This is a genomic window from Bradyrhizobium sp. NBAIM01 (assembly GCF_020194115.1).
GTDB lineage: Bacteria > Pseudomonadota > Alphaproteobacteria > Rhizobiales > Xanthobacteraceae > Bradyrhizobium > Bradyrhizobium yuanmingense.
The window spans coordinates 1-57,671 of record NZ_JADYVU010000020.1 but is presented as its reverse complement, the minus strand read 5'-3'; the positions used below and the strand labels follow the sequence as shown (position 1 = coordinate 57,671).

General features: G+C 59.7%; 41 protein-coding genes (1 of these 41 running past the window's edge). 26 read left to right on the top strand and 15 right to left on the bottom strand.

Going from position 1 to position 57,671, the window contains the following annotated elements; translation table 11 throughout:
* The 5 genes from I6F31_RS33700 to I6F31_RS33680 all read left to right on the top strand — a co-directional run.
* On the top strand, positions 1-1,112 hold the 3' portion of the coding sequence (locus I6F31_RS33700; RefSeq protein WP_225186845.1) for a hypothetical protein. The gene continues 229 nt to the left of window position 1, outside the view; the window shows 1,112 of its 1,341 coding nt (coding positions 230-1,341); its start codon lies beyond the left edge, outside the window; the stop codon is at positions 1,110-1,112.
* 30 nt (positions 1,113-1,142) lie between these two features.
* Complete coding sequence (locus tag I6F31_RS33695; protein ID WP_225186844.1) at positions 1,143-2,411, top strand: glycosyltransferase family 4 protein; 1,269 nt, start codon at positions 1,143-1,145, stop codon at positions 2,409-2,411.
* Entirely contained in the window at positions 2,408-3,799 is a 1,392-nt protein-coding gene (locus I6F31_RS33690) for a hypothetical protein (RefSeq protein ID WP_225186843.1), read from the top strand. Before I6F31_RS33695 ends, I6F31_RS33690 begins: the two co-directional genes overlap by 4 nt.
* 539 nt (positions 3,800-4,338) lie before the next feature.
* Positions 4,339-8,247, top strand: coding sequence for an RHS repeat protein (locus I6F31_RS33685; protein ID WP_225186842.1), 3,909 nt, complete (start codon positions 4,339-4,341; stop codon positions 8,245-8,247).
* A 250-nt stretch (positions 8,248-8,497) separates the two neighbouring features.
* The gene (locus I6F31_RS33680) at positions 8,498-9,622 is read left to right on the top strand and encodes an acyltransferase (protein WP_225186841.1); all 1,125 of its coding nucleotides are present in this window, start codon (positions 8,498-8,500) and stop codon (positions 9,620-9,622) included.
* Positions 9,623-9,647: 25 nt separating this feature from the next.
* Here the strand turns inward: I6F31_RS33680 and I6F31_RS33675 are convergent, their stop codons facing one another.
* On the bottom strand, positions 9,648-11,114 hold the full coding sequence (locus I6F31_RS33675) for a lipopolysaccharide biosynthesis protein (protein ID WP_225186840.1): 1,467 nt from the start codon (positions 11,112-11,114) through the stop codon (positions 9,648-9,650).
* A 123-nt stretch (positions 11,115-11,237) separates the two neighbouring features.
* Between I6F31_RS33675 and I6F31_RS33670 the strand changes: the two genes are divergently transcribed.
* Together I6F31_RS33670 and I6F31_RS33665 are read left to right on the top strand one after the other, a co-directional pair.
* Entirely contained in the window at positions 11,238-12,071 is an 834-nt protein-coding gene (locus tag I6F31_RS33670) for a polysaccharide pyruvyl transferase family protein (protein WP_050991696.1), read from the top strand.
* A 1-nt stretch (position 12,072) separates the two neighbouring features.
* Positions 12,073-13,188, top strand: a complete 1,116-nt coding sequence (locus tag I6F31_RS33665) for a glycosyltransferase (protein ID WP_051057157.1) — start codon at positions 12,073-12,075, stop codon at positions 13,186-13,188.
* Between the two features lie 17 nt (positions 13,189-13,205).
* Here the strand turns inward: I6F31_RS33665 and I6F31_RS33660 are convergent, their stop codons facing one another.
* From I6F31_RS33660 to I6F31_RS33645, 4 genes are read right to left on the bottom strand one after another with little or no spacing between them, the layout of a single operon-like run.
* Positions 13,206-14,297, bottom strand: coding sequence for an acyltransferase (locus I6F31_RS33660; protein WP_036013946.1), 1,092 nt, complete (start codon positions 14,295-14,297; stop codon positions 13,206-13,208).
* A complete protein-coding gene (locus tag I6F31_RS33655; RefSeq protein WP_036013947.1) occupies positions 14,294-15,400 on the bottom strand; it encodes an acyltransferase in 1,107 nt (368 codons plus the stop codon). Before I6F31_RS33655 ends, I6F31_RS33660 begins: the two co-directional genes overlap by 4 nt.
* A gap of 9 nt (positions 15,401-15,409) precedes the next feature.
* Positions 15,410-16,747 carry a hypothetical protein gene (locus I6F31_RS33650; protein ID WP_225112413.1) on the bottom strand — a complete coding sequence of 446 codons (1,338 nt, stop codon included), beginning with the start codon at positions 16,745-16,747 and terminating at the stop codon, positions 15,410-15,412.
* A 7-nt stretch (positions 16,748-16,754) separates the two neighbouring features.
* Complete coding sequence (locus I6F31_RS33645) at positions 16,755-17,966, bottom strand: acyltransferase (RefSeq protein ID WP_225186839.1); 1,212 nt, start codon at positions 17,964-17,966, stop codon at positions 16,755-16,757.
* A gap of 592 nt (positions 17,967-18,558) precedes the next feature.
* On the opposite strand from I6F31_RS33645, the gene I6F31_RS33640 reads away from it, so the two are divergent.
* The 3 genes from I6F31_RS33640 (at position 18,559) to I6F31_RS33630 (ending at position 22,067) form a co-directional block, all read left to right on the top strand.
* Positions 18,559-19,125 (top strand): hypothetical protein, encoded by a 567-nt coding sequence (locus I6F31_RS33640; RefSeq protein ID WP_225112411.1) that lies wholly within the window; start codon positions 18,559-18,561, stop codon positions 19,123-19,125.
* Positions 19,126-19,156: 31 nt separating this feature from the next.
* Complete coding sequence (locus I6F31_RS33635; protein ID WP_225186838.1) at positions 19,157-21,388, top strand: Wzz/FepE/Etk N-terminal domain-containing protein; 2,232 nt, start codon at positions 19,157-19,159, stop codon at positions 21,386-21,388.
* A 391-nt stretch (positions 21,389-21,779) separates the two neighbouring features.
* Entirely contained in the window at positions 21,780-22,067 is a 288-nt protein-coding gene (locus I6F31_RS33630; RefSeq protein WP_225138986.1) for a hypothetical protein, read from the top strand.
* 43 nt (positions 22,068-22,110) lie between these two features.
* Here the strand turns inward: I6F31_RS33630 and I6F31_RS33625 are convergent, their stop codons facing one another.
* Complete coding sequence (locus tag I6F31_RS33625) at positions 22,111-23,541, bottom strand: undecaprenyl-phosphate glucose phosphotransferase (protein ID WP_036024717.1); 1,431 nt, start codon at positions 23,539-23,541, stop codon at positions 22,111-22,113.
* 613 nt (positions 23,542-24,154) lie between these two features.
* Here I6F31_RS33625 and I6F31_RS33620 point away from each other — a divergent pair.
* On the top strand, positions 24,155-24,892 hold the full coding sequence (locus tag I6F31_RS33620) for a metallophosphoesterase (protein ID WP_225186837.1): 738 nt from the start codon (positions 24,155-24,157) through the stop codon (positions 24,890-24,892).
* Between the two features lie 66 nt (positions 24,893-24,958).
* Here the strand turns inward: I6F31_RS33620 and I6F31_RS33615 are convergent, their stop codons facing one another.
* A complete protein-coding gene (locus I6F31_RS33615; RefSeq protein WP_192893327.1) occupies positions 24,959-25,234 on the bottom strand; it encodes a hypothetical protein in 276 nt (91 codons plus the stop codon).
* 636 nt (positions 25,235-25,870) lie between these two features.
* Here I6F31_RS33615 and I6F31_RS33610 point away from each other — a divergent pair.
* Positions 25,871-26,134 carry a hypothetical protein gene (locus tag I6F31_RS33610; protein WP_225112405.1) on the top strand — a complete coding sequence of 88 codons (264 nt, stop codon included), beginning with the start codon at positions 25,871-25,873 and terminating at the stop codon, positions 26,132-26,134.
* Positions 26,135-26,754: 620 nt separating this feature from the next.
* Here the strand turns inward: I6F31_RS33610 and I6F31_RS33605 are convergent.
* Positions 26,755-27,168, bottom strand: a complete 414-nt coding sequence (locus I6F31_RS33605) for an excalibur calcium-binding domain-containing protein (protein WP_225147069.1) — start codon at positions 27,166-27,168, stop codon at positions 26,755-26,757.
* Positions 27,169-27,522: 354 nt separating this feature from the next.
* Between I6F31_RS33605 and I6F31_RS33600 the strand changes: the two genes are divergently transcribed.
* On the top strand, positions 27,523-28,194 hold the full coding sequence (locus tag I6F31_RS33600) for a hypothetical protein (RefSeq protein ID WP_225147026.1): 672 nt from the start codon (positions 27,523-27,525) through the stop codon (positions 28,192-28,194).
* A gap of 1,583 nt (positions 28,195-29,777) precedes the next feature.
* Here I6F31_RS33600 and I6F31_RS33595 read toward each other — a convergent pair.
* Together I6F31_RS33595 and I6F31_RS33590 are read right to left on the bottom strand one after the other, a co-directional pair.
* The gene (locus I6F31_RS33595; RefSeq protein WP_225186836.1) at positions 29,778-29,933 is read right to left on the bottom strand and encodes a hypothetical protein; all 156 of its coding nucleotides are present in this window, start codon (positions 29,931-29,933) and stop codon (positions 29,778-29,780) included.
* Positions 29,934-30,248: 315 nt separating this feature from the next.
* Positions 30,249-30,509: a hypothetical protein gene (locus tag I6F31_RS33590; RefSeq protein ID WP_225147068.1), complete on the bottom strand. Its 261-nt coding sequence runs from the start codon at positions 30,507-30,509 to the stop codon at positions 30,249-30,251.
* 3,130 nt (positions 30,510-33,639) lie between these two features.
* Here I6F31_RS33590 and I6F31_RS33580 point away from each other — a divergent pair.
* The 4 genes from I6F31_RS33580 to I6F31_RS33565 all read left to right on the top strand — a co-directional run bounded on the left by I6F31_RS33580 (position 33,640) and on the right by I6F31_RS33565 (position 38,550).
* A complete protein-coding gene (locus tag I6F31_RS33580) occupies positions 33,640-34,008 on the top strand; it encodes a hypothetical protein (protein WP_225147024.1) in 369 nt (122 codons plus the stop codon).
* Positions 34,009-34,520: 512 nt separating this feature from the next.
* Positions 34,521-34,934 (top strand): VanZ family protein, encoded by a 414-nt coding sequence (locus I6F31_RS33575; RefSeq protein WP_225186835.1) that lies wholly within the window; start codon positions 34,521-34,523, stop codon positions 34,932-34,934.
* 465 nt (positions 34,935-35,399) lie between these two features.
* Positions 35,400-35,963 (top strand): transglutaminase-like cysteine peptidase, encoded by a 564-nt coding sequence (locus I6F31_RS33570; RefSeq protein ID WP_225136188.1) that lies wholly within the window; start codon positions 35,400-35,402, stop codon positions 35,961-35,963.
* A 517-nt stretch (positions 35,964-36,480) separates the two neighbouring features.
* Positions 36,481-38,550 carry a carbohydrate-binding domain-containing protein gene (locus tag I6F31_RS33565; protein WP_225186834.1) on the top strand — a complete coding sequence of 690 codons (2,070 nt, stop codon included), beginning with the start codon at positions 36,481-36,483 and terminating at the stop codon, positions 38,548-38,550.
* A 101-nt stretch (positions 38,551-38,651) separates the two neighbouring features.
* Here I6F31_RS33565 and I6F31_RS33560 read toward each other — a convergent pair whose 3' ends face one another.
* Positions 38,652-39,722, bottom strand: a complete 1,071-nt coding sequence (locus I6F31_RS33560; protein WP_225186833.1) for a glycosyltransferase family 2 protein — start codon at positions 39,720-39,722, stop codon at positions 38,652-38,654.
* Positions 39,709-40,779, bottom strand: coding sequence for a glycosyltransferase family 4 protein (locus I6F31_RS33555; protein WP_225186832.1), 1,071 nt, complete (start codon positions 40,777-40,779; stop codon positions 39,709-39,711). Before I6F31_RS33555 ends, I6F31_RS33560 begins: the two co-directional genes overlap by 14 nt.
* A 510-nt stretch (positions 40,780-41,289) precedes the next feature.
* Here I6F31_RS33555 and I6F31_RS33550 point away from each other — a divergent pair.
* Positions 41,290-41,601: a hypothetical protein gene (locus I6F31_RS33550; RefSeq protein ID WP_157286778.1), complete on the top strand. Its 312-nt coding sequence runs from the start codon at positions 41,290-41,292 to the stop codon at positions 41,599-41,601.
* A gap of 54 nt (positions 41,602-41,655) precedes the next feature.
* Here I6F31_RS33550 and I6F31_RS33545 read toward each other — a convergent pair whose 3' ends face one another.
* The 3 genes from I6F31_RS33545 to I6F31_RS33535 all read right to left on the bottom strand — a co-directional run bounded on the left by I6F31_RS33545 (position 41,656) and on the right by I6F31_RS33535 (position 44,598).
* Positions 41,656-42,348 carry a class I SAM-dependent methyltransferase gene (locus tag I6F31_RS33545; RefSeq protein WP_036035408.1) on the bottom strand — a complete coding sequence of 231 codons (693 nt, stop codon included), beginning with the start codon at positions 42,346-42,348 and terminating at the stop codon, positions 41,656-41,658.
* A 58-nt stretch (positions 42,349-42,406) separates the two neighbouring features.
* The gene (locus I6F31_RS33540) at positions 42,407-43,609 is read right to left on the bottom strand and encodes a glycosyltransferase family 4 protein (RefSeq protein WP_225186864.1); all 1,203 of its coding nucleotides are present in this window, start codon (positions 43,607-43,609) and stop codon (positions 42,407-42,409) included.
* 131 nt (positions 43,610-43,740) lie between these two features.
* Positions 43,741-44,598, bottom strand: a complete 858-nt coding sequence (locus tag I6F31_RS33535) for an FkbM family methyltransferase (protein ID WP_311735356.1) — start codon at positions 44,596-44,598, stop codon at positions 43,741-43,743.
* Between the two features lie 234 nt (positions 44,599-44,832).
* On the opposite strand from I6F31_RS33535, the gene I6F31_RS33530 reads away from it, so the two are divergent.
* The 8 genes from I6F31_RS33530 to I6F31_RS33495 all read left to right on the top strand — a co-directional run bounded on the left by I6F31_RS33530 (position 44,833) and on the right by I6F31_RS33495 (position 57,296).
* The gene (locus I6F31_RS33530) at positions 44,833-46,797 is read left to right on the top strand and encodes a hydrolase (RefSeq protein ID WP_225186831.1); all 1,965 of its coding nucleotides are present in this window, start codon (positions 44,833-44,835) and stop codon (positions 46,795-46,797) included.
* 118 nt (positions 46,798-46,915) lie between these two features.
* Positions 46,916-48,322, top strand: coding sequence for a hypothetical protein (locus I6F31_RS33525; RefSeq protein WP_225186830.1), 1,407 nt, complete (start codon positions 46,916-46,918; stop codon positions 48,320-48,322).
* Positions 48,319-50,370, top strand: coding sequence for a glycosyltransferase (locus tag I6F31_RS33520; protein ID WP_225186829.1), 2,052 nt, complete (start codon positions 48,319-48,321; stop codon positions 50,368-50,370). The genes I6F31_RS33525 and I6F31_RS33520 overlap by 4 nt, the downstream gene beginning before the upstream one ends.
* Positions 50,371-50,443: 73 nt before the next feature.
* On the top strand, positions 50,444-51,865 hold the full coding sequence (locus tag I6F31_RS33515) for an oligosaccharide flippase family protein (RefSeq protein ID WP_225186828.1): 1,422 nt from the start codon (positions 50,444-50,446) through the stop codon (positions 51,863-51,865).
* A gap of 37 nt (positions 51,866-51,902) precedes the next feature.
* Complete coding sequence (locus I6F31_RS33510) at positions 51,903-52,778, top strand: glycoside hydrolase family 16 protein (protein WP_225186827.1); 876 nt, start codon at positions 51,903-51,905, stop codon at positions 52,776-52,778.
* Between the two features lie 72 nt (positions 52,779-52,850).
* On the top strand, positions 52,851-54,008 hold the full coding sequence (locus I6F31_RS33505; protein WP_225136167.1) for a glycosyltransferase: 1,158 nt from the start codon (positions 52,851-52,853) through the stop codon (positions 54,006-54,008).
* 152 nt (positions 54,009-54,160) lie between these two features.
* On the top strand, positions 54,161-56,380 hold the full coding sequence (locus I6F31_RS33500) for an AAA family ATPase (protein ID WP_225136165.1): 2,220 nt from the start codon (positions 54,161-54,163) through the stop codon (positions 56,378-56,380).
* 223 nt (positions 56,381-56,603) lie between these two features.
* Positions 56,604-57,296, top strand: a complete 693-nt coding sequence (locus tag I6F31_RS33495; protein WP_225136163.1) for a sugar transferase — start codon at positions 56,604-56,606, stop codon at positions 57,294-57,296.
* Positions 57,297-57,671: the final 375 nt, after the last annotated feature.

The window sequence follows — 57,671 nt, the reverse complement described above, 5'->3', positions numbered from 1 at the left end:
TTCGCGATGATTTTCCCTGGTCCGAGTTCGAGGTTGGGGGACGCCGGATGGGCTTCACACCCCGACTTGGCAGGCTCGAAGCGCAAGTCAAGTCCGGCGTCGCGCGCCCTCTCCTGATCCTCGCCTTCGGCCATCATCTCGTTCCGAATTCCTCGCCACCGACGACGGACGAGGCGCGGCAGCGGTTCGCCGATTATGCGGCGGCGGCCGCGCAATCGGTGGTGGCGCAGCATCCGCTGTTCGAGCTTTGGAACGAATGGAACCTGGCGGCGAAGAAAGATCCTGCGTTCTCGCCGGAAAACTATCGGGCGCTTGCCGAGGTCACGCGGCCGGTAGTCAAGCGGGTGGCGCCGAATGCACCCTTCCTGGTCGGCGCCCTCGGCGACGATCTGGGCTGGACATGGACCGAGAAGATGCTGCGGACGGGCATTCTTCAATATGCGGACGGCGCATCGATCCATCTCTACAATTTCTGCATGGGCCCGAGCAAACGCACCTCGGCCGAAATCATCGACAGGCTGACGGCGTTTCACCGCCTGGTCGGCCAGGCGAGCGGAAACCCCGATTTTCCGATCTATGTCACCGAGACGGGGTGGACCACGGCTGCCACCAATAAATGCGGCGTCAGCGAACAAGCCCAGTCCGACAATAGTGCGCAGCTCATCTTGTGGGCATCAACCGCGGCGCGCTGGCTCAAAGGAATGTGGTTCTACGAACTCAAGGACAGTGGAAAGGACGCATCGGATCTGGAGCACAATTTCGGGCTCTACCGTTTCGACAATTCGCCGAAGCCCGTCGCCTGCGCGGTTCAGGGCGCCTGGGCTTTCATCCGCTCCAGCCTGAGCGCCGAGAAACGCGAGCTCGCCAGTGGCGTCGTGTCGATCAATGCAACGACGACGTCCGGCGCCAGAGTTGCGGTATGGTCCGAGACTCCCGAGCGGCGTTACGAGGTCCGGATCAAGGGGGATCAGGACGGCGCAACCTTTGCGATGCCGTGCGACTCGGCCGCAAGACCTGCGTCCGGTGCCTGGATTCCGGTTTCGACCACGCCGGTTCTCATTGCAGCGAGCAACGGTGCCATGCCCGCTTTGGAGATAAGGCCGGCGCGGTAAGCGCGATTTTGCAAGACATGAGGTTCAGTGATGAAAGTTCTTTTGACGTCCACTCTTTATCCGACGCCTCAGGCCCCCAAGATCGTCGGCGGTGCGGAGATCTTCGCGCGGCGCTTCGCCGAAGGCCTGGTGCAGCGCGGAGATGAGGTCGAGGTGATCCGCAGCGCATCCGCGCCCGAGCAGGTTCGTGAAAGCTGCAACGGCATCAACGTCTATTCTGCGCCGGTGCGCAACTTCCATCTGCCCTTCTCGCTGCCGAAGAACATCGTTAAGCGCAGCATCTGGCATGCGGTCGACGACTGGCAGATGCAGGCCCCGCTGATCGCGGAACGTATCCGGGCCTTCAAGCCGGACGTGCTGCACTCCAACAATCTGTCCGGTCTCACCACCGCGATCTGGCGCGTTGCCGCTCAGCTCGGCGTCCCGGTGCTGCATACGCTTCACGACTATTATCTGACCTGCCCGCGCTGCTCGCGCTTCGACAAGGGACGCTCATGCGAGCACACCTGCACGAGCTGCGGGATCCTGACCTTCCATCGCAAGCGGGCGACGCACTGGCTGAGCGCCGTGGTCGGCGTGAGCGAGCGCGTGCTGTCCATTCACACCGACATGGGCATGTTCGCGGAGACGCCGATCCGAACCGTGATCCGCAACGCCTCGACCGAGCCGCCGCGCGAGCCCTACCCTCGCCCGGTCTGCACCACGGAAGTGACGTTCGGGTTCATCGGTCGGCTCACCGAGGAGAAGGGCATCGACAACCTGATGCATGCTCTCGCCATGCTGCCTCCCGACCGCATCCGGATGATGATCGCCGGCCGGGTCAGCGAGGAGGAGCAGCGTCGCCTCAGGGCGCTCGCGCCGCATGCGCGCATCGAGTTCATGGGCTTCGTGGCGCCGGACGATTTCTACCAGCAGGTCGACGTGGTGGTCGCGCCATCGATCTGGCACGACCCCGGTCCACTCGTCGTCGCAGATGCCAAGGCGGCCGGCAGGCCGCTGCTCGGAACGCGTTTCGGCGGCATGCCCGAAGTGATCGAGCACGGCGTGACCGGCTGGCTGACCGAAGCCGATCCGCGATCCCTGGCCGACAGCATGCTTGCAGTTGCCTCCGATCCGCACAAGATCGACGAGATCAGCCGGCGCCTGATCGCGGATACCAACAAATGGATATTTGCCGACGTGCTGTCATCCTACAAGAATCTGTACGAGCAATTGCGCGAGCAGCGGATGTCGCGCGTGCGCGCAGCAACGACTGAAGCGCCGCGGGCCGTCGGCAAGGAGCGCCTCATTCCGAGATGACACGCCTCTTCGCGATGGCGGGCTACCTCTATCAGAGCGCCGCGGCGATCATCCTGATCTTCGCGATCAGTCATCTGTTGCCCGCCGCCGACTACACCAATTTCTCGCTGGCACTGGCCTCGAGCCAGTTGCTCTGCGTCCTGATGTTCGAGTGGCTGCAGCTCGCCGGATTGCGTTTCCTGGCAGCAGCCGGGGAGAACGAGGCGGCGCGGCTGAGGTGGTCGCTTTTTGCCGCGGGCCTGTCGAGCGCGGGCGCGCTCGTCGTGGTCGGCGGCTGCGCATCTCTGGCCAGCGTACTCCCGGCCGGGATCATCGCGCTCGGCCTCGGCATCTCCGTGCTTCAGGGCCTGACCGACCTCTATTTGCTGTCGGTCCGCCTGTCCGACCGGCTGGGTGTCGCCTCCTCTCTCCTGGCGTTTCGCGCTACCGCCCTTCTGACCGGAGCCGCCGCGGGTGCGGCGATTTGGGGAACGGCGGAAGCGGCGCTGCTCGGCGTCAGTGCGGGCCACGCCCTGGGCCTGCTCGCCGGGCTGGTGGCCTATCGCACCCCCCTGGAGCGCGTTCCGCTGCGGACGATGCTGGCCGACTGGAAGGATTTCTCCCGCTACGGCATGCTGGCGGCGGGTGCGTCCGTCATCCATCTCTCGGTGCCGGTGCTGCTCCGCTTCATCATCATCGGCCGGCTGGGTGCGACGGGCGCCGGCGCCGGATTTTCGATTGCGCTCGACCTGCTGCAACGCCCGTTCTGGGTCCTCAATGCAGCGATCCACACCGTGAGCTATCCCGATGTCGTGAAGGATTTCGAGCACGGAACCGTCATGAAGTCGGTGCACTCGACGCGGCGGATGTTCGAGTTCATGGTCTGCACGACCCTCGTGCTGCTCGGCGGCCTCGTCGGCTTCATTCCGGATGCAGCCCGTATCCTGGTGCCGCGGGAGAGCCTTGATGGCTTCCTGACGACGGCACCTGTTGTGGCCGTCTTCTATTTCCTGCACACGCATCTCCAGGCGACCGTCGCGGTCGTTCCGCACCTGGAGAAGCTCGCAACGAGGCTCGTGATCGTTGCGGCCGGCCAGCTCGCGATCGTCGCTGCCGTCGCGCTGGCCGCGGCATGGGCCGGCCTGTCGCCGAACCAGGCGGTCGGCTGCGCTTGCCTCGCCACGCTGGCAGCGATTCTGTTTGCGCTCGGTCCGACCCTGCGGTTCGAGGCATTCCCGCGCTGGTCACTGGTCGCGCAGGCGCTGGTGGCCGCCGTCCTGATCGGATCACTCGGCGCGATGCCGACCGAGCCCGCGACATGGCTTGCCGGCAAGATCGTGATCGCCGCGCTCGCAACGGCGATCGTCGGATGGCGCGGCGACTTTCTGATGCTGGCCCGTCGCGGCTAGCCCAATTCGCCGCATCCGGCACGGATCGGAACACAGCGGGCGAGCAACTGAGCCGTTGGGCCACGGCTCAAATTCAGGTCCTGGACGGAACCATTGCGCCTCCCCGATCAAACCAAGCGGTCATATCCGGGAAAATACGGATACAACCAGTGCGATAAAATCTTTCAGATTGATCGCCCATGAAAATGGCATCTGCCGACTCCCTGTGCCATCCGATGACGCAGACGAAAGAGTCGCACCCCACCGCCGCGTTCGTATGACACGCTCTCAAGCCGAAGCGTTGGATCGAACTCGCACGGCTTGCGCATATATTTAGCAGCGTGAATCGTGGAAATCTTGAAAGCGCCATTCTCACGCCATCCTGCACGGGCATCGCATCAGCATTCTGCTGCAATACGAGTCGAGCTGTTCCTGCACAAGGAACCGCATTTCACTCGCGATTTGTAGCTTCGATTTTTATCTGAAATTCACACTCGACAGAGAAGCTTCGACGCAAATCCCTGCGAGCAATTTCGTTCGCGCTGAAACCCGAGTTTGCAATGCCTGATCAAACCATCCTGTCCGCCAGCGGCTTCATCAACTCCATCGGCGTCAACACGCACGCCGGTTTCGGATGGACCGGCTACAACAACCTCGCGCTGATGGCCGACAGCCTCGAATATATCGGCGTCACCCATCTCCGCGACGCGATGGGCACGAACCCCGCTGCGCAGCCGGTCGTCGAGGGCCTGGCCGCCGCCGGCTACAAATTCGACTTTCTGGTATCGTCTGCGCTGCCCCAGTCCGGTACGGTCGGGTTGCAGAACTACATCGCCTCGCTCCAAAAATTCGCGACGAGCTATTCGGGCAGCATCACCGCCATCGAGGGGCTCAACGAGGCCAATCACCAGCCCTTCAGCTACAATGGCAGCTCCAGCCTTTCGGCCGCGGCCCAGTTCCAGAGTGCGCTCTATCAGGCCGTCAATGCCAACGCGACGCTCGCCAGCATCCCCGTCTACAATCTGTCACTGGCCTACAACGATCCGCAAGGCTACAGCCAGCTCGGCAACATGTCGGGCTCGGTCGACTATGCCAACGCCCACGCTTATGTCAGCACCGGCCTCAATCCGAGCAGCTCCATTGCGGCGACGCTGAGCGCCGTCATGGCCGCGGCTCCGGGAAAGCCTGTCGTCATCACGGAAACCGGCTACACCACGCAAAGCAATACCCAGTATCTCGGCGCCAACGAGACGGTGCAGGCCAAATCGATCCTGAACACGCTTGTCGTCGCCTACAAGGCCGGCGTGAGTGCGACTTACCTCTACGAGCTGTTCGACCGCGACTCGTCTGCAGCCAACACCAATCCCGAAGCCAATTTCGGCCTGTTCAACTCCGACGGCACGCCCAAGCTCGCCGCGACGGCGATTCACAACCTGACGACCATTCTGGCCGACGACGGCAAGGGCGGCCTGCAGCCGACTGACCCATTGAACTACACGTTGAGCAACATGCCGGCCACCGGCAACAGCATGGTGCTCGGCAAGAGCAATGGCGCCTACGAACTCGTCGTCTGGGCCGAGCCGAAGCTCTGGAACGATGCCACCGATACCGAGCTGTCCAATGCGGCCCAGACGGTGACGGTGAACCTCGGCGCGGTCCATCACACCGTGAAGGTGTACGACACGCTGACCGGCACCACAGCGATCGCCAGCTACACCGACGTTAGCACCATCACCATTCCGGTCAGCGATCACCCTGTGATCATCGAGATCGACGCGCCCCCGACCACGCCGCCCGCCCCGGACACAAGGACCAGCGTTACCGGAACGGCTGCGGAGATCGTGCCGCAACTGTCCGATCTGAGCGACTCGACGGCGCTGCAGACAATCACCCTGACCGACTCCCACGTCCTGCAGGTCGCCTCGAAGGCGACCATGGACTACATGATCGCCCATTACGGCAATGCGCTCTCGAAGATCCAGGGCGGATATTCGTTCTCGGTGACGAACTCGGCGGCGACCTGGACCAGCACGAGGACTTACGATTCGAGCGGCAAGCTGCTCTCGAAATCCGACACCGGCCTCAATTCAAGCGGACAGCCGACCTCGACCACCATCGTCCACAGCGACGGCTCCAAGGACGTGATCAGCTACACCGGCGGCGTGCAGACGAAGTTCGTTCATGTCGGAACCGACGCAACCCGGACAACCGACACCTACAACACGGCCGGCACCCTGCTGAGCGAAGTCGTCCAGAAGCCCGACGGCTATTACTCCACCACGCTCTACACCAACGGCGTGAAGACAGCCGCCTACGTCAAGAACGCGGACCGCTCGCAGGACAACTATACCTACAACATCACGGGCAAGAGCTTCACCACCCAGGTGCAGCATCTCGACGCTTCGGGGAAGGTCACTTCGGTGATCCGCAGCCATGCCGACGGCTCGCTGGACTCGACCCAGGTCTACAATAGTGACGGCAGCAGCGTGATCACGTTGTACAGCGCCACGGGAGTGAAACTGGTCGAGACCGCCTACCATGCCGATCGCAGCAAGGATGTCTGGACGTACAACATCAAGGGACAGAACTATACGACCCAGCACGACGTCTACGATTCGACCGGATTCCTCACGACCCTGACGCGCCTGCATGCCGACGGCAGCCTGGCCTTCGAGCTGATGCAGACCGCCGACGGCACCAAGACGACCAACTGGTACAATGCCGCCGGCAGCCTCACCAGCGAGGTGGTCCAAAAGGCCGACGGCTTCGCCTCGACAACCCTCTACAGCAACGGCGTCAAGACAAAAGTTTACATCAAGAACGCCGACGGTAGTCTGGACAACTATGCCTATGGCATCACCGGCCAGAGCTACACCACGCTGATCCAGCACATCGATCCGTCCGGCAAGGTCACGTCCGTCACCCGCAAGCACGCGGACGGCACGCTCGACTATACCCAGGTCGTCAACAACGACGGGAGCAGCGTCGTCACCATCTATGACTCGACGGGAGTACGGACGAAACAATCCGAGTACCACGCTGATGGCAGCAAGGATGTCTTCGTCTACAACATCACCGGCCAGAACTACACGACCGAACACAACGTCTACGATGCAACCGGCTTCCTCACGACGCTGATCCGGAAGCACGCGGACGGCAGCATGGCGTTCAAGCTGGTGCAGAGCAAGGACGGGACCAAGACGACGGACTGGTACGATGCAAAGGGGGTCCTCACCAGCGAGGTGATCACGAAGGCCGACGGTTACAGCTCGACAACGGTCTATACCAACGGCCTGAAAACTGCGGCCTACATCACCAATGCCGACCTGAGCCAAGACAATTACACCTACAACATCACCGGCCAGAGCTATGCCACGCAGCACCAGCATCTCGATCCGACCGGCAAGACGACGGAGGTGACCCGCTGGCACGCAGACGGCACGCTCGACTATACCCAGGTCGTCGGCAGCGACGGTGGCAGCGTCGTGACCAATTACGACGCTTCAGGCCTCAAGAAGACACAAACCGACTATCACTCCGACGGCTCGAGGGATGTCTATCTCTTCAACGTCATCGGTCAGAACTACACGAAAGAGCACGATACCTACGATACCACCGGTTTCCTTACGCACATCGTGCGGACCCACGCCGACGACAGCCTGGCATTCACCCTTGTGCAGAGCGCCGACGGCACCAAGACCTCGGGCTGGTATGACGCCAAAGGAATTATCACCAGCGAGGTGACGACCAAGAGCGACGGCTACAGTTCCACCACGGTCTACACCGGCGGTATCAAGACCGCTGCCTATATCAAGAACGCCGACGGCACGTCGGACAACTGGAACTACAACATCACAGGCCAGTCCTACACGACGCAGCACCAGCACCTCGATGCATCGGGCAAGATCGTCGAGATCACAAGGACCCACGCCGACGGCACTCTGGACTATACCCAGGTCATCAACAATGACGGCAGCAAGCTGACCGACATCTATAACAGTGCCGGCATCAAGACCCAGGAGATCGCCAGCCACGCCGACGGCTCGAGGGACGTCTTCCTGTTCAACTTCAACGGACAGGCCGGCGTCACGCAGCACGAGAGCTACAACACCGCCAAGGCGCTCGAGTTCATCGATCAGACCAAGTCCGATGGCACCCATAACGTCACGGCCGTCGCCAGCGGCGTGACGATCCAGGGCGGGGCCGGCAATGACGTGTTCTCGGCGGCGCCGAACTCGACGACCATCGCGTACGACCACGGCCAGGACCAGATCCTCAACTTCCAGGCCGGCAGCGGGACGACGCACGACACGATCGCGATCTCGAAACTGCTGGCGGAGGACTACAGCCAGCTCCAGATCACGCAGTCCGGCACGAACGCGCTCATCACGTTCTCGGCGACCGACTCGATTCTGCTGAAGAACGTCTACGTCTCCAGCCTGACGAGCCACGACTTCGTGTTCGTTTGAGCCGGTGAGACCTGCCCAAACGGGCGCCAACGTCGCTGGGGGCCGGGACCATGTCCCGGCCCCTGATCGCTCGTTGGTCGGGCGCCTGCCTCATCGATGAGCAAAGGGCTCTCTGCCATCCGCAATCGGATGAGCCCCATGAATTCGGAGGGATCGTCGGGTTGTGCCGCCATCGGCCGCCGCGCTTGCGAACTTGCGTCACAATTCGTCTCTAGAAGAGCGACGAAACGTGCAAGGAAACCGAGCCCCGATGGAAGCCAGTGAAGCAAGACGTTTTGTCGTTCTCGACTTCTACCGCTTCGTCGCCGCGCTCGGGGTCTTCATCTTCCACCTGAAGCTGATCGACAAGGGCATCTCACCGGCCTGGAACGGGTCCTATGGCCTGTTCGTGGACATGTTCTTCATCCTGTCCGGCTTCGTGATCTCCTATTCCTATCCTTCAAGCTCGACCGGCCTGCGCTCCTATGCGCGCTTTCTCGTTAGGCGGATCGCGCGGATCTACCCCTTGCATCTGCTCACCTTGTTGATATTCGCGGTCCTTGCTCTCATGGGCATATCCGGTCCGACCTCGCACGCGAGCTTGACGGATTTCATTCAAAACCTCTTCCTCGTGCAGGCGTGGGGTATTACAGATCATCTCAGCTTCAACTCGCCGGCTTGGTCCATCAGCGCCGAGCTGTTCTGTTACCTATTATTCCCATTGTTCATGCTGCTGGCCGGGAGGATCTCGCCGCTGATGCTGGCGATCATCGTCGCGCTCTCTTACGGCATCCTTGCCCATGCTCACCTGCCGATCTGGCAGGAACGCTCTCAGATGTACGGGGCAACTTTCGATTTCGGGATGTTACGGGCGCTTCCGAGCTTCCTGAACGGGATTCTCCTAACCGTCCTGTTCAGGCTCTCGAGCGACTATCGCAAGAAGCCGGTTGCATTCGCCGGAATAGCGCTGTTTGCCGTCTCGGTTCTGGTTCTCAACTTCTTTGCCAAGCCCGACCTTGCAATCATACTGTTCTCTCTCGCGATCCTCGTCACAGCCACGGGAGAAAGCGCCTTCGCGCGGTTTCCCGGCTCCGATTGGCTCGGCCGCCTCGGCAACACGTCATATGCCATCTACATGATGCACGAAGTGCTGTTGATCCTGCTCTTCAAGCCGGCCTGGCACTATTTCGGACTTCAGCCAAGCATGTTTCCGGTGTTTGCATTGGTCTGCTGCATCGTTCTGACAGTCGTTGCCGACGTGACATATCGCTACGTCGAAGATCCCGCTAGAAGATTGATCAACCGGCTTGCGCCTGGCGGGGCAAGATCAGCCCGCGTCCCGAAGCCCGAGCCGCTCGATCTTGCCGAGGCCAGACAGGCGGCCAACGCAAGCTAACTGGTGCGTGCAGGCCGAATTCTGGCTAGGTCTTAGACGATCGCCGCACACGACCCCAGACTTCCTGGCATATCCGCACCACGGCCGGCCGGGCGACCGCCATGACAACGGCAAGATAGACCGAAGAACCAAGCAGCACGAGCGCGGAGAGACGCAGCCATGGCGACGTGGCCGGCATGGTAATGGAGGCAGCAACCACCGCGCACGCCATCACCGCGGAGCCCGCAAGTGCCGGCATCAGCGCCGCGGCATAGGGCCTGATGCCGAGCGCCAAGATCCGCATCGAGGCTCCGGCGGACAGTGGATACAGCAACAAGGCGCGAACGACGTAGCCGACAGCGATGGCGATAAGGCCAAATGGCGCAGCGAGGATGAAGATCGTTATGTTCGAAACCGCGTATATCAGCGTCAGCCAAGTCTGCCAGTGCGGTTTGCCGAATGCCAGGATCACCGAGTGATTGTAGAGGCCGATCGTGGTCAAGAACCCGGTGATCGACATGATCGCGAGTAGAGGGGCGGCCTCGCCCCACTTGGATCCGAAGAAACCGACGATGAGATCCGGTGCCAGAGCCGCTATGCCCGCGAAAAGCGGGGCTGTCAGCAGTGACGTGTATTTGACGAAGTCCACCAGCGTCGAACGCGATGCTTCCCGGTCATGCTGGAGGCCAGCGATGGTCGAAAAGAACACGCGGTTCAACGCATTCCCGATCACGGTACTCACGGCGTTGACCAGGCGCTTGGCGAGGCTGTAGAAGCCCGCGCCGGCGGCGCCGGTATACCAAGTGACGAAAATCAGATCGGAATTGGCATTGGCAAAGTTCGTGATTCCCGTCAGCGCCACGTAGCGCGCATAACTCAGGAGATCGATAACAGCCTGCCGGCTGACCCGGAGCCGAGGGCGCCAGGGCGTCAGGATCCAAAGGCTGACCAGCGAGATCAACGAAGTCGAGACGAGCTGTCCGACCAGCGCAACGACCCCGTATCCCTGTATCGCCAGCGCGATCCCTACCGCCCCGCCGATAGAGATTGAAGAAAGCGAACGGATGGCGAGGGATCGAAAGAGTTGATTGCGCGTCAGCCAGGCTTCGTGCGTCCGTGACAGGCCTTGCACGGCCACCACGATGCAAAATCCCTTGAGAACGATGGCAAGATCCGAAAGACCGGAGAATCGTTCGATGGCGCCGCTCGAGGCGAACAGTGCGAGTGCTGCAAACAAGGAGAGGCCCGCGATGAGCCAAAACGAGGCAGTGTAATCCTCATCCTTCGGATCGGGACGCGCCTGGACGGCAATCGCGATGCTCTCGATCAGGACTGCCCGGCAGAACTCGAGCGCCAGCGCTCCCGTTGCCACGATGCCGAGAATCTGCGGCGACAGCAGCCGCGCCATGATCATGTAGATTGCGAGCGTGAGCGCCTGCCCGACCGCGGAATCGAGCGCCGACCAAATGACGCCCGAAACGATCGAGCGCGGCTTGATAATCTCGTGGCGCAATTGGAAGCCTGTCACAATTCGGGGTTAGGTCGACATTCGTCGAGAGCCATTGGCTGCTATGGTCCAATAGTCGCCTTGTTTACGAGGACACTACGGCAAGAAAGCAGCTACATCCGAGGCAGCATGAATTTTCGAGGCAATCTACGACGGCTGATCAACGAGGTCGGCTGCGACTTTATTCATCAACTGCCCTATCCGCACGTGGACTTGTTCTTCTGGCGTCCCGACGATGGAACGATCAATTTCGGTGATCATCTTTCGATCGTTGTCGTTGACCATCTCTTGCGGCAATTCGGCTATACGCTCGCCGATGAGGTGCCGCGGCAAGCGCGCTTGTTCGCGATCGGCTCCGTGCTCCACTACGCGCGAAATGGCGATGTGATCTGGGGAAGCGGCGTAAACGGACGCCCCGGCCAAGGTGACCTCAACCATCGCGTGCAGAATTTGGACGTGCGAGCGGTGCGCGGCCCCCGTACCCGGGAAGTTCTGCAGCGCCGGGGCATCGCGGTTCCCGAAGTGTTCGGAGATCCGGCCTTGCTGCTTCCTCAGCTGTTTCCAAATCGTTTTCGCCCTACTGCCAAGAAGCCGTGGGTGTTTGTTCCGAATTTGCACGATTTGAACATCGTCGACCCTGCCGCCGATACGGTGGTCTCACCACTGGGATCCTGGAACCGGCGAATTGACGCCATTCTCGAAGCTGAACTGGTTCTGGCCAGCTCGCTCCACGGCATCATCGTCGCCGAGGCATTCGGGATACCGGCTCGATACGTACGGCTGAGCAGCGGAGAGGCCGAGTTCAAGTATCATGACTATTATGAGGGCACCGGCCGGTTCGCCGTCGAGTTTGCGACGAGTATTGACGAAGGTCGCGAGATGGGGGGAGCTGCGCGCCTCAACTTTGATCATCGTGCCTTGATGAGTGCATTCCCGATCGACCTCTGGAGCGGAAAGAACTAACATGGCCAAGCGCCTTCGCGTGGCCATCTACGCGCCGCATTTTGCGGAATATTCCTACCGGCTCGCATCGGGACTGGCGCATCATTGCGACGTTCGGCTTGTGCTCAACCGCAAAGACGCGAACCAGCAATGGGAGCTTGCCGATATCGCTGTGACGGCGCCGTTCGAGACACGGATTCGCGACCTCAGTCTGCGGCGCGGCGGCGCAATCGGCATCCCTGCCTCGTTCGTCGACATAATTTCCTTCCGCCCGGACGTGATCCATTGTCACGAAGTTCCCGAGATCTACACGTCCAAGCTGATTCAGCTCCTGCGTCCGCTCGGCATTCCCCTGGTGCTGACCGTTCACGATGCTATCCCGCACTCGGAGGGCGGCTCCGGCACCTCGCCCCGTGAAGATGCCTGGCGCGGACGCATGCGTGCGGCCGCCTCGATCGTCACGACGCACGGCGAGAGCTGCATTGCAGATTTTCATCGCGCTTCGCCCGACTTCAAGGGCGAGACGGTTTGCAGCATGCACGGCGTGCTGATGGTTCCGCCGGACAAAAGCTCGTTCACCGAGCCCGAATCCGGACGCATCCTGTTTTTTGGACGGATGTGGGCTTACAAGGGCCTCGACGTCTTCATCGACGCGATCGACATGTTGGCCCAGCGCGGCGTCGCGCATGAAGCGATCGTCGCCGGGCGCGGCCCCGAGATGACACGGCTCGGCGCCCGGATGGAGGCAATGCCGACGGTCAAGACCATCAATGCCTACATTTCGCCTGCGGATACCGGACGTCTGTTTCAATCTGCTACGGTGGTTGCCTTGCCCTACAAGGATGCATCACAAAGCGGGGTGCTCGCATCCGCCTATGGGAATGCGCGTCCCGTCGTCGCCAGCGCCACCGGTGGCATTCCCGACGTCGTGACGGACGGCGTCAATGGTCTCCTGGTCCCTCCCGGCGATGCCAATGCGCTCGCCGATGCACTCGAGCGCGTGCTGACGTCGAATTCACTCGCCACAACGTTGGCTGACGGCGCGCGGCAGACCGCGGCCGGCCCTCTGAACTGGGACCACATTGCCGAACGGTTGCTTGGATCCTATCACAGGCTCGCCGGTCGTACCGTGAAGTGAGCGCGACACGCGCTTTCTCAAGCCGATTGCCCCACTTTCAGCGGTCGAAAGAACGTGCTGCGGAACGCGCCGTCCAGCAAGCGCCTCAGCCGGACCTCGATCAGTTCATAGCTGATCGCACTTGCAGCCAGTGACATCACCAGCCCGAGTCCGATGAAAGCCGCCCATAGCAGCCAGCGGTCGACGCCGGCGGCAACCAGCTTCAGGCCAACCACTTGCAAGGGGAAGAGCACGAAGGGGTGCACGAGATAGAGGCTGTAGCTGATCTTGCCGATATATTGGAGCGCCGGCGTGCTCAGGGCCTTCCCGAGGCCTGATTCCGGGGCGAGCACCATGGCGAACAGCAGAAATCCGGGAATGAGGCCCACGAACGGATGAAACAGCACCAGGCTCGCATACAGCGCGGCCCCGCAGACGAGCCCTGCGACCAGACCGAGCCGTCCGGGAATGGAAATGCGAAATCCCGTCGCGCTGAACAGCATCCCGATGCAGAAGAACGCGGTGATCGGCCAGCGCATCAGGCAGGCCACGCCCAGCAGGATCAGAGGCGCAGCCAGCAGCCTGCCGCCGGCGCGCCACATCGAGAATGTCAGCGCAAACCAGATGTAGAATGCCCACTCATAGGTCAGCGTCCAGGCATTCTGCTGGGCAATGGGCAACCCGAGCGCGTCCTGCACGAAGAACAGGTTGGCCGCAAAGATCGCGAGATAGCTGGTGAGATCGATCCCGCGGAAGAACTTGTAGGCCACGATCGGCCCGATCGCGAACAGCGCAAGATGCAGCACGACGAACACCGGCATGATGCGCAGGACGCGGTCGAAGAAGAACCGCGACAGCGAACCGTGGCGTATCAGACTGGCCGGGATCAGGAAGCCGCTGATCATGAAGAACAGCTCGACACCGTGCCCGCCGACATTGATCACCGACTGCAGCCAGGGCCAGAGCGGCGGCAGAAAACCGGGATTCGGGATGTCGTACATGCCTGCCTTCGGCATGTCGTAGAAATGATCCATCAGCACGCTCAGCGCCGCGATGGCACGAAGGCCCTGGACCGAAGGAAGGAACGATCCATCATAGGCGGCGCCCGGCTGGTGAGGTGCCTTGATCACTCTGCGGCACCCTGGGTGCTGAGCACTGGCTCGAGGACGACAGGCTTTCTTCGCGCGGAGCGGAATCTTTGCCCGAAGGAAATGCTGGGCTTCTCGATGAACGTGTATGTCATCCAACTGACGAGGATCGACAATGCCAGGATGACGACCAGGAAGATCGACCATCCGAGGGGTCCGTCGCCGAACCATACCAGGCGGTGGACGTAGACGATCGCGAACGGCGACATCAGATAGACCGAATAGCTGATCACGCCGACGAATGCCATCGGACGCCAGGCCATCCGTTCGCCGAACACGGCAAAGCCGATGAAGACAAGCGCCGCGGAGATATAGGCCGATCCGATCGAATAACTGTAGAAGAAATTCTCGTGATACACGCCGCCGAACCGGCGGTCGGACAGGGTGGCGGCGAAGACCGCATACAGAAGCGTGCAGACGGTCACATGCGTCCACCGCAGCTTGCCGCCAATGACGGTGTCGCGGATGATCTTGCCCAGGAACATCGCCGAGAGGTTCAAGCCGACCTCCATCACCGAGGAGACTGCCCTGCTCTCAACGAAAAGTGCAGCTGTGGTTCCCACCAGCGCGGCGGCAACGACGATGGTCACCGCCGTGAAGCGCCGGTTGAGCAGCCCCATCGCAAAGAGAATGGTGCATCCGACGTAGAACAAGAGTTCGATCGCCAGCGTCCAATAGAACACCCAGAGATTCGGGACGTTCACGAAAGTCTGCAACATCGTCACGTTAGCGGCGATCTGCCCCAGCGGAAAACTCTTCGAATCCAGCAGCTGCACCGACACGAGCCCGACAACGATCGAAGTCCAATAAGCCGGATAGAGCCGGAAGAAGCGGCTGATCGTAAAATCGCGCACAGGCGTGGCGCTGTCCGGGAAGCTGAACGGAATGACGAAGCCGCTCACGAAGAAGAACAACACGACCCCGAACCGGCCAAAGTTCATGTAGTAGCCGAATATGTCGTGGAGGGGCCCGTAATAGACACCCGTCGGGTGCTTTTCCAGGATGACCTCGAATACGTGCTGGACCAGGACGGCCAGCACGGCAATGCCGCGCAGTGTGTCGATGAATGCGAGCCGTTTATGCATTGTTCGTTCTCACCTGCTTCCGCTCGCCGCCGGTACATCCGGGCGGAAGCCTTCTAATGACGGCATCGGTGGCCGTACGATGATTGGCACGGCGTCGCCCGCCCGCGCGGTGGTCGCGCGCCGCGAGAACACCTCGCTGAAGCTCAACGCGATGATCAGCAGGCCGGACGCCGGGCCGTAATTCAGAACGGTGATCGTGAACAAGTTGACGACGAAGATCAGCGTCAGCTTGTAGACGTCGGTCGTGCCGAACGTCGCCCGGAATACCATCACCATGAATGCGACGAACGGGAGTCCGAACATCAGATACGTGCCGATGTAGAAATTGTCGACGGGAACCCAGAAGGCGGCGAGCGGCGAGAACAGCTTCTGCGGATAGTTGAAGCAGCCCACGCCGCAGCCGGTCACGAGACCAACGGGCATGAGCTGGCTCAGGTAGACGAACGGCAGTTGCCAGCTGTTGTTGATGCGGTCGACGATGCTGAACAGGGTCGTGTGCGGCACCGCGGCGGTACCCGAAGCGAGCACGATCATGAAGAACGGCACCAGGATCGCGGCAAACGACCACAATGCAATGTTCCGTATCGCGGAGAAGCGCGACTTCTCCGGCAGCATCCGCACGAACACCAGCAGAATCAAGTAGAGCACGAGGACGATCATGGTCGTCTTGCTGGTCGTCAGACGGATGATGTAGACCGCAAGGGAGCCGTACAGAAGGCACCAAAGCGTGCTCTTACGGATCGACGTAATTGCGAAGGACACGAGTATGAAGAAGGCCGCCATGGTACTTTCGGCAGCAAAGCCCGTGAGACGCTGATCGTCACCGCCATAGGCCCACCATAAGCGACCCGCCTCACGAACGGCGCCGAAGGACTCATATTTGTATCCGACCCAGGGCATGAAGTAGAATTTCGTCAGCAGCACGCCGATCAGCGAGAGGTAGAACGTCGCGGCGATGACCGACAGCAACTTCTTGTAGGAGCCCAGACTGGTGTCGCAGAAACAAAATCCGACGAACACCGGGAGCATCATCTTAAACGACGACATCGCCGCGTTGACCGTCCCCAGCATGAAGTAGCCGAGCACCAGCGACAGCATGATCTGCACGAGGACAACTGCAGCCATGATACTGCGATTGCGCAAGATGCAATGCACGATGAACTGGACCAGGCACAGAAGCGCAATGCCATCCGGCACGAACCAAAGCGCGTCCAAATGCATGATGCTGGTGTAGTACCGCATCATACCGCCGAAGGCATCCCGGACCAGATAGGCTGCGAGCGCGATCGCCTCGATATTGAGGCTGATCAGCATCATCCTGCGGGGTTGCAGCGCGAAGGTGCTCATGCGCGGCTCAGTTGCTCAGCCGCGCCGATCGGGCGGGGGTTGGCGCAAAATCCGGGGGGCTTCCGAATGCATTTCGCAGGAGCCTACCGCCGGGAATTTCGACATAGAGATAGGTGAGGTGGGAAACCGCGAGCACGGCGGCCAGTGAAACGACGAGATTCAGCGTCGCCGGCAGGCCTGCCCAGATCGAATCCAGGGCGGCGATTCGCCCCGCCCCCACGCCCCGCACGAAGTATTCAGCCAGCAGCACCACGAGCGCGTGCACCATATAGATCGAATACGAACGACGCCCCAACCAGATCAGCGGCTTGGCCACCAGGATCCGCGGCACCAGCAGCGCATCCGGAAAGGCCAGCAGGCTGCCGAGGAAGATCGCGAACATCACTGGCGCGAGGAAGGTCGCGGCAGGATTGGCCTCCGCCAGGGACACCAGGACGATGCTCGCGATCATGGCGACGAATTGCAATGCGCCCTGCACGGCAGGCCCCGGCTTGGCCGGCAGGCGATCGACGATCCTCACCATCAAGACGCCCAGGAAAAAGCCGACGAAGCAGCGTAGCAAGCCGAAATCCGTCTGAAGCTCGATGCTCTTCTTTTCGAGCACGAAGATGATGAAGACGAGACTTCCGACCGCGAGCAGCCCGGAGAGGACATAAAACCACGCCAGCGAGCGCATGCGCAGGGCAATGAGAACGATCAGACCAAACACCAGGTAGGTGTAGAACTCAACGCTGATGCTCCAGCTCGGCGCATTCCAGCTGAGATAGTCGATGAACCCCATCGAGTGGAGAAGCAGGACGTTGAGGCCGAAGGAATAGGCATTGTTCACTTCGAACGCCGCAGGCGCGGCGACGACCACCCCCGCCATGACCAGGCCGATGCGCAGCAGGCGAAAGACGAGGTTTGCCAGCAGCATGACGATATGCAGCGGGTAGACTCGCGCCAGGCGCCGTACCATAAATTCGCGCAGCGAGAAGCGCGTGAAGTCGTTCTCGACATAGCTGAGCGCCATGACCATTCCGCTGAGAACGAAGAACAGATCGACCAGCAGCCATGCACTCCTGAAGAAGGAGCAGTTGATCCAGGCGTTGTGCGGGAATGCCGCGAGAAAGGTTGGCATCAGCAGCAGATGGTGGATCACCACGGAAGTCGCGGCGATCCCCCGGATGCTGTCGAGCGGCAGGACGTGCGCCTTCTCACGATGAACCAACTCCGTCACATCAACATTCCGTAGCTGTTGCACCGCAGCAGTGTGTATCAGGTCTCAACGCGTGATCAATCTCTGCAATCGCGGAGCCGCATTCGATGCATGACGACCGACAATAATTTCAAAGCTTGCAGATCATTCGGACATGCGAGCGCCAAGTTCATGCCACTTTTCATCCGACGTGCGCCTGCTTCGGCGCGCAAGCCAATCGGCATGGGATGATTGCGAGTATTTGCGCGCAAAGTGTGCGCGAAATTCGGCACTGTTGCGATCGAGGCCCTTGCAGCACATTGATTGCTGCGTGCCAATGTCGCGCGAAAAATCTTTCGCCAATGGGGAACAATAAACGCGCGTCGTGACTTGTGTCGGTTTTGCGACGAGCGGCTGCGCGAGTGCCCGATATGTTTTCAGGTTGCAACATTCATGGGCGTGATTTGCCGATCTCGCAGGCATTGTAGAACTTGTTTTTGCAACCGGCGAACAAGCGGGCTCGCGTTTGTTTTGTCGCCAGCTTTGCACCAGCTTTTGCGTCGCACAAAAAGATGACACAGTTACCTGTCAAGTTTCGCCTGTTCTCCTATTGCAACAGAAGCAAGGAACACGGATGGGCCGCGGACTAACACGTCGTCATGCGCAGCCGCGATGGCTAGCGATTGTCTTGATTGGTTCTGCGCTGATCGTGTCGGGCGCCGGTGCTTGCCGCGCGCAGTGCGTCGAATTCTCGGACCGCGCCTCGCAACTCGAACTCGACACCTTCGTGAAGTCGCCGTCCTCGCTCCTCGAGCGGTTGCGCAATGACAAGGAGAAGTTGCGGTATTGGCTCGCGCGCTATGTCGCGACGAATCCGTCGGTGCTGCCGTCCGTCCAGACGCTCATCTCGGCGTCGGCTTCAGCCGATCGCTCGTCCATCGGCGCTGCGCTGCGCCTTGCCGAAGCACGTTGCACGTCGACCAAGCCGGACGCCGCGCGCAAGATCAGGGATTTCGTGCAGCGGATCGGCGATCTCAACGTGCAGGCCGGTTATTCCGGCGCCGGAGAGGACAGCTCCGGCGTCCAGGCCCAATCGCAAATCAAGACCTCGCCGCAGCCGGGCCGTGGCGGAGCACTGCTCGAAGGCGAGTGGAGAACCAAGCTGGCCAATCCATTCAAGCCCGTCCCCCTTCCGAATTGATCCATGATTGTCAAAGGCAGCGAATTAGCACATGTACCAGCCTAGGGAACATTTCCAGTCGGGGCACCGATTCGGCATCGAATTCGGCGGGGCGGTCCTCAGCTTCGAGCGCGTGGCCGACGTCCTTCGCCGCCAATGGCCGATCATCGCGGTCTGTACGGGAGCTTCGCTGGCCCTGGTGATCGTCTACCTGGCCATGGCGCAGCCCATGTATACGGCAAACGCCCGCATCATGATGGATACGCGGCAGACGCAAGTTCTGGACAAGGACAGCAACGCCAGCAGCGCCCTGATCGACACGGGCTACGTCGACAGCCAGGTGGAGATCATCAACTCGGACGACCTCATTCTGTCCGTCGTCCGCCGCCTGAAGCTGACAGAAGACCCGGAGTTCAACGGCTCCAAGCCCGGCCTGCTCTCTATCATCATCGGCAAGCTGACATCGCTATTCGGCTCCGGCGAACCAGCAAGCCAGGAGCGAATCGAACATGCAGTCGTCCAGCAGATTCAGAAGAATCTGCGTACGGAGCGCGTGCTGACGACATATGTGCTGTCGCTGAGCTATAAAGCGCGGAGCCCCGACAAAGCCGCCAAGATCGCCAACGCGATCGCCAATGCCTATCTCGTCGGCGCCCTGGAGGCCAAATATCAGTCCACCAAGCGGGCCACCGAATGGCTGCAGCAGCGCAGCCTCGAGCTGAGCGAGCAGGCATCGGCCAGCGATCGCGCCGTCCAGACCTTCAAGGCCGAGAACAACATCGTCGGAACCAGCCGCGGCCTGATGTCCGAGCAGCAATTGTCGGACCTCAACACGCAGCTAGTTCAGGCGCGGGCTGCGACCGCCGAAGCCAAGGCCCGGCTTGACCGGATCGACACGATCTCCGATCAGGATGTTGCGCAATCAACCGTGACGGACGCCCTCAACAACTCGGTGATCACCCGTCTGCGCGCTCAATATCTCGACCTCCAGGCGCAATATGCCGACTGGTCCAGGCGCTACGGCAAGTCCCACCTTGCGGCGGTCAATCTGGCCAACAAGATGGAGGAGCTGCGCAAGAACATCGCCGACGAGCTGCGTCGGATCGCAGACGCCTATCGCAGCGACTACGAGATCGCGAAGAGCCGGGAGGCCTCGCTCGAGAAGAACGTGAAGGAGCTCGTCGCCCAGGCCGGCAACAAGGGCCAGGCCGAGGTCAAGCTGCGCGATCTCGAAAGTGCCGCCGACACCTACCGCAATCTCTACAACAACTTCCTGGAAAAGCTGCAGAGCGCGACGCAGAACCAGAGCTTTCCCCTCAGCGAGGCCCGCCTCATCAGCACCGCCACCAAGCCGGACCGCAAGAGCTCGCCGCGAACGGTCCTCGCCCTCGTGGGCGGCCTGGTCGGCGGCCTCTGCCTCGGCTTCGGCGCGGCATTTGCGCGTGAACTGCTGAGCGACGTGCTGCGGACCCCCGGCGAGGTCGAGGATGAGCTCGGCGTGAAATGCCTCGGCGTGCTGCCGGACATAAGTCCGCCGACGAAGGCCGGCGCGTTGCTCTCGACGTCAGCGAAGACCGGCCCTCCCGATCTCTCCCGCTACGTCGTCGATCATCCGTTCTCACGCTTTGCCGAGACCTTGCGCAACATCAAGGTTTCGATCGACGTCGCGCGTCTGACCCGCGAGATCAAGGTGATCGGCATCGTCTCCTCGCTTCCAAAGGAGGGCAAGACGACGGTGGCCGCCAATTTCGCGCAGCTGATCGCCCTCACCGGGCATCGCACGGTTCTGATCGACGGCGATCTGCACACGCGCTCGCTGACGCGGGAGCTCGCGCCCAACGCCAAGACCGGCCTCGTGGAGGCTCTCAACGATCCCGCGAACCTCGGCTACCACGTGCAGCGAAGCAAGGAGACGGGACTGGATTTCCTGCCCTCCGTAGTGGCCTCGCGCATGGTCAATTCGGCCGACGTCATCGGATCCAAGGCAATGGCCGAGCTGCTCAAGGTGCTGAGGGAGCACTACGAGTACATCGTGATCGATCTCGCCCCGGTGATGCCGGTGGCCGATTCCAAGGCCGTTAGCTTCCTGATCGACGCCATGGTCTACGTGATCGAATGGGGCCAGACCACGCGAACCGCTCTGCAGGAGTCGGTTTCGGGTTCGGAAGTCCTCCAGAAGAAGCTGATCGGCGCCGTGCTCAACCGCGCGAACCCGAAGATGCTCAAGCGCATCGAGGCCTACAAGGGCAAGCACCACAACAGCTATTACGTCGAGCACGCCTAGGCGGAGGCGAGGCGCCGCTCCCACTGAACAACTGGAATGAGCTCGGGCCCGTTGCCGATTGGCAGCGGGCCTTATTCGTGCTTGGCGGTCGCTTGAAGGGCATCCCGTGCGCCCTCGCGCACGGACCGAGATGCGGCGAGCGCTCCGGACCTGCTCGCGGGCTCCGTATTCGTCCGGAATCCACAACTTGCAGTTATTGCTCTAGCCAAAAGCAAGGATTGACGGATACGGTGGTCGCCGGGAAAGTTGTGCCGGTGCCATCAGCTGTCAATAAGACGAGACGATCCGAGCCTTGATGCCTGAAAATGCCGAAACTTTAGGCATCTTTCTTTCTCGGTTCCCCGGGGCTAAACTCGGCTCATACTCGCAGTTATTTTTCCGGTAGGCTCGGATGCTGATCGTCCTGACGATTTTGACTGTTTGGGTCCTGCTCAACATTCTGTTCGTGTTGATCGTGGTCCCTCCACGCAAGCCGCTCCGCCACCCGATGGCGACGACGCTCTCACCCGCGCCCATCGACCCGAACCGGCGCCAGATCGAGCAGGACGAGCCTTTCTCGATCCGCCATGTCATCGTCTCCGTCGCAATGGGAGCCTTCTTCGTGCTCGTGCCGCCGCTGCTCGCGCTGCGCGATGCGATCATGCGGCTCTTCCGCAGGCCACCGCGAAATGGAACCTGAGGCCCCGGGGACGGAGGTTTCCGGCGATTGGGAGATCGAGCGGCTAATAGGCCTCTTGGAACATCACGGCGGACGCGGTGCGGGCCATGATCTTCAGGTCGAGCCAGATGCTCCAATTGCTGACGTACCAGACGTCGTACTCGACCCGCTTTTCCATCAGATCGATCGTTGGCGTTTCGCCCCTGAATCCGTTCACCTGAGCCCAGCCCGTCAGGCCCGGCTTCATGTGATGGCGGTAGACATACTTGCTGATCAGCTCGTCGTAGTAATTGTCATGGGCGAGCGCGTGCGGACGCGGTCCCACCAGCGACATGTCCCCCCGTAGCACGTTCCAGAGCTGCGGCAGTTCGTCGATGCTGGTCATGCGCAGGAAGCGCCCGATCTTGGTGACCCGGGCATCCCCCTTGGTCGCCTGGGTCACCGTGTCGCCGTTCTCGGCAACCGTCATGGTGCGGAACTTCCAGATCTCGAACGGCTTGCCGTTGAAGCCGCGGCGCGACTGCCGGAATATGACGCTTCCCGGCGAATCCAGCTTGATCAGCACGGCTACCGTCAGCAGCAGCGGCGTCAGCAGCACGAGCGCGAACAGAGCAACGCCGACGTCGAGACAGCGCTTCTGCAGCCGCTCGAGAATGGTGAGCGGCGGCCGCTGGATCTCGACCGCGACGGTTCCGCTGACCGGCAGGAACGGACGGGTCACGAGGTCGGCAACGGAATCGTCCGGCAGCAGGCGAATGGGCTGCGGAACGGCGCGCAAATATGGCCCGAGCTTGCGCAGCATCGGCAATTCGTTCCAGTCGATCGCGAGCAGATATTCGTCGACATCGGCCGCGCGCGACTGACGGATGACGTCGCGAATCTGCCGCTCCCATTGGCCGTCATCCCGGTCCTCTCCGAGCACGAAATGGCGCATGACGTCGAAGCCGTTCCTGCGCAAATCCTTGAAGCGGCTCGAGGTGAAGTCGAGCGGCTTCAGGCTGAGCAGGATCACCTTGCGGTCGACCAGGCGGCTTCTCGCAAAGCTCGTGCCGAACACGGCCTGCCAGACGAAGCGCAGGCTGATCAAGCCGAGCCCGCCGATCACGGCAAAGACGATGACGGTGCCGCGCGACAGATTGTCCGTCGATTTCAGCAGGAAGGCCGCAACGGCGAGGATCGTGAGCGACGTCAGCCAGATAAAGGCCGCCATTCGAAGCTGCCAAACCAGATTGAGCAGGCGATGCGTGGAATAGACGTCCCGGAAATAGGCGATCCCGACGAACACCACACCGACAAACAATCCGGCTCCCACCGATGCACCGTCGGGTGGCGATGCGACCACCACGCCATACAGCGAAGCTCCCGCCGCGTAACTCAGCAGGATCAACAGAAAATCAGCAGCGATGACGACGACCTGAAAGGGCCTCTGAAGCGCACTGCCGCGCGCAGATGACAGCGCATGAGCGCTTTCAGAACCGTAAGTTGCAACAGCCATTCGAACCTCTGCGTATCGAGAGAGTGCCTGACGCTCATCGTGATGCTGAAGACTCGTCAATTCCCCGCACGGAAAGTGTTGGTCGATCGCAGCGACATTGTGGCGCTGCACGCGAAACTTTTGCGGCGCACGGACGATGTGTCGCGTTGAGATGCGCGGCGAAATTCGGTGCGCTGAAAATGTCGTCACAGTGCTGACATACGAGCGAGCGAACTGCCCTATTTTGAATCAAGTTCCGCATCCAATGCGACGCCATCGTTGCACGGGCCGCTGTTCGCTGAAGTTTGAGGCGCTGCTTGCTGCCGACGAACGCAAACATCGGATCACTTGCGAGAGTTTCCAGGGATTTCTATCTGCGGATGTATGCGAGAATCTGCAACGAGTCATGCAGACTTGCTGCATGCTTCGAGCCAGCGATGCAATTCCTGCGGACCCCTCTCGTTCCTGAAGTCCATGAAACAAGTCGGCAAAAAATGCCGTGCCCTTCTTTTGGCGTGATCGGCACCGACAACGAGCTGCGGCCCCACGGAACTCGCGTTGTTCGCGTTGGATGGACGCTCTCCGGTGCCGGTGACTTGGGGATATTTTTCCGACCACCCGATCGATGAGCGCCATGAAATCTTTCTCGCGATCCCAGCCGTCGCTTCCCAAACCGCAATTGCCGGACGGCGTCCGCATCTATGCGATCTCGGATATTCACGGCTGCGCGCATCTGCTCGAGCCCATGCTGCGGGTGATCGACGCCGACGTTGCGCGGAGCCGGCCGCGCTATGCCATCGAAGTCTTTATGGGCGATTACATCGATCGCGGTCCGGATACGCGGTCAACCCTCGACATCCTGGTCGAGCGGAGCCGCCGGGGAAATGCGGTCTTCCTCAAGGGCAACCACGAGGCCTTTCTGGTGAGGGTGTTCGAAGACCCTTCATTGTTCGAGGACTGGATCGCCTTCGGCGGGACCCAGACATTGATGTCCTACGGGCTTGCTCCACCCGATCTCAGGCGCGACGAGCCGGCATCGATCCTGCGCGACTTGATTCGCGCCATGCCGACCGAGCATCTGGAATTCCTGGACAATCTGCGGCTGAGCTTCAGTTGCGGAGACTTCTTCTTCGTCCACGCCGGCGTTCGCCCGGGCGTGCCGCTCGCCCAGCAGACCGAGCGCGATCTGCTCTGGATTCGCGAGGAATTCCTGCGCAGTGAGGAGCAGTTCGGCAAATATATCGTCCACGGCCATACGCCGGTCCGCAGCGCCGAATTGCTGGCCAACCGCGCCAATATCGACACCGGCGCCTATGCGACCGGCAACCTCACCCTGATGAGCATCCAGGGGAGTCGCATGCTCGCGGTGTGATGAGCTTCAGCCTCTTGCCACCGATGCGCGAGACGGTCTCGGGGAGGGAATGGACGTTCACCATTTTCAGTTGAGACACGGCAGCGGCGACTGCGCACGCGTCTGGGCCATCCAGTCACTCCACGCCCGCTCGTGCTTGACGTAGAGCTCCACCCAACGTTCGCCATGCCTGGCCTCTCGGACGCGCGCCGCCTCCCCGAGCAGCTCGGCGCCGGGACGGGTGTCCGGCTTGTCCAGCGCTTCGAACTCGATCGTTTCCGAGATCGTCAGACCGACAAGCACGCGCTGTCCGGCGCCGTCCACGATGTAGCGTCGCGGCGCATCCTTCTTGGGCTCACTCATGTCGTCATGTCCGATCGGGTTCAGTGTGAAGCTGGATACCGTCATCGAATGGGACGATGCCTAGAAGGCTCGCCGGGCGTGGCCGAACGTCGAGGTCGGAGCGGGCCGCGAGGCCCGGCGCGAGGCGCTGCTGGATGAGCTCACGGCTCTTCGTTGGACGCGCCAGGCGCGTAGCGCGTATCCGAGAATGAGACCAGCGCCGAAAAGGGAAGCAGAGACAAACGCAGAAGTCATGAGAGTCGTCCTGGGAGTCGTCCTGGATCGTGCGCGTCCTATCAAGAGTGAGCAGTGTGTCGACATCATGGTTCTCGAGGATTCACGAGCGCCGAAAAAATGTTCAAGGTTCGGTCTCCTTTGCATGCATGCCGCGCGCGCGGCAACGCTGCCGGCCTCGGGCTGATCTCGTCTCGGCCGGAGATGATCATCGAACACTCTCTATATATGACGACCACATATCTAAGAGACGTTCTCGCAGCTCAATGCATCAAGGTCCGTCGCGGTCGATCCGACGCGCCCCGGCGAGACCATGCGCCCCTGCAACCGGAAATTCGGCGTCAGCCGGCCTGCCCGTGCCCTTGCAACCATCCGGAACCCGTCGCATTATCACCCATCGCATTTGATGAGGGATTCAATCCAATGAACTTCCGCGCCGTTGCTTCATCCATTGCCCTGGCCGCTCTCGGCCTCACTTTGGCAGCATCCGCGACATCAGCCGCCGAGCTCGCGCTTGCCCCGTCACAGCGGGCGGCCGCCGTCCAGGGCGGGCTTGTGTTCTGGGACAACGTCTACCCACCGGCGGTCTATGGCCCGCAGCTTCGCCCGGCCGAAGAAGTCGCAGCGATGAAGGCGCAGGCACGGCCGGTGTCCCAGCGCTGGTGGGGATATTGGTACGTGCGGTAAGGCAACCGGAGCAACAGGCTAAGCGCAACCCAACCGTCCTCATCAACCGCCGCGCCGAGCAAACGGCCGCGGCGGTTTTTGTTTGACTCACTCTCTTAGCGCTTTTGGGAGAGCGGCCGATAAGCGTGGTGACGGCGATAACGGGAAAACTTGCGCCTCCGTCCGTCCATAGCCCAAGCCACGCCGGCATTAAAAACGCCTGCCCAAAAGTGCAAACGGCGCCGGCGATCAATTCCCTGCTTACAGGGAAATTTGCAGGGAAAAGTGCCCGCCGCAGGGGGGCCAACGGGCGTAAAATGCGAAATGACGCCCTGAAACGCAGGCAATGCGTCGCGATGCATTAAAATCCTAACAGGGAAATTCCGCCGATGATCAGGGAATGTGCTCGCGTCAAACAGGCAAGACCTCTTGCTCTCATCATTGGAAGGGAATCGGGCTGGCTCGGTGGTATTCGCGACCATGGCCAGGATGCAGTCGAAGCAAGACAACGTCTCGAAGTGACGCATCTCCGACCGGTCAAGCCCAGCAGCGCATGCGATCACGGATCGGCCGGCCGCTCTTCACCGACGGCCAACACGACCACTATTTGGGCGCGTCGCAAACGCCTGCGTAACTCAATCCTAATTGGCCATTGCTATTGTTCGTTGCGGGACCTCTCCCCGATGCGGCCGCCATGGCTCGCAGGCAACCCCATCCCCGTCGCGATCGTGGTGCTGCCAATAGCCGGGCTCTCCGCGCCGCGCGGGTGCTAAGCCGACCAAGCGCGCAAAATCGCAATTGGGAGCGGACGCGATGTGTTTGAGCGTTGTCGTGACCGACCACGGGCTCGAAACAAGGAGCCAAATTGCCGGATAGGCGGCCAACAAGGCAGCGATTGCGACCAATGCCGTGATGGCCCACCGCAGCCCAGACCGCAGCTTGGTAGTTCGATCATGGCGCGCCGACACCGCACGGAAGCGGCGCTGCAAATTGCGCAGTCGCAGTTCAGGACCGCGACCGGGACGAACCGGATTGGGGTCGGGAAGGTGGGGCATCATGAAAACAACATCACTGAGATCTTCTATTACGAACCAGGATCGCGCCCGACCTGCTCCGTCACGCCTGGCTCAGGGAGGGCGAATGGGCGCAACGGGACTGATCCTAGCGGCCGCAGCATCGGCCAGTCTCCTGCACAAGCTCGAGCGCGGCGTCAGCATTGCGGCATAGAAGAACATGATTGGGCCTGATCCGGAAAGCTTCGCGGCTTGGCTTCATCCGCCATCTAGCCTAGCATTGGCTAGGTTAAGGCGAAACCGCATCGGCCAGCGAGCTTCATAGTGATGGGCTTATAGTGGCCGCGATGTCGTTTGGGCCATCGACTTGCTTTGGATGAGCCGCAGGCACTTGCGATGCGTCTTCAGAATTTCAGCTTTGATGATTGGCTGGAGCACGCGTTTGGACGCGAGGTTCGCTTTCAGCAAGCACCTTGGTACTTCGATCCTGAGCATGATTGGTGGGATCCGCCGGCGCTTGAAGCCGTAGCTTATCTCACTCGACTATTTGAAGACCCGGAGCCTGCGTTACAGGGATTTGCCGACAGCCAAATCGCGCAGGGCCTAACTTACCTTGTGAATACCAATGCCGGCGGCGATAGCGGATGGCTTTGTTCAACTGATGTTCCGGTCGAAGACCGTGTTCGCTGCGTCACCTCTGTCGCGGCGCTGTTCGCGAAATTGTTCGAGCCTCGTTGCGACCCTGGCCTGTCCCACCTGAGCGAAGCCGCCAGCAAAGCCCTAAACGGTGTTTGCTATATGTGGTGGGATGCGTTTCCGTGCCTGGCTCTTCCTGGCGACCCCGCCCTCCCGACGATCCACGATTGCGCGCTGCAAACCATGGACCGTATCCTTCAGCTCGAATCGATCGCCTGTCAGGAAAGTGCTCTCCACGGCCTTGGGCACTGGCACCGCGACTACAGCGACAAAGTCACCCAAATCATCGACCGCTTCTGCGAGGCGCATGCCGGAATCGACCCGCGCCTGTCGGCCTATGCCCAATCAGCTCGGTGCGGATGCGTTCTGTGATCCGCGGGCCATGGTTGCGCCCGCCGGCGTTGAGTGCATCATCGTGACCCTCAGACAGAGGCGCCGCGTAGCCCAAAACTGGGCCGGCGTACTCATGATCGGCTTGCCGGCCGATGTCCGGCTCAAGCTGCAACAGCAGTCGAAGTGTGGGCATCTGCCGAGGTCGGTGCCACTCGAGCATAAGGGCCTAGAAATCCGAGATGGGCCAATGCCAAGTTCGGCATAACGTCGCAATGGAGCGACCTCTAGTTTACGAGCTTGCCATTGCTGGCAATCCTATCTTCGTTTGCAGCGAGCAGATCGCAATCGTCTGCAAGTCTAAGGTAGATCCTACGCAGCGCTCATCTGACGTACCTAACGCTATGGTTCGTACTCCTCGGCTACGTGCCGATGCCGGGCGGCTTCCGCCATGTAATCGGTGCCCATCGCAAGCTCCCTGAAAGCCGACCATCCCTCGCGGCCCGAGCAGACCGTTGCGATAGATCAATGAGCAGGCCCCATCAACGGCGGCCTGTATGGGCCGGACGTTGACTCGAGCTGCACTTCTGTGCGGCTGCTAGACGGAAAAGGCTCGCTTCCGGAGTAGACCACATCGGCCCCAGCCTGGAGGTTTTTCCGGATCGAAAAACGAGCTGGGACCGAGAGGTCTGCCGCCGTCTGGTCGGCAAACACAGCTTCATCCCAAGAAATCGTCCACTTGGGATTCAAATTTGTGAATCGGGCTCCATGGAAATACCCAAGCCCCCTCGGGGAGGAGCTGGCGACAGGTCGTGCGAGGGATGGCACGCAAGACCGACAGTCGAACTGAGAGCAGGGACGGTCGCTCCTGGCCGCCCGGCGCGCGGTCGCAAGCCATGGGCGACGGTGGCTAGCGCTTCCTGCCAGTGGGCTTGCCTCGGCGGGGGCGCTTCTTCGGCTTGGGCCTTGTTGGCTTTTCGCTCTGTTCAGCCGCGAGAACTCGGGCTCGGATTTCCTCTAATTCAACCAGTGCAGCAACAATGCTCTGAAGACGTTCGCGAATTGCAGCAGCAGGAATCACCGCTCGACCGCGGGTGCTCATGGACGCCCCCAACTTGTTCTTCTTTGGGCCCGCCGTTGGGCACCCATTCGAAGTCTTCCCTTTTCGGCGAACGTAGTCCTTAACAAACTTAAACGACTACTACCGCGTCCAGCCAGGTCGCGTTGTTCCTGGAGGGAACACTACAGCATGCTGCGTAGATCAATGAACCAAGCACGCCGCTAGCCGCCCGGCGATCAACCGTGAGATTTATCGTGCATATGGAGCGCATTCACGGCCGCGTGTACGAAGCCATTTGAGGCTCCCAACGAAGCGAAGCTGAAACAATGCAATCCGATACTCTGCTGGTAACGCCCGTTGCGGGAGGCTCAAATGCGTAGCCTAATTTTCGGTACGGCCCTCTTAGCGTTCGCAACCATCGGATGTTCCACGTTTATTTCGGCCGCCCTTTCCGCGGCACGGGATGCAAAGGCTGCAACATTCTCCGAACGGTTCGCGCCAGCAATCACGGTTCCCTCAAGCGGCTAGTCTCGCCAGCGTGAACCCGCGAGCCGATTGCGAGGCTTTAATGGGAAGCTTTGTCTTCTCGCTTGAGGAGCTCCAGTCGTCGCTCTAGCTCCTCCTTCTTCGCCAAAAGCCTCTCGGCCAGAATATCATTGACGACGGTATGAAGTTGCCAGAGCTCTTCAAGAGCCATGCTCTCGAAAGGCTTCCGTTCCATGAATCCCCCCGACTCACATGTCGTGAAGGTTAGCGCGAAACAAGAATTGGAGCCACTTTTCCCGGCGGGATGTAGCAAAAGAGGTGCCGACCTGCTTTATTGCGCCAGAACTTCGTAAGCCTCAGCAAGCTTTAAGTGGCTGTCGCGGGCCACCCAGCTCTTCATGATCTCGGCGCGTACCCCGCACTCTTCGGCCGATCTCTGAGCCGTTTGGCATCCGCAGCACGATCCGTTCGGCAATGCTAGCACTCAGCTCTACATCCTTGTGTAGCAGACGACACACAAGAGCACTTCCATGGGGGCCGATTTACGACCTTAATCGATATAAGCGCGCGGTCGCTCGGTTTCTGCAGTCTCGTTTGAGGCCAAGCAACGTCGCGCCCGTTCGATCTGTGCGTCAGTAGCGCCATGATTGCGTGCGTACATCTCGGCCACTGGTGCCGAATATTTCGCGACGTAGTATCTAACCTCGCTGCACGAGATGCGCCCCGTCAGCCTCTGGTGACGCGAAGCGAAGGCTTCGGACCCCAGCGGGATCAGCAACAACGCAACAATAGCCCCGGCCCGTACGATCATTCTCGCCCCCATAGATTTGACTGGTTGGTTAGGAGAGAGCAGGCCTGAATCGCGCACGCGACGCAAATTAACTATCGTGCACCGATCCAAAGAGCTGTGCGACTGTTGCTGCGATGCCTCGGTGCTCCGCGGGTCCTGAATCATGAGGTCGCGGTCGAGCGATCTGGCGCGAGCTTCCCAGAAAGCGGAAACGGCAAGTTCGATCATCGCACTGAACCGCGGTACGAGCTCGCAATCGCTATCTCCGCCGAAGCACTCTCCTACGACGAGCTTTAGGAGTACGGCTAGTGCTCGCAATCGTTCTCGCCTGCGCGGCTCGTAGGCGACGCCGGAGGGTCTGCAGTTCTCGAAACAGTGCGAGCAGTCCCTCGACCCGCTCGCCCAGAATAGTCGAATAATTGCAAACCCGACTTCGATTACTCATTACTGCCCAAATCATGATTGTTGAAAGCAAAGGCGGTCGACAACGGGGAAAAATATGCAATCCAGGGTTGGAGTATACAACCCATAAATGACGAGCGGATTAAAAGGGCTACGCTAAGTCCCCTACACCATTGTCACAGCGCATTCCTTTCGCTTGTCTTTCGGGTCGTTTTCGTTCCGCAAGCTCGGTCTGTTCGGCAAAGCTACACGCCCGGTACCGCAGCATTCACGCGCGCCCGGTCTCTCAGGCTGGTAGTCCCATTCTGCCCTTTACTCGCGCGACGGCTGCCCAGCAGGGGTGGCGCCCTTATCACTTGGATAGCCCTTCGATCCACGGCTCCGTTACGCGTGCTGAGTGCACCGGCTGTTAAGGGTTGGTTTAGGTCCCGGCACGATCATTGGCGACCGCAAGGGACCTGAGCATGCCATTGCACCATGCGAATACCCTGGAAAGGATCGTGACCGTCGCAGATCACGGCAGTGGCGAGGTCGCCACACGGCCTGTCACTCTCGACCGATTGGATTTCTCGACCTCTACGCGAGATGAGGTCCTGGCGTTATTGGCGCCAAGCGGTCCCTCAAAACCCACTATTTGGCTCGTTGTGCTCGCTTTGGCTGGGGGCTTCGGATTGGGCTGGGCTGTTGCTTGGTATGGTCCTGCAGCTCTCTCGGCTCTCAGCCCGGCTGCTCAGGTAGAAACGGCTTCGCGCCGCACGCCGGACACAAAGTCAGGCGGTAAGGCCGAAAGCGCCCGAAAGAGTGTGGCAGCGTCGGCCTCGCGAACAGCGCCTGCTTTAACGCAACCCTCCACAGTCATCGCGAGCGTTGCTGCGAGGCCTCTGGCCAAAACCGCGAGTGGGGCGCAATCCGCGGACACTTCGAGCCCAGCTTCTTCGGCTGTCGACGCGGACGCGTCTGTAACGGGCTCGCTCGCGCCCGCGGGGCCGCTCCTGTCGGCCGTCGAGACAAGACCAACGACCATTGCAGGTTGGGCCGTGCTGGACGTTCGCGGGGGAACGGCGGTGCTCGAAGGGCCCGACGGAATTCGAATGGCAGCACGCGGTGACGTGGTCCCTGGCATCGGGCGAATTGACTCTATCTTGCGCTGGGGCAATCGCTGGATAGTTGCCACAGCAAGCGGATTGATCTCGACGCCCTAGGCGGAGGTTACGCGAGAACATCTGGACACGCCAACTCGGACGAGCTTGGCCATCACGACCATGCTCGCACCTCCCGTAGAAATGTCGTACTCCGAACTTTACGCCAAAGCGATTGACAAACAGCCAGGAGGTTGCGAGCAGCCGAGTTGCGGTATGCAGGTTGCGTCGAAAACGCTATCGGAATTCGGCAAACGTCGGCTCGGGAATGGCCGGGCCAGCGCCGGCGGCAATTTAGGCAAGTAGCGGCTGGCACCCAGAAAAGCGAGAGCATAGCGGCTTGGTGGTAGTGTGCCGGGGTCTCCGTGCGCCCGAATTAGATCAGTCCTTTTTTCGTGACCCGCAAGCTACGGACGTAATACCCTTGTCGCTGAACCGTTGACCTAATCTCCTCGCTTACTTTGAGAATTCTTGTTCTGCTCTTGCGCCACCTATTTGTAGAACAAGCGCCTGGGATTGAGGAGCCTGCGCTTAGAACGAGCACGTCACGCTTGCCATTGCGATAAACATCAAACATTTTTCGTCCCCGCGATCATATCAAAGCGAAATATGTTTTCGTCATTCCGGTCCACGAGCTTACTAATCGGCCCGGCGTCGCGGGTTGCAAATATGCAACGCTTCGCGACGCATCTTCATCCCCTCCTGGCAGAGCGGGACCGGCGAGCAGTTCCGCGCCCCAGTCGCGCTGGCACAGGAGCGAGGCTGGCTAGAGCAGCATGAGAGCGGCACGTATGCGCGGCTAACGGGGCAATAGAAGCATTGGGTCAGGTGAGGTACCGTGTGAACTCAGCAATTTAATTGTCATCTGGTGTGCGTTCAGACAGGCACAGCGGCCGAGCTATTGATATTTTAGGGGGTAGTTACGCTCCCGGCAGGACTCTAGCCTGCAACCGGCGGGGTAGAAACGTTTTGGGCGCTGAGCTAATCAATGGCTTAGCTCCTTGATGTTGCGCTGGTGTTGCGCTCACTTGCGAGTGAAAATCACGCGATCGGACTCCAAGCGAAAATCGCAGTCGTGCTTGGCGTAAGCCGTGAATTCGGAAACAGCGAGTATGCCTGCGCTGTCCCATTCATCGAAGACAACATCGCTGGTTGAGTAGAGTTGGGCCGCCTCGCTCTTGCTAATCCATTCGCTCGCGCCGACGGGTAAGCTTTTGAGAGCCGCAGATAGGCAACTTCGGAGCTGGCATCGAGATGCAAGGGCCAGGAGGGGGCGATTACCTTGTTTTGCCCAAACAGAGACTTAAACCAATCCAACATCAAATTAGCTCCCGAGCAATCGGGCCTGAAATGCTTCGGCGGCGCGTTGATCCGCGTCAGCGTCTGAAAGAAGTGCCCGTAGACGTCAGATATAACCTTGATCGAGCTATGCCCCATCACGGCCGGATCTGCTTCGGGTTGTGGCTGTTCTCGATCCAGCGGGCGTGGTGGGCGAACCTGCAGATCGCCCCACTGCCGCTCGCGCAGGAGCTGTGGGCAACGAGCCCGGCGCAGGGTCCGACCGAGGCCGCGCCCCTTCCCGCTAGCCTGGGCTTGGAGGCCTCACCACGATGAACGGTCCCATCCAAACGACACACCAGCTGACCGCGACCGCGCTACCAGTGGAGTTTGAGGCCTTGGCACTGCCGCCCCTGCTGCTGCCCGGCGAACACCTCGAGCTTTACCTGGCACTGCGGCAGGCGATCTTCGCCGACCTTGCGCCCCGATCCGCCATCGAGTGGCTGCTCGCCATCGATGTCGCCGAACTGTCCTGGGAAATCCAGCGCTACCGCACCTTGCGGCACAAATTGCTCGAGACCCATCGCCAACAGGCCATCGCAGCGGCGCTACGGCGCATCGACATGGCCAGGATCGATCCCGACTTCGAACCCCAGGCCGAAGACTACACGCAGCAAAAATGCGCTGAGCTGGCGCATTGATCCCATCGCTGCGACCGAGATCGAGGCGCGGCTTGCCGCCTATGGCTTCGATCGAGACGCCGTCACCACAGAAGTTTACGTCCAGGCGCGCGAAGTCCTGATCCTGTTCGATGGCCTGCTGAACGCCGCACAAACCAAACGGGTGTTGCTGCTACGCGAGAGCAGAAATCAGCGCTTCGTTAGCTCGCCGATGCGCCGGCCGCGCTGAAGGATCAGATCGAAATTCCCGACGGCGCACTCTCGATTCCAGTTTGCGCTCACGGAGATGTTCGCTTGATGGGAGTCCCGAACGCGGGATGCGCAGCAACATCGGAGTAGCGGCATCGCACCCGCAAGCTTCGGAGCCGTCAACCGCTGCGAACTACCGCCATAGCAGGCGCTCACAACTCGTTCACTCGGACGAACGCAAATACAGGCTCGCGCGTATAACGGTCTCTGCCAATCGATCGTGCGGCCCCTGCCTACCTTTTCATCACCCGATACGGTTGATAACCGCTGCGGCACAGGGCCAAATGTTCGCGCTGTTCGCCTCATTGCACCGAACACGAACCCTGGATCAAAAAGACATGGTCAAATTCTTTCTGGCGGCGGGATGGTTGGCCCTCGCCCTCGTCGCTGTTGTGACGCTCGCTCCCATTTACGATCGGCCCATGATTGCGCCGCCTAACGTCGAGCGCTTTGCCGGATTCTTCATCCTCGGTCTCGTGCTCGTGCTGGCCTACTCGAATCGCACTATCCTCATAACCCTAATCGTCGTCGGCAGCGCAGTTATCCTGGAGGCCTTGCAGCTGCTAACTGCTGATAGACATGGTCACCTCATGGATGTGCTGGTCAAAGTGGCTGGAGGTGTCTGCGGGATCTCTGTCGTCATTCTCGCGCGCGTCGGCATAACTCAGGCAATGACCAAGATCGTATCTCGCGGATGATCGGGCGACGGCTCTGAAATACGTCTGCTCCTAGCGACCGCTACAAGCTGAGGCGGCGCGAATAGCTAGGCTAACCCCGTCATGGATGATCTCTGGCTGATCGCAGCTATGTTGTCGCTCGGCTTGAGAGCCGGGTGCATTCTGCGGGTCCAACAGCCACCGCGATGGCACCGCAAATTGGGCCGGCGGCTGCTCGAAACGACGCTGGCGCCCTCAGTGTACTAAGCAGGTTTTTGGACAGCGAAGCCAATTTTCAGGTGGAAGTCTGTCCCGCTTCTCTGGAGCGGTGATTGCATCCTTGCGACCACGTTCGCGCGCCAGCGCCGCGTTGTTGGTTTGGCAAACAGCTGCGGCAGCGACGCTTCAAGGCTAGGCATCAATTGCCCCATAATTGATATAGCGCTCCAATTTTTGCGCCTGCAAGATGGAGCGATGGTGTAGTCGTTTCTGTCAGGCGCCCAAGTGATGATCCGATATGCTGCAAGCACACTTGCCATAATGTATTGGATTTGCGGCCAACCGGCCTATTGCGGTTTTGAACAGCAAGTCGCCGCACCCCTTTCGTTCGCGCTGTTCTGCGTCCGATATCCCGAAGATTGCCAGCAACATGGCGATCTGCGCATCACAGATTTCCGTTCTCGTAGTCAGCGATGGCGACAGCTCAACCAGATCAATTCCATGGTCAATTTCAGCATCATGCCGAAGGCGTTAGCGGCAAGCCGGAATGACTATGACTGGCAGATCTTTCCCAGCGAGGGAAACTGCGCGGACTATGCTGTCACAAAGCGGCATCTCCTGCTGCGAGCTGGTTGGCCGAGTTCGTCTCTTCTCCTTGCGGAGGTTGGCATTCGGGCAACCGGAGAAAACCACCTGGTTCTGCTTGTCCGAGAAGGCAGAGCTATTTTGGTTCTCGACAATCTGAGTACGGCCATTCTCAACGTCAACGAAGCTTCCGACCAATACGCTTTCCTGCGCATACAATCGCGTCACGACCCGCAACTCTGGACACGCAGGCTTACCGTATCGTAGCTCCGTGGAATTGCCGAGAGTCGACGAGACCTGGTCCATGCGCGCCTTGGTCCGAAGTCATGGCGGGTTGGCTTATGACGCGCTATCAGCCGACCGCAGCTGACTGGCTCGGGCCCAAGCCCACTGCTCTGCGTCTGTTGTGATTCAGGAGGATTCACGCAGGACCGCGAGGTCAGCGTCCGCGCCGGCAATCGCCTAAAATTGGTGCAGGGATGCGCTTCCGTCACCATGCACTTCCAGGCTTAACGGGCGTATAGTCGAGAGAGATCGCGGTGAATCCGGTCCATTAAGTTCGCTCTCGAAGGGCGTGCGGTATGTCAGGCCCTCACATGCCGACACTGACGATCCGATTCGTGTGAACTGTGTACTGACGCAAGTTTTATACTCCGAGCCGTCGAGCGAACAACGCATCGCGATCAAGTCTCTCGCACGTTTCACCGCAGCAACTTCGAAGCATTCGTTTCTCGCGCAGATATTTCGTTCGTACCGCTCAGGGCTTTACTCGCGGAGATTTTCGATGATCGATCTTAGCGGCTACAAGCTGACTTTCGACGATGAATTCAATTCCAGGAGCATTTCACTTACTGGCGTCGGCACGAAGTGGGCGGACACCAGAGCCGAATGGCGGGGCGATGCGGCGTCCGACGTTGGCTTCGGCACCAGCTCTTTCGTCGACCCCAGCTCGGGATACGATCCTTTCTCTGTTTCCCAAGGAGCGCTTGCGATTACCGCTGTTCCGGATCGTACTCCATTCGGAGTTCCGGGAAGCTGGGAGTCCGGACTGATAACAACCCAGGGAAATTTCTCGCAACAGTACGGCTACTTCGAGATACGGGCAGAGTTGTCGTCGTCACCGGGTGCTTGGGATGCATTTTGGCTGCTGCCCGTGAAAAATCTTCCTGACCCGAACGGGCTCGGGCGGTGGCAAGAACTCGATGTGGTTGAGCACTATGGCGTCTGGAGCAAAGGGGTATACAGCACCATTCACACAACCGACCCAGTGCTGAATGAAAACTGGCAGACGCAGCTCCAGGTCTACAGCGAATTGCCAAATCCTGGTGGCTATCATACCTATGGCGTGAATTGGCAGAATGAGCAGATCAGTTTTTATATCGATGGCCAGCTGGTTGGGAGTCGCGCAACGCCGAGCGACATGCATCAACCAATGTACCTTCTGGCGAATCTGGCAACGCAAGAGCCCGCAAGCCTCGCGCAGGTACCTATCACCATTAAGATCGATTACATCCGCGTTTACTCTGCCGACCCGTCGGCCACAGCCGTTTCTCTAGAGCCAGTCTCATCTCCCGCGGGTGATGATCCCGGGACCTACGGTGCTGTAACCGCGTCGAGCACACCCCAAGCAACGCCGACATCAACATCGATCGGCGCCGGTCCCGATCGACTCGTCTTCAAGATCAGCGAAGATGCCTATCTTGGAGACGCGCTCTACACCATCTCAGTCGATGGCAACCAGGTCGGCGGGACACTGACGGCCCATGCATCGCATGTGGCCGGTCAGTCCGACATCGTTGCCGTGCACGGGGATTGGGGAGCCGGCGATCACACCGTCCTGGTTCACTTCCTTAACGACCGCTGGGATGGCACCCCGAATACCGACCGTAATCTTTACGTGGACTCCGTCAGCTTCAACGGAGCGAACCTTCCGCAAGGCGCCATCGGAAACGTACTCGGACAGACCTTCAGCTTCCATGATGCTGCATCGGCCGACCCGACCACGCCGGTGATAACGCCCCCACCGCCGACAAATTCGACCGGTACGCCTTCACGGCCACAAAACGGCTCATCACTATCGATCGGTGCCGGTCCGGATCAACTCATCTTCAAGATCAGCGAAGATGCCTATCTTGGAGACGCGCTCTACACCATCTCGGTCGATGGCAACCAGATCGGCGGGACATTGACCGCCCATGCATCGCATGCGGCCGGTCAATCCGACACCATTGCCGTGCACGGGGATTGGGGACCCGGCGATCACACTGTCCTGGTTCACCTCCTTAACGACCGCTGGGACGGCACCTGGGATACCGACCGCAATCTTTACGTGGACTCCGTCAGCTTCAACGGAGCGAACCTTCCGCAAGGCGCCATCGGAAACGTGCTCGGACAGACCTTCAGCTTCCATGATGCTGCATCGGCCGACCCGACCACGCCGGTGATAACGCCCCCACCGCCGACAAATTCAACCGGCACGCCTTCACAAACACAAAACGGCTCATCAACATCGATCGGCGCCGGTCCGGATCAACTCGTGTTCAAGATCAGCGAAGATGCCTATCTGGGCGACGCGCTCTACACTATCTCGGTCGATGGCAACCAAGTCGGTGGGACATTGACGGCCCATGCATCGCATGCGGCAAATCAATCCGAGACCATTGCCGTGCACGGCGATTGGGGACCCGGCGATCACACTGTCCTGGTCCACCTTCTCAACGACCGCTGGGACGGCACCCTCGAAACTGACCGCAATCTTTACGTGGACTCGGTCAGCTTCAACGGTACGAACCTGCCGCAGGGCGCGATCGGAAACGTGCTCGGCCAACTCTTCAGCTTCCATGATCTAGTTTGATAGATGGGTGGAACCGATAGCTCGGCCCGTGAACGGTCGGCTCCCAGGGGTGAATGGCGACACCGAGAAGGGCCGCAACTGAGCCAATGGCAGCGCCTTATCTAGCGCCGCGAAACCAAGCGGAGGCGTCCCGATCGTCTCCGGTTTCGAGACCGGTAGGCCATCAGTGCTCTGGCTGGTTCGTGAGGCAGCATGGCCGCAAGCACGAAGAAAGCAATCAGCGCAATTTTCTGAACGATCGGGAAAGGCTCAGAGCCAACACTCGCTATCAATTTCGGCAACATCGAAGCGCGTGAGCTGCTTGCCGATACGATTTGAAGGCAGAAGCTGCGCTCGCGATAGTAAAAGGCGCCCTGCGGCTCGACCAATCTTCGGCCCGGAGCCACTCGAGCAAGAATCGCGCGCAAATGCTCGGTACGTGCCACAAACCTCTTGATATCGCGCTGCAGCAACGAAGCGCTTGGAAGCTGACCGAGCTGCGAATCGTTGAGGCCGTGCACGCGGTAGTTTCCCAGCTCTTCGGAAAGGCTGACGACGTCCCCAAAGAATGGAGCAACAAACAAAATCACTCCGTCAACGGCCTTGTCATAGTCCACCTCGCGCAGCAGCTCGCAGACATCCCGACGAAATACGTTTCCAGACGTCGGTGGCGTCTTGTAGACGCCGCGTCTGAGCACCTCATCGACCAATCGGTCGCGCTCCCGAAACGATTCGAGCGACGAGAATGATCCGACAGGCCTGCTTTCGGCATCGATGAGCGCCAGACCAAATTGAAGTTTTGCAACGCGCTCGTCTAGTTCGGCCAAGATTCTGGCCAGTGAACCTGGCTTGAGCTCATCATCGGCGTCGAGAAACAAGATGAATCTCGCTTGGGTCTTTTCTAGCCCAAACAGGCAGGCCCCTAGCTGCCCGCGGTTTTCGATCTTGAATGCAGTCACCGCATAGCGGGTGATCGTCTCCCAGGAGCCGTCAGTTGAGCCATCGTCCACCACCAGGAGTTCGCAGGCATCGCAGTTCTGGTCTAAGACACTCCTGATCGCTCGCTCAACGTAAGCCTCGTAATTGAAGCAGGTGATGATGACGGCGAGCTGGGGAGCATCGCTAGCCTCTGTTCTCGAGCACGTCGTCGCTGTAGCTGCGTCACTGACATCGCTTGCTTCAGGCGTGAGCATGAGTGGGACCTGACGCCTCTTCGTAAATCGCCAGCGTTTGACGAGCGACTCGCTCAATTGTAAGAAACTCTAGATTGAACTGACTTTTCTTTTTCCACTCCAGCACGGCTTGTCGGTCTTGGAGCAAACAGCGCAATACTTCGGCAAGTCTTTGCGGGTTGCCCACGGGAACGAGAACGCCTGCTTGTCCCTGTTCAAGCAATTCAGGAATTCCGTCGACATCGGTCGCGACGATGGCGCAGCCAGCTTCCCGCGCTTCCGACAGCACCAGCGGAGCGGGATCAGCGTGCGACGGCAACACGAATATGTCGGCCCCTGACAGGAACGGAAAAGGATTATCTTGAGGACCCAAGAAGGTCACCGCCGACGCGCATGCCATCGAGCTGACCTGGACGGCATATTGCTCGCGGTGCGGACCGTCGCCCACAATATATAAGCGTCCTGCTCCAAGCGCCGCGTAAACTATATCGAACGCAGAAAAGAGGTCCGATAGCCCTTTTCGCGGATGCAGTCCGCCAACGAACACAATCGCCGGTGATTGAAGCGAGGCTGGCGTGCGATCCTTTTGCTCGAAACGCGCTGCACCGATTGTTCCGTTCAGAACCACGCGGATCCTCGACTGTGGGATGCCTCGTCTTCGCATTGACTTGCCAACGGCTGCACTAACCGCGATCACTCTCGCTCCGAGGCCCATAAGGACTGCGCTTGACTGGAATTCATTGTGAACGGTTGTGATGAGCGGGATTCCGAGCAACTTGCAAATTGGCCAGGCAAGGACAGCGCTGGTCATCATATGGGCATGAACCACCTCTGCCCGCCAATCGCGCATCAGCCGATAGAGCGACAGCGTGGCCTGCAGCAGCTCCTTAGGTCGACGCTCCAAACCAATGCGGATGTTTTCGACATTGTTTTCCGCGAGCAAGGCATCAAAATCGCCGCCGCCGCTCACCATCGCCACCTGATGGCCGAGTTTCACCTGCGCACAGGCGAGGTCCACGGCGGCATGCACATGACCATTCAGCCGGCGTGTATGATTGAGTAATTGTACAATACGCATGCACACCTGCGGCAAATAGCCAGGGAAGATGCAAGACACCCAGTGCTTGGTCCGGCGCGTTCACCGGGACGATTGACCTCAAGAAAAAAACAACCAACGATGCTTGCGTTGCAAATACCCTGCCAAGGTGACATCGGCCGAAACACCAAAGCGCTGTGCCGAAAAAAATCCGTTGACGGGGGGAACCTCTAACTTGATCTGGTTCCTCTGCTTGCTATTGTGGCTCGTCGGTGGCTTTCACAGAGCTTGGCCTGGCAAGCCGACCTAAGCTGTGTTCGGATGCACCAAACTGGCTTTGGCGCTCCGAGAGTGCTGCACCGCCACAAGATCTTGCCACACTGCGAGTTTACGTTCTCGCAACAGGTGATCTGTCACTTGACGGGTTCGTCGGTTGGGCAAGCGAGGCGAGGCGTCGAACTCCGGCCGGCGTGAGGGGGCGCGAAACCGATCGCAAGGACGTTGTTTCAGCTCAGCTCTTCGAGGGGACTTCGCGTATCGCGGGACACTGTAATGGAATACGCGGCGATCGGACTGGCAATTTTCGGAGCGGTGTTGGGGCTGCGCTTCCGATTTCGGGCATTGCTCCCCTTTGCCTTGCTTGTCCTGTTTGTCACGATCTTCCTGACACTTAATCAGCGCCTCGGCGGGCTTGAAACCGTTCTTGCCGTCTTAGCCACCCAAGCCATCTTGCAAGGCGGTTACTTTGTCGGCGTCATTATCCGCGCGCTGTTTCGTGCCTATCAGCGCAAGCTGATTGCGCCAGACGAGCTGGCTGCAGCGGATAAGCGCAGCTCCAATTCAGGATCGATCGCCTCCAACTGAGGCCGATCACCCGGCTCAGCCTATGACCGCAACCCAGCCGACTTGCGCCGGTCCTCATTTTGCGAGGACCAACAGCGAGTAGCCGCCTAGCAAACGCACCGCGAGATCCGCATTGAAGGCAAACATCAGGCGGCGGGGCACTCGCATGAGACGGCTTGTGAAGGCCTGATTGGGCAATTCCAACCGACTAGCGGTGTAACAATGATCGACAATCGTGTAGCCGCAATCCTCGAGCGTGGCCAACGCTGACTGTTTGAAGAAGTAGTGAATGTGTCCGACATTGCGTCTGAGGTCGGCAATCGGCCAAGCCCGCAAAATGGATTGCGCGGAGAGATCCAACGGGATGTGAAAGATCTTAAATGTTCCAAACCTACGCAACTGCTTTATGAATGAGATATAGTCCTCAACGTGCTCGATCACGTCAATCGCGAGGATAACATCAAATTCTAAATCGTGTTCGCCGAGGAGGTTGCTTAAGTGAAACTTCGTACGTTGAGTACTTTTTGCTGCTGCGCGCCTGAACGCATCGGGCGAGATTTCGTACCCCGATAAGCGCGCATCCGGAAACGTCCTTTCCAGGTTCAACAAGATCTCGCCCGTCCCGCAGCCGATCTCGCATATACGCTGGGTCGGGATGTTGTTTCGCCGAATCATCTGCGCGACGTGACCCGCCTTCCACGGCGCATCCTCCTCATGCCATGTCGGATTGTTCTTTCCGTAAGCATCACCCTCGTACAATTCCTTCATTACGCAAACCTTCTCAAAAGATGGGGGAGCGTCGCCTATGATTTCCTGCCTCATGCCGCTAAGACAAAGCCTCCAAGTTCAAGCTTGATTCCGCCGCGGTGGCTACAGCGTGATGAGCGGATCTTCGCAGACTATCTGCCAGCTCCGCGTACAGCTTCTCCGCATTGTAGCTTTGGTGGACAGTTTCGATTGCTGCTCGGCCAAGTGATTGGTGATTGCGCCAGGCATCGAGGATGGCGGCGGATAGACCTGTTACGTCACCGACGGGAAATAGCACGCCATTAACTCCGTGCGTGACCAATTGCTCAAACGCCCGTATGCGGCTCAGAACCACCGCCGCACCGCAAGCCATTGCCTCCAGGACAGCAAGTGCCACCGCCTCGTTCGCCGAGGGCATCACGTATACGCCGCACCGGCACAGCAAGGAGCGCACCTTGGATCGGTCGACAAATCCATGAAATCGCACCCGGTGCGACAAGCCGAGCTTGGCGGCGAGCCCCTGCATCAGGTCCTTATCCGGCCCCGTGCCGACAATATCCAGTGTCCATTCCTCTGGCAGGTTGGCGAGTGCGCGAATGAGGTCGGTCGTGCGCTTTTGCCTGTTGGTCAAACGCGTGATTGTCAGGATCGTTTTGGAACGGCTCGCGGCCGCATCCGGAAAGAACTCCGATACGTCGCAGCCGTTCGGCTGGAGACGGGATCGACCGCCATAGCGACTGACGATGCGACACTCCTGCTCGGTTTGACCATAGAGCAACGCCGCCCTGCAAAAGCTATCGCGTTTGAACAGCTTCACGACACGATCCGGCAGGCCGCCATGATCTGCACCGACTATTGGCAAATCAATTCGACCTGCGAGGTGATCGAACCTGCCGCTCCAATATTCCTGCACGTACAGCAGATCAATTCTGTCCGCTGCCAGCGCTTTCCGAAGCGGCCGCATAAATGCAATCGTGTTCAACCGTTCCTCAGCATATAGGGACCAGCGCGAACGGCGCGACAGGCGCTTGACCCACACCCGTTCGATCAGCTGGTACCAACTCTCGAGCGGCAGAAATCGAACGTCGATCCCAACATCGGTGGCAAACTTTCCCGACTCCCGCAGTGAGGGGATATAGAGCATCGGCCTAATCCCGTTTCGGCTCAAACCGCGAGCATAGTACCACGCCCAATCGTTTCGATACCGCTCGAGATAGCTAGCGCGCGTCTGACCCTGCACCCACCCAAAAAACCCTTCGAAGGAACTGCAGCTGAGCAGCATCGCGACATTGATGCGCTTTGCTTCAGCCGCGGGCCCTAACGATGACATGTGCGGCATTCTTGCTCGTGCTGAAAACTCTTTCATTCAGGCTCAGTCCGGGTCTGGTCAGCCATTCGTTTTCTCGACCAACGCTACCTGCGCGGGGCTTGCGCCAATTGCCCGTCAAGATTCGTGCCACGCCGAGAGGTCATGCGCTCCGAATGCACATACCAGCCGTCCCACTGCGAGAACTCCGCGAAGACTCGCTTGTATCCGTGCGTCGCAAGAAGCGCCTGAATCGCAGCTTCCGTTTGTCGATTCTGCTCCACGCTGAGTAGATCGATGCTGTAGCGGGAGAAATCGAAGCTCTTTAGGATATCGTACTCGCTCCCCTCGGTATCTATCGACATGTAGTCAATCCTGCGGGGAGCATTGCAGTCCGCCAGAAGCTGGTTCAGCGAAACCGTCTCAACTTCGATCTCCTGGCCGGCAGAACGCACAGCTGCAAAGTGGTCACCCGAAGCGAACTCGGCTACCCCGCTGAGCTCCGGATCCACTTCGTTCGTTACCAAGAAACGCACCTTCTTGCCTGAGCTAGAGCTGATGCACCGACGATCCTTGCGCGAAGTCCGGTTCTGTGCGAGCGCGTCGTGCCAGATTGGATTCGGCTCAGCTAGAATTCCTTGCCAGCCGTATTCCTTTTCCAACAGCCAGGTGTTGCTATTCGTAACGCCGTTGGTTGCACCAAACTCAACAAAGAATCCGCCCTGCTTCTCTCCGAGCTCGTAGCTGACCCACAGGTCTTGAAGTATTTGCGATCGCGATCGATCGCGATTCAGAAAGCAATAGGCCAAGAAGCGGATCTCGTCCATCCGACCAAAACGTTCCACTTCAGGGCGCCGCAAGCGGATGCCATTGAAGATCATCCTGCGCAACGACGCGCTTTGTGCGGCCCTGGAGGCAACAGAAGCGAGCGCGGAAATCCCATGCTTAGTAAGCGATCGCATCATTATTCTCTAAATACCCCTCGCTGGAACGGTCAGCTGAGATCGTGAGAATTCGGCTGGTAATTCGCCGGTCCATATAATTCTTAAATATGAACGCCCCTCAGAGTTGGCACGCAAAATGCTACAAGCAATTTATTGATCTGAGCAACATCTAATTGCGGAGCCCGCCTAGCACAAATCAATTTGCGACCGTTACGCGTGTTTTGCGTCATTCGGTGCGTTGGAGTTTGGTAATTTATGAAATCACATAGGCTAGCCGAGCGCGTCAGAGCCGCCGATGGAATCGATCTGATATCCGTCGACGTCTTTGATACGCTTCTGCTGCGAACCGTGCGCTCCGCTCGCTCACGTATTGTGCAAGGTGAGCATTTATTCAGCAACCTTCTTCGGGCGCGCGGTTGGCAAATCGAACCTGTTCTGCTGGCGAGAGCCAGACAAGAAGCCGAGCGAATTGCCTTCCGAGCGCTCGCCGTGCGCGGTTCCGGTGAAGTCCGACTGCCCGACGTGATCCATCGGCAACTTCGCTTGCTGGGTCTTCCGGATTCCTTGATCGTTGCGCGATTGGCAATTGAACTCGACATCGAGAAGACCTCGCTCGTTGCAAACCGGACCTTGGCCGGATTTCTGCGCGCACGCCGAGCGGCGGGCAGCCGCGTTGTCGCCGTCAGCGACACCATGCTGTCGTCTGCTGACCTCGATGGACTAATCTCGCATTTTCATGGGCACGATATTGTTGATCAGATCTACAGCAGCGCCGATCAGAGATGCACCAAGCGTGACGGTGCCCTGTTTGCCCGGGTCGCCGAAGCAGAAGGGGTGTCCTTAGGACGAATTCTGCACATCGGCGATGATCCGCATGCCGACGTCCGTCGCGCCTCGGCACATGGATTAACTGTCATTCATACACCCCGGCCGGTCTGGTTCAGCTATTTGCGCAAGGCGAATGGCGGTTTGGTTGCTGCTCGGGCCGCATTGTCGCGACCAAAGCGCGGCAAATGCTCGGTAGCGGAGCCACCCGAAAATGCGTACGCGTTTGGACGTGTTGTCCTTGGGCCCATCGTCACTCAGTTTTGTTTGCTGATTTGGCTATACGCCGCCGAAGTGAACGCATGCGACAAGGCGACCTTGCTGTTCTGCGCTCGCGGCGGTGTTGGAATAAGGGAAGTCTTCGAACGAGTCATCGCTCGGCTTTCGCTGCCGCTCGGCATGCCACGGCAGAACTTCATGGTCTCACGCCTCGTTGCGGCGCGCGCTGCGGTGCTGGTTCGCAGCGCTTCCGCGCTCGAGGAGATTGCCCGTGAGTTTCGCGGCCGCTCGTTTCTTGATGTAGCTTGTGCCCTTGGTGGAGGACGCTACGAGCTGCCAGAGGAATGGAAGCAGCCATTTCGTGCAGACGTATTCTTGACCATGTTGTTCGACGATCGCGCGAAGACGGTTTTGTCTGACATCCGCGTGCAGAACGCGTTGTTCGAGCGGCACTTTGCCAAACTCCGGGGCGATGCTCGCCGAATTCTGCTGTGCGATACCGGTCTCTACGGAAGCACACAGCGGCTATTGGCCAGTGCCTTTCCGGCGCTACAAATTGAAACCATTCAGTTTGCCCGATCAAACTATAAGGGACACAGCGAAGAACATTTCAAGCAGGTTTTCGGTCTCTTGGTTGAGCGCAATCGCTATAGTCCGCTCGACGTCCGTTCCTCAGTCCTGCGGTATTGGCATCTGATTGAGAGCCTGTTCGAGCCCAGGATCCCCTCGGTCACTTCCTTTGTCGACGAGGGAGAGGATGTCGCGGCCAATTGCGGCGACATCCGGTTTGGGATCAGCGATGCCAGCCTCGGAAACGAATTGCTGTCCGGTGCGCTCAGTTACGTAGACAGCCTTCCGATCGACGGCGGGGCAACGGCATTACGCGATGCCGATGCCGCCTGGCTTCGGCTCAAGCGGGCCATTACGCGGCCTACCGCCGGCGAATTGCGATGCCTCGAAGTGCCGGGCCGATCCGTCGACTTTGGCAGACCCGATGTGCTGCAGGCATTGCGCGCCGAGCAGCCCCAGCCGGTGTTGAGCAGGCTGGCATCGCTGCGATTTGAACTCTGGCGTGAGGGCGCAATAGCTCGGCAATTCCCCGTTCTTAAGCACGCTCTGCTGCCGATGCTTGATTCCATACATTCTATCAGGGGCATGATGGCTCGCCAGCATTGAAAAAGCCGATGCCGAATCCAGCAGCACTTCACGTGCCGTCTCCGGTCAGCCGCGCTGGCTCCGCGACTCTGGTCAGGACGTGTCGCAGCGTACTCGAGTCAAACCCCGGCGGTGCGCCATGTCGCTAGAACCGATCGGGATTTTGACCATCCTACTCGGGTTGCTCTGCCTGCCGCTCGGTTATCGCGCCACTTTCGGCGTGCTGATGGGCACTGCCCTGTTTGGCGCGGCCGCCGCCATCCTCGTCGGCGGCGCAAACATTCAACCGGCACACTTGTTCTTAAGTTTTGCCATGGCAGCAGTGCTCGCTCGGCGCCACGAGGCTGCCGCTGCGATGCGAGCCATCAGCTACGGCCAACCCGGATTCTGGCTGTTGTGCTTGGTGATCTTTGGCGTCGGCTCTGCTGTCCTGATGCCGCGCTTACTGGCTGGCGCAACGCAGATCGTTCCGCTTGGCGCGTCGGAATACGCCGACACCGGCTCAACCGTCCCGCTTGGGCCCGTGTCCAGCAATTTTACTCAGTCCGTCTACATGGCAGCGGATCTTGCCTGCTTCGGGATCACGGCCGCGATCGCAACGACTCATGCCGGCTTTCGCGCCGTTGTCGCCGCAGTACTCGGCTATTGCGCCGGAAACGTCCTGCTCGCCATGCTGGACATCGGAACGTATGCGACAGGCACCCAAAGTCTCCTCGATTTCATGCGGAACGCCCGGTACACAATGCACGCCGATGATCAGGTCAACGGCGTAAAGCGGATCGTCGGTTCATTTCCCGAAGCTTCCGCATTCGCGCGCGCCACTCTCGGAGCGTTCGCGTTCACCGGCACCCTCTTTCTGAGCGGTAGGATGCCAATGCTCACCGGCCCGATGGCGCTTGCATCGCTGGCGCTTGTCGTTCTGTCAACCTCCTCGACAGGATTTGCTGGGGCTCCACTGGTCGGCTTGATCCTCTACGCCGGACTTCTGCGGCGATCGGGCTTTCAACCGAACCGTCCGCTCAGTTCCGCGGCCGTGCTATGCACGCCGATCCTCCTGGTCATCGTGATCTTGGGTGTGCTCCTCGACGAACGAGCCAGCGAAACGGCGCGTACCTATGTCGATACGTTGATTCTCAACAAATCCTCTTCGACCTCGGCCATCGAGCGCAGCTCTTGGAATGCGGCTGCCCTACAGAACTTCTATGACTCCTTTGGTTTCGGCGTTGGGCTCGGAACTATCCGCACATCGAGTTTTCCGATCGCACTGCTTGCCAACGTTGGTATTCCGGGAACTGCCTTCTACCTCCTTTTCGCGGCAACAGCCCTGTTCGCACCATTGAATGGTCCGCGGGCTTATGAGACCGACGCTCGCCTAGCCGCGCGCAATGCATGTTTTGCTCTCATCATTGGCGACACGTTGGCAGCTCCATCCGTGGAGCAAGGTCTGCTGTTCTACGCTCTCGCCGCGCTGGCTTGCGCTTCACCGCGGGATCACCTCGAAGGAGTGTTGCTCACGCCGTCCAAACCATCGGGAGCCAAAGCATGAATGCATCCAGCAGTTTTGCCGTCAATGGCCGCTATCTGACTCAGCCCACGAGCGGCGTGCAGCGCTACGCCCAGGGCGTCACGGCGGCAATGAATCAGGCACTAGTCGGGTCCGGCGCAATCGTTCCGATCATTGCCCCCGCGGCCGCCCCCGATCCTCGGCTTCAGGCCATGCCGCTCATTACGGCGGGGCCGCTCGGCGGACACCTCTGGGAGCAATTGGTTCTTCCCGGGCGGTGGCCCGGACGGTTGCTCAATCTCGGCAACACAGCGCCGGCCGTCAAACCGGATCAGGTCGTGTGTATTCACGACGCCAACGTGTTCGACGCACCGGAGAGCTATCGACCAGCGTTTCGCGCGACCTATCGCGTGCTGCAACCGCTGTTGGCAAAGCGCGCTGCAAGGATCACCACCGTTTCAGCCTATTCGGCCCGACAACTTGCCCGGCACCTGCCGCTACGCGCCGCGGACATTGCAGTGCTTCCAAATGGACACGAGCACGCCTTGGCCTGGGACCCCAGCCTCGCGCGCAAGGATTGCCAAGTTGCGGCCGGCGCCCGGTTCGTGCTGGCGCTCGGATCGCGCGCTCCGCATAAGAACCTGCAGCTGGTTAGCACCATCGCGCCGGAGCTCGCCGCAATGAACATCGGCGTGATCGTCGCCGGTGGCGGCGCGGACATATTTTCCCCTGAGCTTCTAACGGAAGCATACGACTTAACCCTCCTCGGCCGCGTCACAGATGACGATCTCGCCTATCTGATGGATCGCGCCTTGTGCTTGATCTTTCCATCATGGACAGAAGGTTTCGGACTTCCGATCATCGAAGCCATGGCGCGTGGTTGTCCCGTCGTTGCCTCGGATCGCGCCAGCATGAGCGAAGTATGTGGCGATGCCGCTTTGCTCGTCCCCCCCGACGATCCACGACGCTGGGTTCAATGCATTCGGCAGCTCTCGACATCCGGCGATCTGCGCGATGAACTGGTCGGACGTGGCCGCGAGCGGATCAAGATGTTTTCTTGGGCGCGCACCGCGGCTGGATATGTCGAGCTGATGGAAGAGCCTACATCGGCTCTGAGAAGGCGTGAGACCACCGTTGGACGCATGCCCAGAGTGGCAGTGGCAATCGCAACACGAGGACGACCCGAAACGGTGACGGCAACCCTGACTCACTTGCTGCAAACCCAAACCCTCAAGCCGGACGCCGTCATCGTGTCTTGCGTCAACCTTGAAGATGCGGGCGATGCCGCCAAGCTGCCCGGCGTTCGGCTTGTCACCGGCCCCGGCGGCTTGCCGGCTCAGCGAAATACCGCGTTGGCCGTGCTCAGTAATGAGGCCGACGTGATCGTGTTCTTCGACGATGATTTTCTTGCGGATCCCGATTGGTTGGCCGCGGCCGCGCAAACGTTTCGAGACGAACCAGAGGTCGTCGGCTTCACTGGTTATCTTTATGCTGACGGCATCCTCGGACCGGGTCTCAGCTTTGATGAAGCGCGGCGCATCTTGACGGAAGGCACGCTGTCGCCCGAAGCACCGCGCATCGAACCATTCAGCCCGTACGGCTGCAACATGGCTTTCCGTATGTCTGCGATCGGCAACATTACCTTTGATGAGCGGCTCGTCCTCTACGGATGGCAGGAAGACCGGGATTTTGGCGCAGCGCTCGCAAAGCGAGGCGGCCGCCTGATCAAATCCCCCCGCGCCCGAGGCGTGCATATGGGACTGAAGGCGGGCCGTGTTGCCGGAGATCGCCTGGGCTATTCGCAAGTCGTCAATCCAATCTACCTGCTGCGCAAAGGCACGATGACGCCTCGGCAGGCAACCATGCAGATCTTTCGGAACGTCGCCATCAACCTGGCGCGCGCCGCCAGACCTGAACCTTTCATCGACCGGCGGGGCCGGCTTCGCGGTAACGTGCTCGGTTGCGCCGACGTCCTGAGAGGCCGTCTTGAACCCGAGCGAGCAGCGACCATCATACTGAGCGACAAGAGCTCGGGCCCGCGACCACTATCTCCAAGCACAGGCACTCGCGATGACGCCACTGCCTCGTGAAGCCGCGCGAGCCGGCACTCTTTCCGCATCGGCGACCAGGCAATGCCTCGTCGCAACGTGCAGGCATTGAGTCGTGCTTGCCCGCAAAACCCTCTTGGGCGCCGCTTGGACTGTGTCGTCCAGGCTAACAGCCCGGGCTATCGATTTCGTCACGCTTCTGGTGCTCGCACGCATCTTAACGCCCGCTGATTTCGGCCTCACCGCCCTCGCCGCTACCGTAACGATTATTGCGGACATGGTGCTCGAGGTACCAACGCTGCAGGCTCTGACGCGCTTGCCAAGCGTAGCGAAGTCGCACTTGGATACTGCCTTCACCTTGAGCGCGCTCCGAGGCATCGCCTTGACATTGGTGCTTTTGCTCGTGGCGTGGCCCTTTGCGCAGATTTACCAGGATTCCCGCCTGGCCAGCTTGATCATCGTGAGCGCCATCGGACCCTTGGCTCGCAGCCTGTATAGCCCTGGAATGGTCGAGCACACCCGCAGCCTGGCTTTCAGGCCAGTCTTTGTTACCGAGATCTTTGGCAAACTTGCCGCAGCGATCATTGCAGCGACAGCAGTCAAACTTGGCGCTGGGTACTGGGCCATCGTCGCCAGCGGCATCGCAGCGTCCTTGGGCGCCACGTCGATGTCGTACCTGTTGGCCCCTTACAGACCAAACCTCTCGCTGTCGAAGTTTCGGGAGTTCTCGGCTTTTCTGGGTTGGCTGAGCGGCGCCCAGATCATCATCGCGCTGAGCTGGCAGTTTGATCGAATCCTGCTTGGCTATTCATCGAGCAAGGCCACATTGGGTCAATACACCATCGCCAGCGATCTATCGGTGATGCCAACCCAGAGCCTGATAGGCCCGGCGATGCAGCCTCTCATGGCCGCACTGTCGCAGATCAACCAGAACCAGGACCGGCTCCGTCACGCCTATTCGAAGGCGTCCCGGCTCACGATGTCACTTGCCGCGCCGGCTTGCATCGGAATGTCATTGACCTCGGACTTGATCGCCGAGGTCCTGCTGGGCCCGCAGTGGGGCGAGGCTGGAATCTACTTGCGGTGGCTCGCATTATCGACCGTCCTCAGCGCGTTCTATCAGCCTCTGCATTCGTTGGCGCTGGCCACCAATCGAACCCATCTGGTGTTTCGCCTCACCCTGGTCGAGCTGTGCGCCAAGATCCTGCTTATGTGTTTGGGTTTCTACTTCTATTCGCTTGCAGGCGTGGTGGCTGCACGGGCCGCGGTCTCGTTTATCATGTTCGCCCTCTCCTTGATGGGAGCCCGGCAACTGGTCGGGACCAGCGTCGCGTCTGAGGCGGCCAATCTATGGCCAATCGCCGCCGCATCGGCGGTGATGACCCTTCTGGTGATCAGCCTGCGATACAAGCTGCCTGAGCTCCATCTGGCTGCGTTTTTTGAACTGGGAGTGATCTCTCTGTTCGGCGCCATTGTCTATGTCGGCGCACTGTATGGCTTTGGTGTTCGGATCAGCGGCCGCGCAGGGGCGGTGTGATGGTCGAAGTGCACGATGCAGGATCAAGGAGAGCGAGATGACCGAGAAGGGGCATGCAACAAAACGCCCGACCTGGGCAGTCACGATAGTCGCGCTCACGGTCGGGATTTCATTCGGTTCTGCGTTCGCGGCCGAGCAGCCTGCATCGTGTGAACTTCATCCCGTCTTGCTTGAAGACTTCAACGAGCTCAGTGTCTCAGCGACCCGCCTGGGCGCAGCCCGTTGGACCGCACACACCCCTTGGTCGGGCGATTTCGGCGACGCGGCATTTGCCAATCCGGGACCGAGGGGGCCATTCAAGGTGGAAGACGGAGTTCTCACCATCACTGCTTCGAAGGATCGGAACGGCAAGTGGACGTCGGGTCTTCTGGCTGCGGCCGATGCTTCCGGCGCCGGGACCGGAACCCGGTACGGCTATTCCGAAGCACGTATGAAGATGCCGCCCGGTCCGGGAACGTGGCCCGCATTCTGGCTTGCCGCTCTGAAGCCCGCCACGGTGACGGAAGGAAACGTCGAACTTGATGTCATCGAATATTATGGGCAGTTCACATCCGCTTATCAGGCCGCCACGCACATCTGGTACAAGCAACAACCGCAGAAGACCCGGGGCGAGGGGCAGAAGGTCACGGTACCGAACGATGCGCTTGTGCAAGACTTCCACACTTTCGGCGTAGATATCTCGCCGCAGGCCATTGTGTTCTTCTTCGACAGAACCCCGGTGTGGAGCCAACCAACTCCACCTGAACTCGACGGTCCGCTCTACCCTCTCGTGAACCTGGCCCTCGGCGGTGGTTGGCCGATCGATCAGACACCCAATCCTTCCACGCTGTTGGTCGACTATGTCCACGTGTACGGGCGCGGGCCTGGTCCGGCCGAAGGCTGTCCGCCTGCCCCTGAAGTCCTACCACGCTGAAGCATAGATGTCCGCTCGATCCCAATGCGCAATCACAGCACATCTTTGATCAATTCGCGAAGGGCTGACTGCATGAAAGTCGCGATCATTCACTATTGGCTTGTGGGGATGCGCGGGGGCGAGAAAGTCCTCGAAGCTCTTTGCGAGATGTATCCCGAGGCGGACATCTATACGCACGTCTATGTTCCAGAAATGGTCTCCGAAACTATTCGCAAACACCGCGTTGTTTCGACCTTTATCAATCGGCTACCGCGCGCTCCACGCATGTACAAGACCTATCTCCCGCTCATGCCGCTCGCTCTGGAGCAGCTAGATTTGCGCGACTATGATCTGATTCTCAGCAGCGAATCCGGACCGGCAAAAGGCGTCATTGCTCCTCCTCACGCCCTCCACGTCTGCTATTGCCACACACCCATGCGCTACATCTGGAATATGTTTCACGATTACCGAGCCAGCGCCGGTTCGCTCGCGCGGCTGGCCATGCCCTCGCTTGCGCACTATCTAAGACTGTGGGATGTCGCTTCCGCCGCACGGGTCGATAGCTTCGTTGCCAATTCCGCAACCGTCGCCGGCCGCATCCGCCGCTACTACGGTCTCGACGCCAACGTGATTCATCCTCCAGTGGATACTGCAGCATTCTCGCCGTGCCCCTCCTCCGAACTCGGCGACTACTATCTGATGGCCGGCGAACTTGTGTCCTACAAGCGGCCCGACCTTGCGGTACGCGCGTTTAACGAATTGAAACGGAAGCTGGTGGTCATCGGCGGCGGCGAGATGTTATCCGAGATTCGCCGCCTCGCCGGCCCGACCGTTTCCGTGCTCGGACCGCAGCCGTTCGAGGCACTCAAGCACCATTACGCGCGCTGTCGCGCGCTCATCTTCCCGGGAGAAGAAGACTTCGGCATGGTCCCGGTAGAGGCCATGGCGAGCGGACGTCCGGTGATCGCTTTCGGGCGGGGGGGCGCTACCGAAACAGTTGCAAACGACCTGACTGGTCTCTTCTTCGACGAGCAGACCATTGATGCCATCAGCAATAGCATTGCCCGATTCGAGCGAATGACCTTTGAGCCCGAGGCTATCGTTGCTCACGCCCAGCAGTTTGGCCGCGAGCCATTCATCCGCAAAATGTGTTCGCACATCGATTTCCTTTTCGCCCAACGCGCCAGATCGGAGACAGCAAAGCAAGGAAGCGCTCGGCATGATCTCAACCCTCAATTGACTGTTTCTTGAGCACAGCCTGCACGGCATTTGGGCTCTGTAACATCAATTTAATGGGCGATACTGCTTTTTGTTTAAATGCCAATTCTTGTTTGCGCGAGCAGATGCGAGCCGCTCCTTTTGGACTGTACGCGTTCATAAAACGATTGAGTTGAGGGCGTGGAATGAACATCGCCGGCGAATTTCGGCCCTACGCGACGGCGACAGAAGCCGCCCCTGATCAGGCAAGATCTCTGCTTCTGCTACGCGACTTCTTACGTCGCGAATGGCGTCTTATTGCCTTCATGACGGCCGCCTCGTTGGCGCTTGGCTCGCTCTACGTCGGGATGGCGCCTCGCAAGTTCACGGCGCAGGCTGACATGTTCGTTGATACCAAGGGAATTACTTCGCCACGAAGTGAGAATGTCCAGGAACATCAAGGCGTAGACGACGCTGTTGTGGAGAGCGAGATCGAGACCACTAGGTCCGAAAAGGTCGGCAAAGCGGTCATAAACAAGTTGCATCTCACGGATGATCCAGAGTTCGTCGCCTCGGGCAATGCAATCACAAGCCGCTTGGCCCGATGGTTGCGGCTAACGAAACCGTCCGAAGAAAGGCCTTCGTCTGCCGAGCTAGAGCGACGCGCGCTTGGCGTTCTCAAGGACAATCTGCGCGTCACCCGTTTGGGCCGCAGCTACGTCGAGCAGATCGCCTATACTTCGCTTGACCCGGACAAGGCTGCACGGATCGCCAATGCTTTCGCCGATGCCTATATCGAATATCGGCTGCAGGCAAAGTACGAGGCTACCCGACGCGCCAGCGTTTGGCTGGAACAGCGGATCAGCGAACTCCGTCAGCAGGCCAGCAATGCCTACAAAGCCGTACAGGACTTCAAGGCCGAAAACGGCATCATCATTGGCGTCGAAGGCAAACTGGCGAGCGAGGTTGAGCTCGATCAGCTCGGCGTCGCACTGGCCAAGGCTCGTGCCGACACCAGCCAAGCTCGCGCCAAGCTCGAGCGCATACAACGCATCCTCGAACAACGACCGGAGAAGGAAAACTTCACGATCCCAGATCCGGTTGTCACGGATGCGCTGAACAGCCCGGTGATCACCAAGCTCCGTCAGAAATACCTGGAGAACCAAAACAAGCAAGCCGAATGGAGCGCCCGCTACGGTGCCGAGCATGAGGCCGCCAGGAATCTGCGATCGGAAATGGCAGCGCTGCAACGGTCGATGTGGGATGAAATCTCCCGTATCGCGGAGAGCTATAAGAGCGAACTCCAGATTGCGAAGTCGCAGGAGGAGGCGATCGATAGGCGAATGATCGAGATCTTCCAGCAATCCGGGGCGACGCGGCAAGCTCAGGTTCGCCTGCGGGAGCTGGAAACGGGTGCGAACACCTATCGTGGCATCTACGAGGCTTTCCTGTCTCGATTCACCCAGTCAGTGCAACAGCAGTCGTTTCCGTCGACCGAGGCCCGCGTGGTGACGGAAGCGTCGGCGCCTACAAAGCCAAGCTCGCCCAAGCGCGCCATCGCCTTGGCTTTCGCAGCGATGTGCGGGCTCGGCCTGGGCACGCTCGCAGCAATAGCCCGAGAGCAATTCATGTACCGGAGGGTCCACACACGTGACCAGCTCGAGAAGCTGTTGAGCACGCCCTGCCTGGCCGCTTTCCCAGCTGTTTCAAAGCTGCGGACGCGGTGGCGCGGCGGTCACGCCAGCGCCTTCCAGCAGATCAACAAAGCCGCTCCTTTTTCAGCTACCGCCGAGGCGTTGCGTTACATCAAGGTCGCCATCGACCTGCATCCGGCCAAGCCAAAAGTGATCGGCATTACGTCGGCCCTTCCCGGTGAAGGGAAGACAACCGCCACCGCGGCGCTCGCCGCATTCCTTGCGAGAAGCGGAGCCCGCACGCTTCTGATTGACTCGGATCTGCGTAAACCGGCCTTGTCCAAAATGCTTGGCTACGAGCGCCGGTTGGGGCTGCAACGGATGGTGGTCGATCGGTTGCGTCTCAAAGACGTGATCATCAACGACCTCAATTTCAACTTCGATGTCGTCCCCTCGCCATCCGGGGCACCGCCCTCGAACAGCTCGGATGTGCTTTGTGCGCCATCGGTCAGGCTGGGACTGGAGCGAGCTCGCGAGGACTACGACTACATCATTTGCGATTTGCCGCCGATCTTGCCCATCGCCGACGTCAGAGCGGTCGCAAGCCTGTTTGACGCTTTTGTGATGGTGGTTGAATGGGGCACGTCCACCAACGAGGTCCTCAAGGCAATCCAGTCATCGCCGCTTGTTTCAGAGCGATTGCTTGGCACCGTGCTCAACAAAACCGACGAAGCGTTTATGCGTCGCTTTGAGGGTTATTCCGATCGGCGTTATTCCTATTATCAAAACTGAAGGAAGGTACGGCGCTGCTGCCGCCCTTTTCAAATCGCAAAGTCATCACGAGCTCAATTGATACAACGCTGAAAAAATCCGCTGGCTCTGCCGAAACTTTAAACTTGTATTAATTTTGCACCGCGTCAGAATTTAATGTGCTCGCATTGGGGGCGATGAGACCACAAGACAAGAGGGGACGAGTTCGAAGGCTTTTTAGGTTTTGTTTTATGGAGTTCCCGCAATGGCCAATGTGGTCGATACACGCGGCGAGTTGCCTTTCATTTCCGCAAAGAGACGTTCTTCCGCCCACGTAGCACCGCGTCCCGTGGGTACAGTCGTAAAGAGATCGATTGATCTCGTATTGGCGGCTTTTGGCATTCTGCTGCTTTCTCCTTTGCTATTTCTTTGTTGCTCGGCCTTGATTTTGTTCTCGCCAGGACCGGTGCTGTTCCGTCACAGACGGGTTGGCTTTAATGGTCAGACCTTCGACTGTCTGAAGTTCCGTACCATGGCCCCTGACGCAGCGGAGCGGCTGCAACGGTTGTTGGAGTCGGATCCTGCGGCCGCCGCCGAGTGGAAGGCCACTCGCAAGTTACGCGCAGACCCTCGCGTCACGCTGTTGGGCGCAGCGCTGCGTCGCTCCAGCCTCGACGAATTGCCTCAGTTGTTCAATGTCATTCGCGGTGACATGAGCATCGTCGGGCCTCGGCCGGTCACCGAAGAAGAACTGGCGCGGTACGCGTACAAGGTCGACGCCTACCTTGCCTGCCGTCCTGGAATTACCGGCCTTTGGCAAGTGAGCGGTCGCAGTACAACCACTTACCGCCGGCGCGTTGCCTGCGATGCGTTCTACGCGCGCAATTGGTCCATGGTACTCGACACCAAGATCATGCTGGCTACCATCCCGGCTCTATTCGAGGATGCAGCATATTGAAAGTCGACTCGCCGCCCCGACCGAACATCTCTGAAGACAGCAGGCCTGATACCCTCTGCGAGCACAGAAAACCATTTGAACCGAAGATTTGATCACCGCTCGATTGGAATCCGACTTTAAGCCGTTGCGACACTCTCGAGTTGCGAGATCGATCGAACCATTGAGGGATGATGATGAGAGCGAGCTCGACCCAGGCCACAGCTTTCGAATCCGTTTGCTCGAACTGCGCGACCCTGGCGGTTACGTTTCAGTGTGCTGACGGAGCTCTCGATGACACGCCAGTTTTTTGCACGAACTGCGGTCGCTTGCGCGGCCTCATTGGCGCGGTCAGGAAGATGGCGCATGAGCCCGCCGCCCGCACCCCAACCCCCACCC

Coding starts and splice junctions, on each gene's coding strand:
- I6F31_RS33620 (WP_225186837.1), top strand. CDS start 24,155: ATGAAATCTTTCTCGCGATCCCAGCCGTCGCTTCCCAAACCGCAATTG.
- I6F31_RS33650 (WP_225112413.1), bottom strand. CDS start 16,747: ATGAGCACCTTCGCGCTGCAACCCCGCAGGATGATGCTGATCAGCCTC.
- I6F31_RS33690 (WP_225186843.1), top strand. CDS start 2,408: ATGACACGCCTCTTCGCGATGGCGGGCTACCTCTATCAGAGCGCCGCG.
- I6F31_RS33575 (WP_225186835.1), top strand. CDS start 34,521: ATGTTCGCGCTGTTCGCCTCATTGCACCGAACACGAACCCTGGATCAA.
- I6F31_RS33510 (WP_225186827.1), top strand. CDS start 51,903: ATGACCGAGAAGGGGCATGCAACAAAACGCCCGACCTGGGCAGTCACG.
- I6F31_RS33505 (WP_225136167.1), top strand. CDS start 52,851: ATGAAAGTCGCGATCATTCACTATTGGCTTGTGGGGATGCGCGGGGGC.
- I6F31_RS33695 (WP_225186844.1), top strand. CDS start 1,143: ATGAAAGTTCTTTTGACGTCCACTCTTTATCCGACGCCTCAGGCCCCC.
- I6F31_RS33560 (WP_225186833.1), bottom strand. CDS start 39,722: ATGCTCACGCCTGAAGCAAGCGATGTCAGTGACGCAGCTACAGCGACG.
- I6F31_RS33680 (WP_225186841.1), top strand. CDS start 8,498: ATGGAAGCCAGTGAAGCAAGACGTTTTGTCGTTCTCGACTTCTACCGC.
- I6F31_RS33630 (WP_225138986.1), top strand. CDS start 21,780: ATGCTGATCGTCCTGACGATTTTGACTGTTTGGGTCCTGCTCAACATT.
- I6F31_RS33520 (WP_225186829.1), top strand. CDS start 48,319: ATGAATGCATCCAGCAGTTTTGCCGTCAATGGCCGCTATCTGACTCAG.
- I6F31_RS33665 (WP_051057157.1), top strand. CDS start 12,073: ATGGCCAAGCGCCTTCGCGTGGCCATCTACGCGCCGCATTTTGCGGAA.
- I6F31_RS33640 (WP_225112411.1), top strand. CDS start 18,559: ATGGGCCGCGGACTAACACGTCGTCATGCGCAGCCGCGATGGCTAGCG.
- I6F31_RS33545 (WP_036035408.1), bottom strand. CDS start 42,348: ATGAAGGAATTGTACGAGGGTGATGCTTACGGAAAGAACAATCCGACA.
- I6F31_RS33555 (WP_225186832.1), bottom strand. CDS start 40,779: ATGCGTATTGTACAATTACTCAATCATACACGCCGGCTGAATGGTCAT.
- I6F31_RS33655 (WP_036013947.1), bottom strand. CDS start 15,400: ATGCATAAACGGCTCGCATTCATCGACACACTGCGCGGCATTGCCGTG.
- I6F31_RS33530 (WP_225186831.1), top strand. CDS start 44,833: ATGAAATCACATAGGCTAGCCGAGCGCGTCAGAGCCGCCGATGGAATC.
- I6F31_RS33610 (WP_225112405.1), top strand. CDS start 25,871: ATGAACTTCCGCGCCGTTGCTTCATCCATTGCCCTGGCCGCTCTCGGC.
- I6F31_RS33580 (WP_225147024.1), top strand. CDS start 33,640: ATGAACGGTCCCATCCAAACGACACACCAGCTGACCGCGACCGCGCTA.
- I6F31_RS33535 (WP_311735356.1), bottom strand. CDS start 44,598: ATGATGCGATCGCTTACTAAGCATGGGATTTCCGCGCTCGCTTCTGTT.
- I6F31_RS33635 (WP_225186838.1), top strand. CDS start 19,157: ATGTACCAGCCTAGGGAACATTTCCAGTCGGGGCACCGATTCGGCATC.
- I6F31_RS33600 (WP_225147026.1), top strand. CDS start 27,523: ATGCGTCTTCAGAATTTCAGCTTTGATGATTGGCTGGAGCACGCGTTT.
- I6F31_RS33625 (WP_036024717.1), bottom strand. CDS start 23,541: ATGGCTGTTGCAACTTACGGTTCTGAAAGCGCTCATGCGCTGTCATCT.
- I6F31_RS33590 (WP_225147068.1), bottom strand. CDS start 30,509: ATGATCGTACGGGCCGGGGCTATTGTTGCGTTGTTGCTGATCCCGCTG.
- I6F31_RS33525 (WP_225186830.1), top strand. CDS start 46,916: ATGTCGCTAGAACCGATCGGGATTTTGACCATCCTACTCGGGTTGCTC.
- I6F31_RS33495 (WP_225136163.1), top strand. CDS start 56,604: ATGGCCAATGTGGTCGATACACGCGGCGAGTTGCCTTTCATTTCCGCA.
- I6F31_RS33605 (WP_225147069.1), bottom strand. CDS start 27,168: ATGCCCCACCTTCCCGACCCCAATCCGGTTCGTCCCGGTCGCGGTCCT.
- I6F31_RS33500 (WP_225136165.1), top strand. CDS start 54,161: ATGAACATCGCCGGCGAATTTCGGCCCTACGCGACGGCGACAGAAGCC.
- I6F31_RS33540 (WP_225186864.1), bottom strand. CDS start 43,609: ATGCTGCTCAGCTGCAGTTCCTTCGAAGGGTTTTTTGGGTGGGTGCAG.
- I6F31_RS33685 (WP_225186842.1), top strand. CDS start 4,339: ATGCCTGATCAAACCATCCTGTCCGCCAGCGGCTTCATCAACTCCATC.
- I6F31_RS33615 (WP_192893327.1), bottom strand. CDS start 25,234: ATGAGTGAGCCCAAGAAGGATGCGCCGCGACGCTACATCGTGGACGGC.
- I6F31_RS33565 (WP_225186834.1), top strand. CDS start 36,481: ATGATCGATCTTAGCGGCTACAAGCTGACTTTCGACGATGAATTCAAT.
- I6F31_RS33595 (WP_225186836.1), bottom strand. CDS start 29,933: ATGGAACGGAAGCCTTTCGAGAGCATGGCTCTTGAAGAGCTCTGGCAA.
- I6F31_RS33670 (WP_050991696.1), top strand. CDS start 11,238: ATGAATTTTCGAGGCAATCTACGACGGCTGATCAACGAGGTCGGCTGC.
- I6F31_RS33570 (WP_225136188.1), top strand. CDS start 35,400: ATGATCCGATATGCTGCAAGCACACTTGCCATAATGTATTGGATTTGC.
- I6F31_RS33550 (WP_157286778.1), top strand. CDS start 41,290: ATGGAATACGCGGCGATCGGACTGGCAATTTTCGGAGCGGTGTTGGGG.